This is a genomic window from Vibrio sp. S11_S32, from assembly GCF_014694465.1.
GTDB lineage: Bacteria > Pseudomonadota > Gammaproteobacteria > Enterobacterales > Vibrionaceae > Vibrio > Vibrio algicola.
Window position 1 is genome coordinate 1 of record NZ_JAAUWS010000021.1, and the last position, 43,512, is coordinate 43,512.

General features: G+C 39.1%; 39 protein-coding genes. 25 read left to right on the forward strand and 14 right to left on the reverse strand.

The window, feature by feature from the left end:
- Positions 1–459: 459 nt before the first annotated feature.
- The 3 genes from HC723_RS10910 to HC723_RS10920 all read right to left on the reverse strand — a co-directional run bounded on the left by HC723_RS10910 (position 460) and on the right by HC723_RS10920 (position 3,652).
- Entirely contained in the window at positions 460–1,053 is a 594-nt protein-coding gene (locus tag HC723_RS10910; RefSeq protein ID WP_190339091.1) for a DUF2913 family protein, read from the reverse strand.
- Between the two features lie 704 nt (positions 1,054–1,757).
- Positions 1,758–2,594: a hypothetical protein gene (locus tag HC723_RS10915; RefSeq protein ID WP_190339092.1), complete on the reverse strand. Its 837-nt coding sequence runs from the start codon at positions 2,592–2,594 to the stop codon at positions 1,758–1,760.
- A gap of 422 nt (positions 2,595–3,016) precedes the next feature.
- Positions 3,017–3,652 (reverse strand): XRE family transcriptional regulator, encoded by a 636-nt coding sequence (locus tag HC723_RS10920; RefSeq protein WP_190339093.1) that lies wholly within the window; start codon positions 3,650–3,652, stop codon positions 3,017–3,019.
- Between the two features lie 169 nt (positions 3,653–3,821).
- Between HC723_RS10920 and HC723_RS10925 the strand changes: the two genes are divergently transcribed.
- The 19 genes from HC723_RS10925 (at position 3,822) to HC723_RS11015 (ending at position 22,096) form a co-directional block, all read left to right on the forward strand.
- Entirely contained in the window at positions 3,822–4,004 is a 183-nt protein-coding gene (locus HC723_RS10925) for a TraY domain-containing protein (RefSeq protein ID WP_178306550.1), read from the forward strand.
- A gap of 295 nt (positions 4,005–4,299) precedes the next feature.
- A complete protein-coding gene (locus tag HC723_RS10930; RefSeq protein WP_190339094.1) occupies positions 4,300–4,665 on the forward strand; it encodes a hypothetical protein in 366 nt (121 codons plus the stop codon).
- Between the two features lie 76 nt (positions 4,666–4,741).
- Positions 4,742–5,062: a hypothetical protein gene (locus tag HC723_RS10935; protein ID WP_190339095.1), complete on the forward strand. Its 321-nt coding sequence runs from the start codon at positions 4,742–4,744 to the stop codon at positions 5,060–5,062.
- Positions 5,062–5,361 carry a type IV conjugative transfer system protein TraL gene (gene traL / locus HC723_RS10940; RefSeq protein WP_190339096.1) on the forward strand — a complete coding sequence of 100 codons (300 nt, stop codon included), beginning with the start codon at positions 5,062–5,064 and terminating at the stop codon, positions 5,359–5,361. Before HC723_RS10935 ends, traL begins: the two co-directional genes overlap by 1 nt.
- On the forward strand, positions 5,362–5,922 hold the full coding sequence (gene traE, locus HC723_RS10945; protein ID WP_190339097.1) for a type IV conjugative transfer system protein TraE: 561 nt from the start codon (positions 5,362–5,364) through the stop codon (positions 5,920–5,922). It begins immediately after the preceding gene.
- A 79-nt stretch (positions 5,923–6,001) separates the two neighbouring features.
- Positions 6,002–6,733: a TraK domain-containing protein gene (locus HC723_RS10950; protein ID WP_190339098.1), complete on the forward strand. Its 732-nt coding sequence runs from the start codon at positions 6,002–6,004 to the stop codon at positions 6,731–6,733.
- A gap of 1 nt (position 6,734) precedes the next feature.
- Positions 6,735–8,153 carry a TraB/VirB10 family protein gene (locus tag HC723_RS10955; RefSeq protein WP_190339099.1) on the forward strand — a complete coding sequence of 473 codons (1,419 nt, stop codon included), beginning with the start codon at positions 6,735–6,737 and terminating at the stop codon, positions 8,151–8,153.
- Complete coding sequence (gene traV / locus HC723_RS10960) at positions 8,143–8,583, forward strand: type IV conjugative transfer system lipoprotein TraV (RefSeq protein WP_190339100.1); 441 nt, start codon at positions 8,143–8,145, stop codon at positions 8,581–8,583. The genes HC723_RS10955 and traV overlap by 11 nt, the downstream gene beginning before the upstream one ends.
- Before the next feature lie 11 nt (positions 8,584–8,594).
- On the forward strand, positions 8,595–11,156 hold the full coding sequence (gene traC, locus HC723_RS10965) for a type IV secretion system protein TraC (RefSeq protein WP_190339101.1): 2,562 nt from the start codon (positions 8,595–8,597) through the stop codon (positions 11,154–11,156).
- Between the two features lie 2 nt (positions 11,157–11,158).
- A complete protein-coding gene (locus HC723_RS10970) occupies positions 11,159–11,473 on the forward strand; it encodes a TrbI F-type domain-containing protein (protein ID WP_190339102.1) in 315 nt (104 codons plus the stop codon).
- Positions 11,474–11,486: 13 nt separating this feature from the next.
- Positions 11,487–12,215 (forward strand): complement resistance protein TraT, encoded by a 729-nt coding sequence (locus HC723_RS10975; protein WP_190339103.1) that lies wholly within the window; start codon positions 11,487–11,489, stop codon positions 12,213–12,215.
- 37 nt (positions 12,216–12,252) lie between these two features.
- Positions 12,253–12,951 (forward strand): type-F conjugative transfer system protein TraW, encoded by a 699-nt coding sequence (gene traW, locus HC723_RS10980; RefSeq protein WP_190339104.1) that lies wholly within the window; start codon positions 12,253–12,255, stop codon positions 12,949–12,951.
- Positions 12,948–13,964, forward strand: a complete 1,017-nt coding sequence (traU, locus tag HC723_RS10985; protein ID WP_190339105.1) for a conjugal transfer pilus assembly protein TraU — start codon at positions 12,948–12,950, stop codon at positions 13,962–13,964. Before traW ends, traU begins: the two co-directional genes overlap by 4 nt.
- 88 nt (positions 13,965–14,052) lie before the next feature.
- On the forward strand, positions 14,053–14,718 hold the full coding sequence (trbC, locus tag HC723_RS10990; RefSeq protein ID WP_190339106.1) for a type-F conjugative transfer system pilin assembly protein TrbC: 666 nt from the start codon (positions 14,053–14,055) through the stop codon (positions 14,716–14,718).
- Positions 14,719–14,765: 47 nt separating this feature from the next.
- Positions 14,766–16,622, forward strand: a complete 1,857-nt coding sequence (gene traN / locus HC723_RS10995) for a type-F conjugative transfer system mating-pair stabilization protein TraN (RefSeq protein ID WP_190339107.1) — start codon at positions 14,766–14,768, stop codon at positions 16,620–16,622.
- 13 nt (positions 16,623–16,635) lie between these two features.
- Positions 16,636–17,412, forward strand: coding sequence for a type-F conjugative transfer system pilin assembly protein TraF (gene traF, locus HC723_RS11000; protein ID WP_190339108.1), 777 nt, complete (start codon positions 16,636–16,638; stop codon positions 17,410–17,412).
- Entirely contained in the window at positions 17,412–17,966 is a 555-nt protein-coding gene (gene traF, locus HC723_RS11005) for a conjugal transfer protein TraF (RefSeq protein WP_190339109.1), read from the forward strand. Before traF (HC723_RS11000) ends, traF (HC723_RS11005) begins: the two co-directional genes overlap by 1 nt.
- A 10-nt stretch (positions 17,967–17,976) precedes the next feature.
- Positions 17,977–19,341, forward strand: a complete 1,365-nt coding sequence (locus HC723_RS11010; RefSeq protein WP_190339110.1) for a conjugal transfer protein TraH — start codon at positions 17,977–17,979, stop codon at positions 19,339–19,341.
- A 1-nt stretch (position 19,342) separates the two neighbouring features.
- The gene (locus tag HC723_RS11015; RefSeq protein WP_190339111.1) at positions 19,343–22,096 is read left to right on the forward strand and encodes a conjugal transfer protein TraG N-terminal domain-containing protein; all 2,754 of its coding nucleotides are present in this window, start codon (positions 19,343–19,345) and stop codon (positions 22,094–22,096) included.
- On the opposite strand, the gene HC723_RS11020 is transcribed toward HC723_RS11015, so the two are convergent.
- Genes HC723_RS11020 through HC723_RS11030 form a run of 3 tightly spaced genes read right to left on the reverse strand, consistent with a single transcriptional unit; the run spans position 22,097 to position 23,107 of the window.
- Positions 22,097–22,570: a hypothetical protein gene (locus HC723_RS11020; protein WP_190339112.1), complete on the reverse strand. Its 474-nt coding sequence runs from the start codon at positions 22,568–22,570 to the stop codon at positions 22,097–22,099. It lies immediately after the preceding gene.
- A gap of 8 nt (positions 22,571–22,578) precedes the next feature.
- Complete coding sequence (locus HC723_RS11025) at positions 22,579–22,863, reverse strand: type II toxin-antitoxin system RelE family toxin (RefSeq protein ID WP_190339113.1); 285 nt, start codon at positions 22,861–22,863, stop codon at positions 22,579–22,581.
- On the reverse strand, positions 22,853–23,107 hold the full coding sequence (locus tag HC723_RS11030) for a type II toxin-antitoxin system Phd/YefM family antitoxin (RefSeq protein ID WP_190339114.1): 255 nt from the start codon (positions 23,105–23,107) through the stop codon (positions 22,853–22,855). The genes HC723_RS11025 and HC723_RS11030 overlap by 11 nt, the downstream gene beginning before the upstream one ends.
- Positions 23,108–23,202: 95 nt before the next feature.
- Here HC723_RS11030 and traD point away from each other — a divergent pair, with 95 nt between their 5' ends.
- The 3 genes from traD (at position 23,203) to traI (ending at position 32,041) form a co-directional block, all read left to right on the forward strand.
- A complete protein-coding gene (gene traD, locus HC723_RS11035) occupies positions 23,203–25,323 on the forward strand; it encodes a type IV conjugative transfer system coupling protein TraD (RefSeq protein WP_190339115.1) in 2,121 nt (706 codons plus the stop codon).
- Positions 25,238–26,113 (forward strand): thioredoxin domain-containing protein, encoded by an 876-nt coding sequence (locus tag HC723_RS11040; RefSeq protein ID WP_238925460.1) that lies wholly within the window; start codon positions 25,238–25,240, stop codon positions 26,111–26,113. Before traD ends, HC723_RS11040 begins: the two co-directional genes overlap by 86 nt.
- A 69-nt stretch (positions 26,114–26,182) precedes the next feature.
- A complete protein-coding gene (gene traI, locus HC723_RS11045; protein ID WP_190339116.1) occupies positions 26,183–32,041 on the forward strand; it encodes a conjugative transfer relaxase/helicase TraI in 5,859 nt (1,952 codons plus the stop codon).
- A gap of 11 nt (positions 32,042–32,052) precedes the next feature.
- Here traI and HC723_RS11050 read toward each other — a convergent pair whose 3' ends face one another.
- The 3 genes from HC723_RS11050 to HC723_RS11060 all read right to left on the reverse strand — a co-directional run bounded on the left by HC723_RS11050 (position 32,053) and on the right by HC723_RS11060 (position 34,536).
- Positions 32,053–32,421: a hypothetical protein gene (locus HC723_RS11050; RefSeq protein ID WP_190339117.1), complete on the reverse strand. Its 369-nt coding sequence runs from the start codon at positions 32,419–32,421 to the stop codon at positions 32,053–32,055.
- A gap of 557 nt (positions 32,422–32,978) precedes the next feature.
- Complete coding sequence (locus tag HC723_RS11055) at positions 32,979–33,491, reverse strand: hypothetical protein (RefSeq protein WP_190339118.1); 513 nt, start codon at positions 33,489–33,491, stop codon at positions 32,979–32,981.
- A 64-nt stretch (positions 33,492–33,555) separates the two neighbouring features.
- Positions 33,556–34,536 (reverse strand): ArdC family protein, encoded by a 981-nt coding sequence (locus HC723_RS11060; protein ID WP_190339119.1) that lies wholly within the window; start codon positions 34,534–34,536, stop codon positions 33,556–33,558.
- An 874-nt stretch (positions 34,537–35,410) separates the two neighbouring features.
- Between HC723_RS11060 and HC723_RS11065 the strand changes: the two genes are divergently transcribed.
- The 3 genes from HC723_RS11065 (at position 35,411) to HC723_RS11075 (ending at position 39,111) form a co-directional block, all read left to right on the forward strand.
- Positions 35,411–38,008, forward strand: coding sequence for an Ig-like domain-containing protein (locus HC723_RS11065; protein ID WP_190339120.1), 2,598 nt, complete (start codon positions 35,411–35,413; stop codon positions 38,006–38,008).
- Between the two features lie 471 nt (positions 38,009–38,479).
- Positions 38,480–38,740, forward strand: a complete 261-nt coding sequence (locus HC723_RS11070; protein ID WP_190339121.1) for a hypothetical protein — start codon at positions 38,480–38,482, stop codon at positions 38,738–38,740.
- A 218-nt stretch (positions 38,741–38,958) separates the two neighbouring features.
- Positions 38,959–39,111 (forward strand): Hok/Gef family protein, encoded by a 153-nt coding sequence (locus tag HC723_RS11075; protein WP_190339128.1) that lies wholly within the window; start codon positions 38,959–38,961, stop codon positions 39,109–39,111.
- 274 nt (positions 39,112–39,385) lie between these two features.
- On the opposite strand, the gene HC723_RS11080 is transcribed toward HC723_RS11075, so the two are convergent.
- The 5 genes from HC723_RS11080 to HC723_RS11100 all read right to left on the reverse strand — a co-directional run bounded on the left by HC723_RS11080 (position 39,386) and on the right by HC723_RS11100 (position 43,097).
- Positions 39,386–39,991, reverse strand: a complete 606-nt coding sequence (locus HC723_RS11080) for a recombinase family protein (protein WP_190339122.1) — start codon at positions 39,989–39,991, stop codon at positions 39,386–39,388.
- Between the two features lie 510 nt (positions 39,992–40,501).
- Positions 40,502–41,053, reverse strand: a complete 552-nt coding sequence (locus tag HC723_RS11085; RefSeq protein ID WP_190339123.1) for a heat-shock protein — start codon at positions 41,051–41,053, stop codon at positions 40,502–40,504.
- 346 nt (positions 41,054–41,399) lie between these two features.
- Complete coding sequence (locus tag HC723_RS11090; RefSeq protein ID WP_190339124.1) at positions 41,400–41,840, reverse strand: hypothetical protein; 441 nt, start codon at positions 41,838–41,840, stop codon at positions 41,400–41,402.
- A gap of 169 nt (positions 41,841–42,009) precedes the next feature.
- Positions 42,010–42,309: a hypothetical protein gene (locus HC723_RS11095; RefSeq protein ID WP_190339125.1), complete on the reverse strand. Its 300-nt coding sequence runs from the start codon at positions 42,307–42,309 to the stop codon at positions 42,010–42,012.
- An 11-nt stretch (positions 42,310–42,320) separates the two neighbouring features.
- Positions 42,321–43,097: a ParA family protein gene (locus HC723_RS11100; RefSeq protein WP_190339126.1), complete on the reverse strand. Its 777-nt coding sequence runs from the start codon at positions 43,095–43,097 to the stop codon at positions 42,321–42,323.
- Positions 43,098–43,512: the final 415 nt, after the last annotated feature.

The window sequence follows — 43,512 nt, forward strand, 5'->3', positions numbered from 1 at the left end:
GATCAAAAATGAGCAACTAGATAATCCAAATGGATTATCTAGTTGGGAACAGTTTTACGCGCTCGCAGCATAATTACGCCTTGAGATTAGAGTCATAGTCGCTTATTAAAACTTTGCGACAGAACCCAAAAAAAAGACATTATCGTAAGTCAAAAAACTTAACTCTGACACGCAAAAACTGGAAGCAGTTTATTGGTAATAAACACACCATTGCCCAACAAGTCTTACATTAAAATAATAATCCAATGTCCCACATATCCCATTGTATTTCACAATGGGATTTTTTATATCCAAAACGATGCCGCCATTCCATTGCTGCTTATACTCAAGTTGTCGCCTAAACTCATACCAACCCTGATCTAGAATTGACTTATTGAGCCATGACACATTCCATTTATATACTAATGAAAGTATAGCATTAATAGTATACAAAATAATGGAGTAAAGCCGTTTTCGGTTTTACTCGGACGGGGCAGATATTTTGTGTAAGCGCAGTGTTGTACTTTTATCAGACATAGAGGTAGAAACGAGTTCGGCCATAAACAGTCCGCGAAGAGCATTAATAATATCCACTAATCGACTCGGTTCATCCATGATGATAGAGAGAGGTAAAGGCCGAGATAAAATCTGCTCATCATTAAAACAGGTATTGATTAATGCCTTATCCGTATAAATAACCCCTTTTTCACGTTTTCCCTCTGGGATATCGAGCATGGATTCAAATCCATGCTCTTCATAAAGATAGGTCAGTAAGATAAATAGATGGTCAGCATCGGTAAATTTTTCGCCATACTCACAATTCACTTTATGTAGATCCCCTAATTTCAATTCTAGGTTTCTGCCCTTACGCCCTTGAGCAATAAGTACTTTAATGTCTTTCTTAATGATGGCGTTACGGGGTAACACCACTTGAGATTTTAAAAACTTAATCAACCGTTCATTGCGCTGCGTTATGGTAACGAAACGGGATGACATTTCCATATAACTGTATAAATGAAGTAAGGAAAGAGTGATCAGTTCAGTAAATGCATGATGATATTTTAGTTTGCTCATGAAGTACCATTCCAAATAAAGAGGGCTTAAAATTAAGACAAGACGATGAGGTAAATTATCCGATAATTTGTATAAAATTCAAAAGATTATTTATTTTGAGTCACCGCGTCATGTAATGACGCGCCTTTTTTCATTCGAGTTGCTAAGGACAGAAATGTCAACGTTTAAGAAACGGTAGCCGGCATCACGCATTCATCGCTAACGTTTAACAATAGCCTTATCGCGATTAATCTTTCACTACGGCTTATATTGCGTATTTACCCCCTTAATATCGCCATATTCACGTCATGCTTGCCCCTTTCCTTAATAGACCGCTCTTAACGACCCTAAAACTTGAAGCGTGCGAGAAAGTGGATCGATGAAATTGGTGTTGTTCAGCAAGGTTTCTTCGCGCATCTGCTTACAGATAGAAGCGAGTCATTGATGCTTTGGTGTTTTTTATCTTCTTATAACTGATTTCTTTATATATTTATTAATTATCTCTGTAAGAGCGATATAACCTCTCTTGTTTGTAGCTTCTTTTTCTAACTCTTTTTTCTTACTCCTATTTTAGTAAAGAGAGGCACAAAGTTATCCACAAGACCATATCAAGTCGGTTTGATAGTGATAAAAGCGAGGTAAAACGTCGAATTTTTGGTACAAAAAGGGGGGGGTACAAACTACAGGCGTGACGATGCCGCCGCGTGAGCGGCTAAAAGTAACCGTTAGTGAGGAGAATGTACGGGTGAAGAACGAAAGTGCGTCGTGTGTTGGTTACATAGAGTAGCATTGAGACAGGTCACAAGGCGATTGGCTAACATACGAAAAGGGATCCAATCAAAACGATACCCTTTGTTTTCAGCATTAAGACGATTTTGATAAATTTCAGTGGCTACATTTTTAAAATGAGGCACTCGTAACTCGGTAAAAAAGGCGGTAGAAAACTGTTTGTAGGCCGCAATAGCCCGTATCTCACTGCCTTGGCCTGTTTCATCATTAATGGATATATTGATAGGTAAGGTCGTAATAAAGCCAGCATTGGATAAAAATTTAACATATCGATGCCATTTGGATTCTTCTATCATTTCGCCCCACCGCAATACATAATCATTCATCAGCTCATGATGGCTGATTGTATCCATGCCATTTTTAGAGGGTACGCCAATACGACCATCGGTTAAATCACAACGCGCGAGCAATACCACCATCACTTTTGCTAAGTTTTTTCGTGTATCACGACGATAAATACCCGCGCCCCCCCATAAACATAGGGTACGAAAGCGATAAGGGTTATCAATGAGTTCACGACATGCACTGAATATTTTATTCATGTAAGGGGGGAGTTGCGTGATTGAACCGTCAAGACCAATCTTACGAGCCGTCCAGCCTAACGCAGTTTTAAGAGGTGAATGGGCGTAACCTTTTGCCTTTGCTTTTGCTGCCCGCTCTTCTTCTAAGGCAACGCTTGCGTCTTCAAAGATTTGAATAAACGTCAATCTACGGGCTTTTTGGCGTGCCTTGTATTCACTCTGATGCGTAAGTGGGGAATTAGATGTGCTCATGATGCACCACCACGTCATTGTTTGTTAAGGAATCGAAAACACGGTAAGTGTTTAAAATTCGCTCAAAACAAGAGGTAGACGGTACGATGCAATGGTTTTTTGTAGTAATGGTCATTTTTTGATTCCGAATGTTTAAGGAAATGTTTAGGTGATTAATCCAAACATTGATTACACTCTAATCAAAAAATACAGAAAGATCAAATGATAAAATTTAGGCAACAAAAAAGGCGACCCATTCGGAAGCCGCCTTTTTTGTCGAATGCTATAAGCCAAAGAATCACCAATGACACATCCTAATTTTAGTTAAAATACACTACATAGAGTACTATGTAGCTTCAGTGCGCATTGTAATGCACTCTCCACTAAAACTAAATTAATCATACAACAAACTTTAACTTGCCTCTAGTTTATTTTCATTGTTTTTAATTTAAAACAGATGAAAACCAAAAGACTTTTCCTAGTATTCTTATGTGTTTGTTAAAATATGTTAAACTGATACACTCTTTTTTGTATGCTTCATTATAACTTCTAATCACAACTCCATTAGCTGAAATAGATAACTCTTTGACTCTTAATGCATCATGCATACAAATGACATAAAGCCCCCCATCTTGGATTTCTGTTGTACTTTGATTAATAGCCAAGATAGACCCAGATCTTATTATTGGCTCCATAGAATCTCCAATGGTTCTTATACATACAATATTTTGTTTATTATTTTGAGTGTTATAAACATTTTTAGGTAGAGGGTAATAGGTTTCTTCACTAAATTGATTGGTAAAGCCATTACCTGCTGACGCTGCTATATCTGGCATAAAAGGAACATAAGCAATAATGTCGGTATTGTAAGCAATTTTATCTTTTTTAAAAAAAATTATATCTTTCGGCACACCTAAAATATCAGCTATCTTATCGTATAGCTCTACGTTTGGAAAAGAGATCCCCCTCTCCCACCCTGATACAGCCTGAGAGGTAACTTTCAAGCGTGTTGCAAAATCTTTCTGTTTTAAACCTCTCTTAAGCCTTGCCGTTTTAATTTTTTCACCAATTGAACTCATATCTAAAAGTCTCTCTTCTTGAGGCTTATAAGCCTATATATAGCCTCTATTTTCTCAACCCTTATGATTTAATTTGCTTTAAAATGATTTAATTTGCTTTAAAAGTGTTATATAATTTGTTTAACTGATCATCCACACAGGTTTATGAGTTTTTTTGAGGCATTTTAATATGAATTCCAAACAACAATCTGTTTCAGATGTTCGCCCTATCGGGATCCAATTTGATATTTCGGCAGAAGCTAACGCCGTCTTGATTGAATCGGCAAAAAAAGCTGAACGGACAAAAAAGGGGGAAGCAAAGCTGAGACTACAAGATCACTTGTTACGCTTTCCTGATTGGAAACAGCAGTAAGTAAAACCGTTTCATCGATATATTGTGTTCCTCAAGCGCTAAGAAGGGCGCAGGCAGGGTAAGCCTAAAAAAATCGAAACATTACTATTTCTGGACGTTAACTATGAACAAAAAAATCATAGGTATTCAGAAAGTACAGACACAATATGTGGCTGCTTTACGTGATCATATTCACGGGAGTTGTGTGCATCGTGAGCATACTCAAGCAATAATCACGACACGGCACTGAAAGGTGTCATTTTTACAAAAATTTATTTTTTGCGAAGTAAGTTTCTGTAAAAAAAGGATGAGAAAAATGTTAATGATTATATATGGGCTATTACCGTTAAATCAAAGACTTATGGATATAAAAGGGAAAAATATCCATAAAAAATTGGACATTTTAAACGTAAAGTTTATCGCTTCCAATTCTGCGGGGACTATTTTTGCGGCTCTCGTCACAGATACCCAACACTATCAATCATTGTCTTTTTCATTGGAAAGTATTTACTACAAAACCCCCTCAAAACGTATATCCCCATGCCATGCGCATTTTTGTGATGCTTCTGAACACGCAAAAAAAAGACATTATCGTAAGTCAAAAAACTTAACTCTGACACGCAAAAACTGGAAGCAGTTTATTGGTAATAAACACACCATTGCCCAACAAGTCTTACATTAAAATAATAATCCAATGTCCCACATATCCCATTGTATTTCACAATGGGATTTTTTATATCCAAAACTGGAGAAATTGTATGAAAAACAAACGAAACAATAGACTGATTAGCTTATCCACTCTGATGAATCACATCAAAAATGCAAGCCTTGCCATTGGTTTAATGAGTGTTCCGATCTTGTCATTTGCTGATGGAACCGATCCATTTGCGGGTACGAAGACTGAAATCACGGCAGCAATGGGAAGTTCCTCTGAATTGCATTTTGCTATGTTAGCCATTGGTTTAGCTGTAGCCGCCGTGACAGGGGCTGTAACAAAAAATTGGGTTAGTGCAATTGGTACGTTTATTGTCTTAATTATATTCATGAACGTGGCGGGTACGTTCATAGGACTCACTTAATGACACAATCCAATCAATATTTTATTCCTCGATTGTTGGACACGCCCCCTTCCATTGCGGGCGTTCCGCTCACCGAGATCGCGCCCGCGCTCGTCGTTTTTTTAGGATTCTTATTGGTGGGTCATGAAATGATCGGATTTATTTGTGCTTTGCCGCTTTGGGCTGGAATGAAACGCATTAATACTCGATATGGGCAAAATGCTCTACAAGAATCAATGTTAAATTTTCTTCCCTATAGTATTGGCAAAAATATGTTTAAATTTTCTCCTCCAAACTCATTTCGGTATTGGAGGCGTTAAATGGATATATCGGTAAAACGAGAAAGCCTAGCAATTGCTAAGGGTCTTAACGTGCTGTTGCTCGGATTGGTGGCAGTATTATTGATATTAACGCTGGTACTTGGCTTCTCACTCGCTTATGTGTCTATACATAAGACGCGAACGCTTGTACCTCCCACATTAACTCAGCCCGTCACGCTATCAGAAACGAAAGTCGATGGTGCGTATTTGTCTCAGATGGGTCACTATTTTTTGTGGCTCAAAATGAATGTTTCGCCTGAATCAGTTGTTGGACAATACGCTCAAATACTCAAGTTCGTGGATTCTGATAGCTACCATATAATCGAACCCCAATTTGCCAAAGAGGCAAAGTTTATCAAATCTCAAAAAGTGTCTTCTTCGTTTTTTATTGAGAAAACACAGGTTGACGTGAAAAATTTGATCGTTCGGTTTAATGGCACATTGAAAAAATATGCGCTTGGGACGGCATTACCCGATAAACGATTAACTTATGATGTGCATTTTGCCTATCATGCGGGAAATTTAACTATTGTTTCTATTGTGAAAGGTGCGGCTCGCTAGTTGTATTTGATCCTTTTGTTCACTCAATAAAGGTGAGGCTTTGCCTCACCTTTCTTTTCTTTCTTTTATAGGTTTTTTTATGAAAAAAATCACAATGATTGGCATGGTGATAGCCTCAGTGATGTTGTCACCTTTTGTTTATGCTACTACTCAATCACCCGCTCATTACACTTTAAATGATAACGACACCACTCAAATTGTTCTATCTAGCGTGGATATGAACCGTGTCATGATTGAAGGAGATACGATTAGCGCGATACATTGCCCGACTGGTTTTTGTATCACAGGAAAAACAGATGGGAACGGTGGCGCATTGTTATCACTCGCAAACGGTGTTCCGTTTACTTTATTTTTAGACACGACAAAAGGGCGACATATTGGGGTTTTGGTGCTTCCCGCGTCCACTGCGGGTAAAACCATTTCATTACATGTTGATGCCACGGAAGATGAGGCTCTGGATAGTATCGAGCATAGTGCGGGTTACGATGCGCGTTATGTTGAAATTATGAAAGCAGTCTTGAAAGCGTATGATCACAATCAGACGCTTAAAGGTTATAGCATCAAACATTATTCTACAAAAGAACAAAAAAAACAGCTTAAAAAATACGGGGTTATTCAATCTCAACCTCTTGTTCAATATGAAAGTTCACATTATATAGCCACCTTATATTTACTTTCAAATCATAGCCTAGCAACAGTGCCTCTCTCTCCTGCGATGTTCCACCAAAAAGGTATGCCCGCATTATCATTAGCGTCTGATAGGGTGAAAGGTGAGCACATCTCAACGTTAGTCACATTGAGGGAGAAATAAAATGGAGTTTAAAAAGCGAATTAGCGCATTTCTTTCCAAGGGAAATGATGTGCGATTTGATGAAGAAGCGGATCAAGTTAACCAATTGGTTGAAAAACGAAATTGGGTCATTGTTATTATCGTAATCGTTGTTTTTTCATTGTGTTATTTCACCTATTCAGAATTGAAAGCTCAGCATGACGCGCCTTCAATTAAAAACATGAAGGCAAAATTTGCCTCACCAATTGATCAATCTGATTTTGATTCCAATGTCACCAACTCCTATTTGCAATCGGTACAAGAAAAATTAAAGGATATGCAGATAAAATTAAATGACCAAAATAAGGCAAATTATAAATTTCACGACACTGAAGCTTCGCTCAACAAAGAAATTAAAAATTTAAAAGGAAAGTTGAGTGAATTAACAAATCAACTCAGCACCGTTAAAACAACACATAGCGTTGCCTCAACGGAAAGTGAGCCGATGGATCATACTCCCGCTCAATCTCAATGGAGTCATACCACCAATGCTGCAAATACAACGCCTAATAATGATGATACGTTCGCATTTGATAACCGTCCACGCTATGCCGATGCGCCGCAATTAAAATCGGTGCAACCTGCGCTCGTTATTGATACGACACAAAATGATGCGACGATCACTAGTGGTATCGAATCCTTTAAATTTGCATCCAAGAAAAAAGTTCATAATCCTGACAATTATGTGCCCGCGGGTGCTTTTGTTACAGCCGTGATGACTGGCGGAGCAGATGCTAATGCGGGTATCAACGGTACATCGGACACCGCGCCAGTGACTTTTAGAGCGATCAATAACGGATTTTTACCCAACGGTAAAAAATCTCATTTAAAAGATTGTTTCTTTACCGCGTCAGCCTTTGGTGAAATTTCCAGCTCAAGAGGGATCATTAGAACCGATCACATGAGCTGTACATTACCCAATGATCAAATTTTAGATGTGCCAGTCGAGGCGACCGCGTTCAACTTTGGTAAAAACGGCATTCGCGGAACGGCAGTCATGCGAAACGGAAAAATAATAGAAATGGCGGGAGTCTCGGGAATATTCTCTGGGATTGGCGATACCGCTAAGGCGATGAGTTCGACTCAATCAGTATCACCATTAGGTACGACTACAACCATTAATCCTAGCGATGCTCTCGGGAATTTGGCGGGGTCATCTTTGGAATCGGTAGGCTCGAAACTCTCGGATTATTACATCAAACTCGCAGAACAATATCATCCAGTGATTGAGTTAAACGCAGGTTCAGTGGTGAATATTGTCTTTTTGCATGGGTTTTCATTAGATCCTAATGAAACACCAACACCTACGGCGAACCAACAAAATACCAACATACAACATGTGGTTCAATTACCAGACGCGATTAAAAATTCAATGAAAGGGGTATTTAACAATGCCAAATAAACGACCATTTCGTATGTTTTTGCTCATTATGACAGTTATTACAATGTCAGGTTGCGCAGGAATGAATGATGATTTTTCATGTAAAAAAATTGATGGCATACCAGGCTGTGACTCTATGACGGATATTAACAATATTGTCAGCGATGGGAAAATCTCCAGTGATAGCGATGGTCATGTCACAAAAAATCTAGATGGAGACTCATCATCAAAAAAGTCTACTTCGGCGGGGAAGAGTGTCAATAATCAATCAAAATTAGACAAAATCAAACGCGCCTATTTTGTTGCTTTAAAAAACCCAAAAACACCTTATCGTACTCATGACAAAACAGCAAAAATCACTATTTTTTCTTATAAAGACAGCGCGGGAAATCTTCACGAAACCCATAACGTTTATACCGTGGTAGAGCACGCTCACTGGGTCAATCCATAGGAGGGAAGAATATGCTAAAACGACTCACTGAATCATTTAAACCTTTACACGATTTTTACAAGCAAATTCAATCTCAATCCAATGCCCCAAGTTTAACGGATTGGCTTCCCTATCGAGAATATGATGCCGATGATGAACTGTATTTTAATACCCGCTCTGTCGGCTTTGCGAAAATCATAGAGCCGCTCGCGGGGGCAAACGATGAGCTTGTCGAAAGCTTAAACAAATTTTTGTGTAAACTCCCCGATGGGGAAGAATGGGATTATCAATTTGTTATGCTCGGCACGCATCAAGTCGATGATTATTTAGAGTTAAATCGAAAGGCCGCAAGTGTTCGCGGCGGAATCAATGCGGCACTTGCACAAAAAGAATACGCTTTTTCTCGTTACAGTGCTTGCTATGGATTTCCGACTAAAAAAAATAACACCTATCGGCTTGATTTAAAAAATTATCGGTGTGCCTTGTTTGTTTCACGAGCGGGTTGTGAAGTTGAAGAATTAAAATTAATGAAAGAAGTTCTTGAAACTGAACTCATTCAGTCGAATATTTTCAATCAAAATATGACGCCCGCTGAATTCATTACACATTTATCACAAACATTAAATTTTAACCATAAAGATACCCGCTTAACGGTTCGTGATTATAACCGTCATGAACCGATTAATGAGCAAGTCCTTGCGTCTCACTCTCGATACCTAACGACTCCAGAAGCGATACATTACCAAACCACTATTGGCGAAGAAGATCATGACGGGGTTGTGGTGAATTTTACGTTATCAAAATTGCCAAGTGAATTTCGTTTATACGCCTTCCCCGAAGTGCTCGCCTCATTAACTGATAGTGCAAAATCATTAAAATGTCCATTTCGTATTAGTTGTAATGTACATATCCATGAGAAAACATCTGCAAAAGAAAAGAACGATAGGAAGTTAAAAACAGCAGAGAAGTGGGCGAGTTCGCCAATGGGTCGGCTTATGCCGAAAGTAGGAGAAGAAATAGCAGAACGAAAACATCTTGCGCAAGGCTTTGATAATGACTCATGTAAGTTATCAGGCATGGTGTTTACTCTAACTTTATTTACAACGAAAGAACTGATGAATCAGGATATCACTTCTGCGAGAAAAACTTTTGAGGCGGCGGGACTGGATATTACGCCTGTTCGTCATCTTCAAATGCAAGCCTTGCTTGCCACGCTTCCTTTTTTTCTGCCTAACGGTATGTTCCAAGATATGAAAAAGTTGGGGCGTATTCGAACCATCAAAACCTCGAATATAGTGAATTTTCTGCCCATTGTAACGGGGAGACGGGATCTCAATGTGGGGCTATTACTGCCCACGATGAGAAACCAGATTAATTATTTCGATCCCTTTACTTGTGGAAGTGATAATTACAATATCGCGGTGATGGCAGGCTCTGGTGCGGGTAAATCCTTTTTCATGCAAAATCTCGCCAAGAGCATTTTTGAGCGTTTTGGGCGTATCTGGATTTTAGATAAGGGTGACAGCTATAAAAAACTCACACAAGTGTTTGGCGGTGTCTATATGTCATCAAAGGACATTGCCCTCAATCCATTTACTCATCTCAAGCAATTAGAGGAAAAAAGCCATTCTGATCGTGAAGCACGAGAAAATCCGTTAAAAGTGGCGATTAATGATATTACGGGGTTGATTGCAGCAATGGCTGCACCTAATAGTGAATTGGCTGATTATCAATTACGAGCGATCAGTCTTGCCATCACGAAAGCCTATGAAAAAAAAGGTCACTTAGCTTTGATTGATGATGTACGGGACGCATTAAATGAAATAGCAGAAGAGCAAGAAAAAGATCGGCGGATCCTCGACCTAGCTTTTCAGCTAGGGATTTATTGTACGGATGGGTTGTATGGCGACATTTTTAACAAACCATCTCAACTCGATCCCAATGTGGATTTTACTACATTAGAATTGGATGGTTTTAACGATGAATTATTGCAGCCCGTGGTGTTTGCATTAATGGTGAACATTAACCAAGCCATGTATTTGTCAGGCGACCGAAGCACACCAAAGATGTGCATTATCGAAGAGGCTTGGAAACTCATGTCAGGCGGCAATAAGCAATCGAAAGCGTTCATTGAGAATGGTTATCGAACGGCGCGTAAATTTGGGGGCAGTTTTGCCGCTGTTACGCAAGGCGTCCAAGATTTCTTCTCATCAGATGAAGCGATGGTGGCTTATAACAACTCAGATATTAAGTTTCTTCTCAGACAAGGTGACGGATTTGACGCGTTTTTAAATGAAAACCCCAATGTGTTTTCCCCTTTTGAGCTGAAAATGATCAAGTCGTTTGAACCTGCGGCAAAAGTCGGATACTCCAGCGTCATGATCAAAGCGGGGGGGCAAATATCTTTCCATCGTTTGTTTGCTAATGCGTGGTCACGGATGCTGTTTTCGACAGAACCCAAAGAATTTGAGTTTGTGGAAAAACTGATTACTGAGGGCTTGTCAGAAGAAGATGCCGTGACAAAGGGGGCATGGCATTTCTTTCCCGATGAAATGACACTCTTTGAGAAAATGGAGGCGCAATGCAACGAATAATCATGACAACACAACGTCTTTTTCCGTTTATTATCACAATAATTGTAAGTGTTTGTATCTCGATGCTTGTGATGACTTACACTCAACCAACAAAAATTGTTTCGGTTAATTTACATTCATTATTAGCAAAACAGTCATTGCGGTTAATGGATTTAAAACCTGAAATAGCGAAGAAAAAAAGACCTGAAATAGCGAAACGTATTGATGATGCGTTGGCGATTTATAGTCAGTCAACAGGACAGGTTATTTTAGTCTCTAATGCCGTGGTACAAGGTGTGCCTGACATTACTAACAAAATTAACCAATTATTAAATTAGGAGATTTTCAACAATGAAAAAAAACATTATCGTAATTGGTGTTGCATTAGGGTGTGTGGCGATCTCGGGGTGTACTGCAATGAAAACTGAAATATCAAAACGCAATTTGGTGGTGAAAACCAAAATGAGTGATACGATTTTTCTCGATCCTGTTTCGCCTGACGAACAAACGGTGTATTTGCAAATTCGCAATACCACCGACAAACAAGATTTAAAAATAAAGCCTCAAATCACCACTTTACTCACGCAAAAGGGTTACACCGTCACCAACAATTACAAGCAAGCGCATTATCTCATTCAGGCGAATATTTTAAAAATAGGAAAAAGTGATTTAAACGAATCAAAAGGTTTCTTAGCGCAAGGTTATGGCTCGGCTATTGCAGGGGGTGCAATAGCCGCATCAACAATGGGTAGCGGAACTGGTGCTGTCGGAATGGGTGTTTTAGGCATGGCGGCTGGATTTGTGGCAGACTCAATGGTTGAAGATACTTATTATTCGATGGTGACAGATTTGCAAATATCGGAACATGCGGCAAAAGGTGTTCAAGTAACCGAGCATAATCAAGCAAAATTGCATCAAGGTAATTCGGGCGCAAAAATGGTGACAAGCACGGAAACGACCAGTTGGAAACGCTACCAAACTCGTATCGTGAGCACAGCAAATCAAGCCAATCTAAAATTTGAAGACGCCGAACCAACTTTAGAAAAAGGGTTGGCAGGAGCCATTTCAGGTATTTTATAGCCAACGAATAGCTCAACACAAAACAAGTGAGAAAAAGGTGAAAAAATTCTATTTTTTCGCCTTTTTGCTTTCTTTTACTTCTCAATTCTCTTATGCCAATGATCTAGGCGTTTATGGTGCTATCTATACTCCAATTGAGATTGATATGCTCGATTGGATCCATGCACGTTTAGATTATATGCAAAAAGATGGTGAATGGGATGCGATTAAGAAAAAGCAAAAGGCGATTGTCAAAGCACGAATAATAAGACCGAAACCTGTCATAGGATTAAGTACCACTACCCACCCAAGGACGTATTTCATTGATCCTACTATGACATTACAAAAAGATATTAAGGACTCCAAAGGTAACATTCTCTATCATGCTGGTTTACAAATTAATCCTTTTAACTCTGCAACATGGCCTAACGGCAGTGCTTACCCTCAAGTGCATTTAACAGAACAACTGGCCTTTTTTAATGGCGATGATCCAAAGCAGGTGGCGTGGGCAATAAAGACACAAAAAAATACGCACACTCGTATTAAATGGATTTTAACACAAGGCGAGCCAGCAAAAGTGGCAAAACAATTACATCAGTCTATGTATTTTGATCAAACGGGGCACTACTGCAAACGATTCTCGATTCAGCATATTCCCGTCTTAATCAAACAAGACCACTTTGAATGGAGGGTGCAAGAGTTTGATGTGCAAAACGAAGTCCCAATTCATAACAGCATTAAAAGTGAGCGACCATGAAAAGAATTTCTCTATTTTTAATTACGGTAGGGGTTTGTTTTTATTGGCAAACGGTGACATTTGCGAAAAGTGCGGCATGTACAGGGCATTTTGTTAATCCAGTAACGGATGTGTGCTGGGATTGTTTATTTCCCATCACTATCGGCAAATTACCTGTCGTGCCTTCTATTTATCCCGATACTCATAATCCGTCAATGCCGATTTCCTTTTGCCCTAAACCCGCACCGATTTTTATGCAAATTGGTTTAAATATTGGTTATTGGGAGCCAGATACGCTCATTGATATTACTCGGAAACCGTATTGCATGGTCAATATGGGAACTGAGTTTGGCGGCGGGAATCCAAAAGATATCGGAGGTCATACAACAGTAAGAGATACCAATGACATAGCAAGCCAAGGTACATTTTATTATGCGCATTGGTATAAATATCCCGTAATGCTGTGGCTACAACTCATTGATTCGGTGGCTTGTATGGCAACTGATGAATTTGATTTGGCTTATATAAGCGAACTTGATCCCTTTTGGGATGATGACCAATTGGCATTTACATTAAATCCAGAGGCCGTATTGTTTGGAAATCCGATTGCACAGTTGGCCTGTGTTCCTGAGTCGATGAAAACCTCCCTCGGAAATAGCCTGCCGATAGATGCGCTTTTTTGGTGTATGGGTTCTCAAGGTAGTGCTTATCCATTGACGGGAAACTCAACTTACAGTGATACACCATTGCAAGCTGCGACTCTCATTGCTGAAAAATTTAACTACAAATTACATCGAGAAGGGATTGTGTGGGAGTCTCACGGAGAAGAGGGCGCGATTTGCTATCAAACCCCCATGCCAACGATGCCGAAATCACGTTATCGCTATCAAATGACCAACACTATTCCCGATCCTATTCGTTGCTATCCCTACGGAACTACGACGGTTATTTGGGAGTCAGGGCATGATAATCCCGTTACAGGCCGAAATTTTGGTTATATAAATTTTAAGAAACGCAATTGCGTATTTATTTAACTTATTTTCGCAAAGTTATGGAGCACATATGTGAACTACTCGCTAAAGGAAAACCAACATGTATTATCAAGCGTTTGCAAGGTCGCTTTTGTTTGTAACTATTATCTTGTCATTTAACGTGAATGCTGACCAAACCGCTTACAGTCAAGCTGAACTGCAAGCACTTCACGATAAAGAGCAAGCCACTTACAGCATTCCGATAACTAAGCAACAACAAACCCTACTTTCCAAAGTCATGCAACTCTCAAAACCATATCAATCACAAGCCCAATCTCTTCATGATCAAGGATTAAAAATGATCCCACATGAAAAAAATGAGCCTGAAAAAGTCAGTAATGTGTTGATTTTCACTTCACTGGCGTTGCCAAAAACAATGTTCACTCAATTACTGACGCAAGCCGATTCATTACATATCCCCGTCTTAATTCGAGGCATATTAAAGGGCGGAATGAGACCAACGATACAGGCGTTATCGGGGCGATTAATGAAAGGAAAAGATAAGCCATTATTGGGCGGTGTCTCTATTGATCCACGCGGATTTAAGCAGTTTGGGATCACGCATGTTCCCGCGTTTGTGGTCGTGAAATCGGGGAAATGTGATAACAGAAAACAGACCTGTGAAGATAAAAATTTTGACGTGGTCTATGGCAGTATGTCTGTGTCCAACGCGTTGGATATTTTAGCGCGAAAAGGTCGTTTTGGTGATGAGATTCACCAAATCAAATCAAGTGGAAAAATTGGATTTACTAACTAACTTAAATTATTCAATTTTTTCACTTTATACCTTTTTACCCACAATTTTTGTGGATAATTATTGAGCAGGAAGACGATATGTTCATTAAAAAATCAGTCATCATAATAATGATGATTTTCTATTTTAAATCAATATGCTATGCCGATCCGCAAGGTGATATATACAATCAAAATGTAGCCAACGCGCAAGCGTTAGCCACCATGAAACCGACCACGGTGGACGCTCATGAGTATTGTTCTGGGGCGGATTGCGGACAGATAGATTCACCAACACAATCTCAATATTATGGCGATGACGATGCAACTAAAAATGCAGCCACTCACGCAATAAGAAATGATCCATTCGCTCAAGCGACGATAAAAGCCGCACCTAATCGACCGAAAATTGATGATAATGATCCCGCTTATATTAACGCAACACATGACATGGCGGATGCGTCAGAAATATCGCATGGAAAAGCGGGAAAATACACGGATTGTACGCAACATCAACAATGCACAGATACAAATGAGAAACGAAATTGCCTCATTCCGCTGAATGATGCAAAGCCAGAGTGTTATTTAACTCCGACTCCAGATCAAGTGATCAGTAAACAAGCTAGCCAATCTTTTACCCTTGTCAAGAGTACGAATGTATCATTGCCGTTAACTTACTCTCCAGCGATTTTAACACAAATTACAATTCCGAGAATGTCACAACTATTTAATGGTGATTATCGCTATGGAATTAAAGATCCATATGCTCATGTTTTAGCTAATAGTGTTGAAATTGGCAAAGTAAAGGTTGTATTTGAAGCAACACATTTCTCAAACCACGGCGATATGCTTCAATATAGAGCGACTATTTCATCCCATACATTCACGACACACCTTTCAGTCCAAAAATTCACTTTATCTATCCGCTCACAACTCACCAAAAAAAGTAAATTTACAGTATTAAATGGACAAGGCAAGATTTACTACAGCTACAAATCTCAAACAATGAAGTGGATAGATAATTGCGGTTTAGTGCCAAATGAGTGTGCCGCACAATCAGAAAATTGTATAGAAGATGGGGGAACGAGAACTATCAACGGTATACCGACAACAATGAGTTGTTGGAAGAAAAAGCGCATCTATGCTTGTCATTATGACAATACGTGTTCCTCTATGCCAAAAGGAACACATGGGTTATCTCGATATACTGATAGTAGCGAAACGCATTGCACACCCACTGGTGAAGTAACGTGCTCGTTAAAAATATTAGGCGCGTGTGTTCAGAATAAAGCGACTTATACATGTAACGTGAAAGCTTGTCATGATGCAAATATCACATGCGGAGAGCCGTCATTTTGTCTTGATGGTGATTGCTACAACCCAAAACCTGAACAAAACACTGACTTTGCAAAAGACGCGGCGATCATGGCGGCGATTAACGAGGGCGCAAAGGGGATCGATGGTGACTCGATGCAAGGTTTTACAGGAAAGGCGGTCAGTTGCAGTAAAAAACCAATCGGCATTGCTAATTGTTGTTCAGACAAGGGTTGGGGAATGGATATTGATTTAACCTCATGCAGTGATGAAGAAAAAGCCTTAATGAAAGCAAAGAAAAAGAAACTCACTCATAAAGTGGGAAATTATTGCGCTGAAAAAGTATTGGGTGTGTGTATTCGACATAAAGAATCGGATTGCCAATACCCTAATATTCTATCGCGTTTAGTTTCTGAACAAGGAAAGCCTCAATTACATAAAACCTTTGGCAGTGCCAAACATCCTGATTGTAGCGGTTTTACTCCTGATGAGATGAGCTATATTGATTTTTCTCAAATTGATTTAACGAGTTATTACGATGACATGATGGCAAACACTAACCTACCTGATCCCGATGACATTAAAAACAAAGCCGCGGGCGACATTAGCCAATAATAAGGAATAAATCATGCTACGAACCCATGTAATAACGTGGGTCGTGAGCAGTATGATGTTAACCGTTTCCCCATTCGGATTCGCTGGGAAAGGGGCGGGCTGGCGTTGGTATGACGATCCTACGCCTACCGCCCTACCTAAAAAACACCCTGACATTATACGCACGACTTCACACGCGACACCAATCCCACGTAAAACGCTTTCGCCTCAAGAACAGTTAAAAAAAATCCAAGAACAATACAAAAATGCTCGCGCTGAGGCCGTTATGCACCCCACGGTAAAAAACGCCAAAATAGTGATGCGCTGGCATCAATACTTTCTCAACATGAGTGATAAGTTCGGCATCGCCTTTCAAAAAGCGTTATTAGATGATCCAACGCTATCCTATCGCGCCAAATATCCACTTGAGGCAATCGCGCGGCAATCCTACGCCAAAACGCAACATAAAACGGAGCGGAGTGTGATCAATCGTTTAGCAAAAGAGGGCTTTGGTTTGATGTTTGTGTATCGCGGAAACGATCCGCTGTCTCAAACCCTAACGCCGTCTCTGGTTAAACAAACTGAGGATTGGCAATTGCCACTTATTGGCATTAGTAATGACGGTATTTTAATACCTAGCATTCCCCATAATATGGTCAATGACGGTCGAGTTAATCCAGAAGTTCTCCCTGCTATTTATTTAGTCAACCCAAAAACAAAAGAGAAAAAAGCAATTGCATTTGGATTTATCTCGATGACGGAGTTAACCCAAAACCTTACTAAAGTGGCCACCAATTTTAAGGAAGAATAATGAAACACTTAATGACTCTGACCGTATTTCTGCTCACTATACTGAGTTTAAATACACCAGCTTTTGCAATATCGGCGGTCGATATTGCGGCGCAAGATACCCAAGCACAACAAGACACACTACGAAATAACACTATCCAAACGGATTTTACCTCTGCCATTATCAATACTGCGCCCGTCAGTCCAGTTTTAAAAAAAGCCCCTCCACATTCAAAGTATGCCTTGGTTTATATCTTTTCATCAGAATGTCCGTACTGCCACAAATTCACGCCAAAAGTGAGTGAGTTTTTACGCCAACATCCTAATTTACAGCACTATGCTTTTTCTATTGATGGAAAGGGGCTACCAGACTTTGAGCACCCAATGCCCGCCAATAAAGAAGTTATCCATCACTTTTTTGGAACGCCGCATTTTGTTTATCCCGCCACTTTTTTTGTGAACACTGAAACGAATAAATTTACAGGTTTAACCTATCAGAATGTGGCATTAGAAACGTTAGAAAGTCGGTATGAACAACTGGTTACATCCCCTACGTTGTTAAATGCACTGAACTGAGGTGAACACGATGAAAATGAAATATCTTCCGTTTGTGCTGAGTTTGGTGTTAATTAATACCCAAGCACACGCGGGCATATCGTCAGATATTAACGGTTTTTACGACGGGTTGGGGTATAACACTCAAGTAAACAATCCATCGTCATACAAAGGGCAGGAAGCGGATTATTATTCAGGTGGCGGCTTAAATGTTAAATCAAGAGTGCGTGACAGTAATCTGATGCACATTGATACACCATCATTAACAGCAGGTTGCGGCGGGATTGATTTGTTTGCGGGTGGTTTTTCTCACATTAATAGTGATCAACTTACGAACATGGGAAAAGCTATTGTCTCGGATGCTGCACCTTTTGCTGTGAATCTTGCGTTGCAGACTTGGGCGCCGCAGATTAAGGAAATAATGGGAGAGTTACAAAAAGTGGCGGATGAATTTAACAAGCTCTCGGTTAATTCATGCGAAACCGCACAATCGGCTGTATCAGGACTTTGGCCTTTCCAAACTCAATCAGGCCAAAAATACATTTGTGACACGCTGGGTACGCAACAAAACAAATTTTCGGATTGGGCGGCGGGAATGAATGACTGCGGTAAATCAGGTACAGCAAATGATATGGCGAATAAAGCCAGTCAAGATCCAACAACAAAAGGGCTAGTGAAACGTAACCTAAACATTGTTTGGGGGAATCTACAGAAACAGACATTTTTAAAAAATGACAGTGAACTGGCTGAATTTTTCATGAGTCTATCTGGCACTATTATTTACGATAAAGATGGCAATGAGCATACGTTACCGTCCTTATTATCAAATAATAACAACTTAATTAACGCATTAATGGACGGCGGAAAAATTAAGCTATATGTCTGTGATGAGAAAAAGAATTGTCTTTCCCCAACCAAACAAGATTTTACTTTAACTGAAAGTAGCAGCTTACATTACCTCGTGTTTAATGCGATCCAAGATATTGCGATTTCTATCATGAACGACACGCCTTTGGACGAAGCACAAAAATCCTTTTTAGAAATGACGGATATTCCTGTTTTAAAAATGATGTCAATTCAAATTCAAGCGGGTCAATCTCCAGATATTAATGCCTATTCCGAAGTATTAGCAAAAAATTTCACGAAAAAATACCTTGCTGACATTCTGCAAACTGTACAGGCGGCATTGAGTAACTCAAAAAATGACAAGGAAGATTTGAACAGCATTATGGCGGGCATTTATCAGGCGCAAAATTTCATTTCAACGCTCAATCATGATGCAGAAGACCGATTAATCCTAGAGCAAAAATTAACACAAGGCTCACAACAACAGCAACAATCTATCGAGGGGGATTTTTCCTCAAAATTAAAACAAAACATGAATTTTGGGGGGTAGCATGAGCACATTACCAATTTACGTTTATGAGAACGGGGAAATCACCAAAGACGTTTTAGAATCCGTGACGATGTTTTTCCATAACGCGTCTTACAGCGAGATGATGTTTATTTCGATGTCTATTGCGGTCTTAATGACGGCTGTGACCTTTGCGATAAAAAAAGATCCAAATGAGATATTTAAATGGCTCATGACGTTTTTGTTTGTGCCTTTATTTTTAATTAATATCACCACTACGGTACAAATTGTGAATTTGGGCGATCCGCTATGGACTGGCGGTTCGGTCAGTAATGTCCCAATGGTAGTTGCTTATCCTGCGCATCTAATTAGTGAGATTAGTTACGGTGTCACTACGGTTGTGGAAGATATTTTTCACACAGATGATAATGCCACCTACAGCAAAACGGGCATGATATACGCATCAAAGGTACAAAGAGACACACAATCAGTTACGATCTCAAGTGGACGTTTACGTTCGTTATGGTCGGAATATTTACGCAACTGTATCCGTCCTGACATATTGATTAATCACAAATATTCGTGGGATGATTTTGCTGGTTCACCAAAAATTTTTGAGTTTCTTGAAACACACAGTCCAAGCCCATTACGGCGTATCGTGGATAGAGACAGTAAAGGAAAAATTGATTACCCCACCTGTAAAGAAGTCCTACCAACCATCAAGAAACTGTTTGATGATGAGTCCGTCAAGCAACTGGGAACACTCAAAATTAAACTTGGCTTTTTAGGCGAAAATAAAGCGAAACAATCCGCATTACTTGAGAATCAAATTGCTCAAAATAGTGCCGACTTCACCGGCATGAGCACATCTTCTAAAGAAACGTTAATCCAGAATATGGCGATTAATGGCATTCGCACTGGATTACAAAACAGTGCGGCACACTCAAACGCTACCGCTGCGCAACTTAATTACGCAAACACTAAAATGGAGATCCAAAACGAACAAATGTGGATGAGTCTAGGACTAATGGCGCAAAAATACATTCCTGAGCTGCATTCTCTGTTGTTCTTGATGATATTGGTGAGTCCAATTTTTGTGATGTTTTTAGCCATGCTGCCGAGCATGACTTTTAAGGTTTTGACGAACTATGTCTATGGTTATGTGTATCTCGCAACATGGCCTCCATTATTTGTGATCATCAATTTCTTTATGACGAAGACACTTGAGATGGAATCAATAGATATTGCCAAGTTGGGCGGGGGCTTAACTTTTAGCAATGCTAATGCGATATATCATCAACATATCTATTTTGCGGCGATTTGTGGTTGGTTATTGAGTACGGTTCCTTTCATTGCGCCTTATATTGTTAAGGGCGGAGCAAGCATTATGGGAAGCTTGTCGATGCAGGTTGCGGGAATGATTAACTCATCGTCTGGACAGGCAGCGAACGAGAACACCACGGGTAATTACAATTTAGGTAATACCAGTATGGACAATCACAACGCCAACAAAACGGATATGCGCCACATGATGCAAACGCATGGTGCGACTATGCAAAATACGAACGGGACCATGTTTAAAAAGTTCGATCATTCTCAAACGTATAATATGGGGGATTCGATGTCGAGTGGTGCATTTAGCATGAACAGTCAAAAAATGATGACTCAATCATTGACGCATAGCTTGAGTGACGCGCACAAACACACTCAAACTGCGGCGGCTAATTATAACCATGCCACCACGGCCACCGCTCATGATTTACAAAGCTTGGTAAGTTCGAGCAGTGCGACAGATAACTACGGTCATAGTACGTCCAACGGCCTGAGCGCAACCCAACAACAAGCCGTTAATCAGATGCAATCGGCCGTTCATGATTATGCTAAATCGCACAATGTAACAGATTCTAATGCTTGGAAATTCATGGCGGAAGCGTATGGTAATGCCGAAACAAAACAGAATTTTTCAATTCTGGGGAATGGCGTTGATGCAAAGGAGGGGGTACGAGGTTCATTAGGATATAGTTATACCAATGATACAAATAATGGAAGTAACACACGAGACTCTAGTTCTCAACAAAAGAGCTTTAATGAAGCGGTCAATACGCTTCAACAATCTGCAATGAATGATACAACGGGTCATCAAAACTCGAAGGCTCAACAAGCCTTACACAACTTAAACCATGATAATCAAGAACTGGTTAGTTCTGGCCTACAACTCAATAATGCAGCGACAAAAGAACAATCGTTAGCTAATACGTTACAACAGGTGAGTTCAGGGAGTTTACAGGTCAATAATAACCTTATCCCTCAGTTTCAATCCTATTTAGAGCAAAACCCACATTCGAAAGCGAATGTTGAAGCTATCATGACAGGGACGGGGGAAAAAATCGGCATGGAGCGACAAGCCTACTTTGATGCTTTTATGCAAGAAAAACTGAATGCAGGGGATATGGATATATTTTCAGGGCAGCAACAACAAGCCTTTAATGAATCGCCTCAACATTTTGATGAACGAACGGGGCAATCAGTGGATACTAGTTTAAGCGCTCACAATCAATCTGAAAAAGTGGCGCAACATGGCAATATGAATGCACAAAATCAGTATTATGATGAGTACACCGCAACTAAACAGGCCGAGCAAGCACAAGACAATATTAATCAGCGAGGTGATAAAATCAATCATACTCACATTAAGTCTAATGAACCCCAAGAACCCGAAGTAAAACCCTTGCCAAGATTTTCTAAGCCCGATATTGAGGGGGCAGATTGGCGGGCATATATGAAAGATGAAAAATAATTATTTTCGTATGAAAAAGAGCACTCTTGGTTTTAAGAAATTATATTGTCTCTTTAGTGAGGATACACTGATAGCAGCATTAGCTATAATACAGGTAAGTATAGATATACCAAAAATAATTCCACTTTGTTCAATAGAAAAGACATCACCAATATTAATAAATATAATCACAGCAATTACCGAACCCCATATTATTGATCTGTTTTTTATTTGTTCCTTAACTGAACACTCTAAAAAATCAACAATTTCATCGACTTTGGCATTGAATATTTCGGGATCGTGTCCTTTGGCAAACTGCTGTAACACCTGAACATTGCCGCCTTTCAGGGCGGCAATAATCGCCTCTGGGTTCGCATCAACGCTTTGTGTTGGTGCGGCCTTTTCATCAACCCCTAACAGTTGATTAATATCATCATCAGAAAAGCCTTTTTCTCTAAGGGCATCCACTTTTGCAGTAATAGATTGTAATTCCATGTTTTCTCCTAAATGCGCTTGATCGCATTTTTATAGACTTGCGCTCGCTCTCTTTTACCTACCGCGATAACTGAAATTAATAACTCATTATCCCTAACCTGATAGACCAAGCGATAACCCGCAGCCCTTAGTTTTATTTTATAGCATTGTGGCAACCCACTGAGCTTGTCACTTATGACATGAGGAATGACTAATCGCTCGATTAATTTTTTTTTAAACTGTGCTTTTACGTTGCTATCAAGTTTCCGCCACTCTTTTTCAGCTTCAACTTTAAACCGTAGTTTATAGGTCATTAATATTGACCTCTATTTCAGCGGAACCCTCTCGCTCTTTCACCAGTTGTACGAGTTCTATGTCTTCTAATTTTTCCATAAGCAGCTCATAAGCAGCAGCGGGAACACAGTAAAAAGCAGGTTGATTACGATTTAAAACAGCAACAGGGAATCCATCCCCTTGTGCAACAACCGACATCGGATTTTTTTTTAATTCAGAAATGCTAGTAACACTATCAGCGTAAATTGTACGAACAGTATCCATTATACCCACCATTAGAAGACCTAGTTAATAACCTAATTATAGGTCATAACGATTAATAAAACAACAATAAGCCCATTTTTAACAAAGGAATTTCTATGTTTTCAGACAAACAAAAAGCCAACTCGGTGACACGAGGAGGCCAAATCACTTTTCATAACATACGGATGTTTATGCAAATACAAGGCCGTATTACACTCTGGATGTTCATGGCCTCCGCAATATGTACACTGATACTGTGCTACCTTTTTTTTACAATGAATCAGCTTAAAGCGATTGGCTATTATCTTAATTTCCAAACGATGGGACTTTGGCTCGGAAATAATCACCCCGTTTCAATGCTGCTCGATGGTCATCGTTATGCTTATACTTTAGGGCAAATGAAACACCTTTCTATCTTAGTTAATACGTTTTCAGATTCCCTCTGGAAAATCCAAGTCTATTTCTTATGTTCTTTTGTTTCCTGCCTAATTGTGACCTTGGGACTAGTTAAGTATTTTCGTAGCAAAGGTGAAGAACAAACAGCAGACAGGTTCATTCGAGGAGTACAAATTGTTGAGCCAAAACAGCTTGAGAAAGAATTGAAGAAACGCAAAAAACAATCCTCGCTCACCTTCGACAAAATGAAAATTTTTAAGCAAGACTTTGAGTATCAACACACCCTTATGAACGGCACAACAGGGACGGGAAAATCCGTTGCGCTTCGCAAACTCTTGCGCTGGGTAAAAATGCGCGGGGATAAGGCCATTGTGTACGACAAAGGCTGCACTTTTACAGGCATGTTTTACGAACCAGAAAAAGATGTCATTTTAAACCCCTTCGATGAACGCTGCCCCAATTGGGACGTTTGGTGCGATGCACATGAAGATACGGATTTTGAGAACCAAGCCGCCGCGCTTATCCCGCAACACGGGGAAGGCGATCCGTTTTGGGTCTTAGCGGCAAGAACCATTTTTGCCTCAACGGCTTTTAAGATGCGTGATGATAGCAACCGCTCTAATGAACGTTTTTTAGAGATGCTATTAATGTCACAAATTGAGGATTTATCGGCCTATTTAAAAGGTACAGAATCCAGCTCTTTAACCTCCGATAAAGCAGCAAAAATTGCCATTTCTATTAAATCCATCTTATCGGCTTACATCAAGTCATTACGATTTTTATCAGGTCTCGATCAACCATTAGAAGATGGCAGCGTAAGAAAGCGTTTTTCTATTCGTGAATGGGTACAAGATGAGGAACAAAAAGGGGTCTTATTTTTATCCAGTAACGCGCATCAACACGCCTCACTGAGACCGCTTATCTCTATGTGGCTGTCCATTGCTTCGACCGCAATTTTAGGATTAACACCCAATCAAAATCGCCGCGTATGGGTCATTATGGATGAAATGCCCACTCTTCATAAACTGCCTGAACTTGCCGAAACTATCGCAGAAGTGAGGAAGTTTGGGGGCTGTTACGTTGTCGGTATTCAGTCTTACGCGCAATTGGAAAAAAACTACGGGCGCAACGCCGCAATGGAAATGTTTGATTTACTCAATACGCGGTTCTATTTTCGGGCGCCATCCGATCCGATGGCTATTCACTCAAGCAAAGACTTGGGGGAACAAGAACTAGAAATATCTAAAGAACAATACTCGTATGGCGCGAATACAGTGCGAGATGGCGTATCACTCGGGCATCAAAACGTGAAACGTCAAGCAGTCACTGCCACGCAAATATCGCAATTAGAAGACTTGGAATGCTGGTTAAAAACGGCGGGCAGCTACCCAATAACCAAGCTGCAATTGCACTACGACAAATTTAAACAAATCGCAGAGCCTTTCATCCCAAGGGAAATTCATTATTCTGAAAAAATGAACAAACTTGAAGAAATAAGAGCTTACAGCCAAATATCGGCAGTATCTGTCTTAGAAGATGAAACGAAACACAAACTATTCCAAGAATTCAGCGATATGTATTCAAATGACAAAGAAGAACAAGCAGAAAAACGAAAGGAGATGGCGGCACTGGAAAAGACGTTAAAGGATACAAAAAATAACCTTACCGAGTTGAAACAAACATCATCAAAAAAAGACGTGGTATCCCCCGCTCGTCACCATCTTGAAGAAGCCGATAATCGACACGATAAAGAAAATGAAAAATCCGAAGAAAAAACCACTCAAGAGATGTTTACAGCAGAAAATGAAATCATCAGCGAAGACTTTGAAAATGATTTATAACGAAAAGAGAAATCAAATGACAACATCAATCACACGATTAACGCCTATCTTTCTCGCGCTATTAAGCACATCAAGTTATGCGGCGACACCAACAACCTTTACACCAGAGCAACAGGCACAAATTGGTAACATTGCTAGCCAATATCTCATTGACCACCCCGAAGTGCTCATCACTGTGAGCCAAAAATTACAGGAGAAACAAATTCAGCAACAACAAAGCCAACAAAAACAATCCGTTCTTTCTCACCAGAAAGAGCTATTACGAGACAAAACCACTCCTTTTGTGGGTAACAAAAATGCCAAGGTAAATGTAATTGAGTTCTTTGATTATCAGTGTGTTTATTGCGCAAAAATAGCGGCTACTGTGCATGAGATGCAAATCCATCACCCAAATATTAAATTCATTTACAAAGAAACTCCTATCTTTGGTAGCCGTTGGGAGCCGTCAAAATATGCCGCTCAAATTGGGCTAGAAGTCTTTTCTCAAAAAGGAGGAAAGGCTTACAGCAACTATCATTACGGGATATTTAATACAGGATTAAATGAGGGCAAGCTCACCCAATCGATCATAAATAAAAAAGCGAAGGCGGCGGGCATTAACATCAGTGAATTCACCCCAACTGAAAGCTATCAAAAAAACCTACAGCTATTCTCAGAATTGGGTTTTAAAGGCACACCCGCCTTTGTAGTCATGCCATCAACAGGGGCAACCATTGATAATATTTTCGTTATCAATGGCGCAGACAATGCCGCTTTAAATAAAGCAATCGCTACTTTACAAAAAAAATAACAATCCCCAAAAAAATAAAGTCATCGCCCCTCAAATGAGGGGCTTTTTTACGCATAAGGAATTTTTATTATGATGTCATTAAGCTCTATCAAAGGCGGCGCATCGGGTGCATCTGATTACTATCTCAAAGAAGAAAAAGAAGCTAATCTTTCTCAAACTCAATTTAAATTAGACAAAAATAAACCAGGGGATTATTACCTAGAAAAAACCCCACACACCCTCAATACACAATGGTTTGGACAACTGGCAAAAAACGAAGGTATTGACGGTAAGGCTATTACCGAAGAAAAACTCAATCAGGTATTAGCGGGTCAGCTTGATTCAGGTCTTGCGCCTAGGGCGGGAAGCGAACACCGCCGCAATGGATATGATTTAACCTTTTCCGCCCCGAAAGGGGTCAGCATTATGGCTTTAGTGTACGGGGACACCCGTATTGTTGAAGCGCATCAAAATGCGGTAAAAATGGTATGCCATGAAATTGAAAAAAATACGGCGCAAGCTCGCCTCACTCAAGATAAAACCTCGACCTTTGAGAACACCGAAAGCCTCCTATTTGGACTCGTACAGCATCAAACCAGTCGTAACAATGAACCGCAATTACACACCCATACACTCATGGCTAATCTCACCCGCGATAGTCGCGGTGAAATGAAAAACCTCGCCTCTAAAAAAAACCAAAATGGACAAGAAAAACAAGGCACGTTTGAGCGCATCATGCACGACCAAAAATATTACTCCGCCCTTTATCACTCACACCTTGGTGTTGATTTAAAGTCAATGGGGTATTCTATTAAGTCGCTTGGCAACGGCCAAATGGACATCAGTAATGTGCCGAATGAGGTTATCGACGCAAACTCAACCCGACGACAAGAAATCATTCAACACGTAAAAGATACGGGGATGGATTCGGGAAAATCTCGTGACATTGCCGCGCAAACCACCCGAAAAGCGAAAACCTATACGCCTGAAAGCACGCTACAATCTCAATGGCTTGCCACCAATGAAGCCTTAAAATTTGATGGAGCGGCACTGGTACACGCGACACAACAAAAGCATATTGAATTGACGGCCTCGCCAGTTCTGACAAAAGAGGCGAGGCAATCTTTGGATTTATCCATTAATCACCTATCGCGTCAGCAAACAAAGTTACGCTTTAGTGACGTCATGACGTTAGCGGTGGGCGAATTATCCCAAGGCCATGTTCATGATATGGCGGCCTTAAAGACCGAAATAAACAATAGAATTGAGCAAGGCTCAATTATCCCTTTAACCAAAGATGCCGATCAATTCACTACACAAGAGGCTATCGACAAAGAGGAACAACTCAAGGCCACCGCACAAATCAAACGTAAAACATTAAATACCAACCTCAACGAAAAAGCCTTACAACAACTCAATCTCAATAAAGACGGCAACAAAACCTTATCTGCCATTATGGAAAGTAAAAAAACAGCACAGATTGTGGACATCAAGGGCAGTAGCGAGTCTTTTGTTAATCACTTATTGCATGTGAGCCGTGGATCTAAACAGCCCGCATTATTGTTAGCCCCTGATTTTTTATCTAAAAAATCGGTTGAGTCGAATATTCACCGCCCCGCTTTCACCCCAATGCAATGGATTAAAAATTTAGTTGCAAATGATAAAGCACTCAATATTCACCAAGCCCTACAAGAAGATCACTCTTTTCCCGCAAAGGGGATTGTCATTGTGGAGCAGGCCAATAAGTTAAATCTAGACACCACTCAATTATTAATAGCAAAAGCACATCAATCAAACAGTAAAGTGGTGTTCTTAAACCACAAAGACAAACGCCAGTCTTTTGGTTCAGGTAATGCGATGGAAACGCTTAAAAGCACACCAACCCCTATTCTATCATGGCGACAAAATCATCAAACCAACACCGATGTACAAATACACGCACACGGAAAGAGTCTCGATACTGCATATATTGCGCAAGAATATAGCGCACTCTCTCAAAAAGATCGCATGAACACTCAAGTGTTATCGCCGACAAAAAAAGACGCTCAAAAACTCAATACGCTGATTCGAGAAGAACTTAACGCGTCAGGGCAACTTGGTACACAAAGACAAGTTATTGAAACGTTACAACCAACCTATTTAACGCCAGAACAACAAGAAAGTGCCGCCAGTTTTACCAAAGGAATGTTACTCACCGAATTTGTTGATAAGAAGCCCATTGTTCATACCGTGATGGAAATTAACAAAAAATCCAATAAGGTATTGCTTCAATCGAGCAATGAAGAAAAACCTCGCTGGATTGAAGCGAAAAGCGCACATTTCGCGCAACGCTCTATTGCTTTTTCAACACAAAAATCAGTAGAAATCGCGCAAGGTGATCAACTTCAAGCCTCAAAAGGCATTTTTAAAACCACTATTGAAAAAGGAGCGAGACTTTTTGTACAAGCCGTCAATGAGAAAGGTATTACTGTAGAAGAAGAAAAAAGCGGGAAAATTATACATATAGATAATGAAAAATTACACTACTCCGCCCTTGATCATGGTTTCGCGGGGACACTCAATCAACGCGAACTAGAAAAAGATACAATTTGGTTTGCAACGAAAAGCTATCAAGCGGATCAAAACACACTCAATGAATTATTGGATAACAAAACTCGTCAGTTAACTTTTTTCACGAATAATAGTGAACAGTTAAAAGGAAAATTAGCACAAGTAACGCAAAGACCATCCTCTATCAATGAGGTAATAAACCACAGTCAAAGTTATGCCCCAACGCATGATAAGTATTTAAACCGTGAGACTACCCTGACCTTAACCCAAGATGTGACAGAAGCACTCAAGGCTATAACGGGTGCGCATCAATCAAAATCCATTATCGAAAAGTCTGTACAACATGCGCTGTCTAGTATTAGCGAAAAACAAGCGGCTATGCGTCATCCCGATCTTGTCAAAGACACCCTCAAAATAGCACTCGAAGAATATAATACACCTCTTTCTAAAGCTGACATTGAAAAACAATTAACCAGCATCTTCGAAAAGGGGGATATATTTTCGGTCGCTTATAGTGATGGGACGCGTTGGGTCACACAAGAGGCACTCGCGTGTGAGAAACGAATATTGACTCAATTTGAGCAAGGCCAAGGCCAAGTCATACCTTTAGTAACCAACAACAAAGCGATCAATGACTTTTTAAGCCAAACCCGAAATACCCCAAGTCAATCAGAGGGGATCAAGCATATTCTGACCACGACCGATAGATTTATTGCTATCCAAGGATTTGCAGGAACAGGTAAATCCACCATGCTAGAACAAGCCATTAAAATCACCAATGAACACAAAGAAGGGATCACCTTTAAAGGACTTGCGCCCACTCACTCAGCAGTCAATGAGTTAAAAGAAAAAGGCGTACCAAGCCAAACGGTGCAATCTTTTTTACAAGCGATGAACACCAAAGAAAGTGTAAGCAATCAATATCAAAATACTGTATTTCTCGTGGATGAAACCTCCATGATGTCAAACAAACAAATCGACACGTTAAATCAAACGTTATCGAGTGTAGGCGCGAGAGCTGTCTATCTAGGGGATAAAGATCAGCTTCAATCACAAGAAGCGGGAAAGCCGTTTGAATTAGGGATCAAACAAAAAAAACTTGCGGTGACGGTGATGAAAGACATTGTGAGACAACAAAATACCCCTTTAAAAAAGGCGGTTGAACATATTATCGATCAATCCCCTCATTCCGCAATAAAAAGCCTAGAACAACAAGCATCTAATAAAGAAACCGTCCCACTCGATAAGAACGCCTCATCCGAGCAAAACACTGAAAAACACCATCCTCACATTATTTCAACATACAAAAAATTGACAAATGAACACCACAAAAACACCGAGATCGCTCAGGAAAAAATTTACGAACTCGCGACAAAGGAATACTTATCTAGAACATCTGAATCAAGAGATAACACGCTTATTATTGCTTATACCAATCTTGAGCGAGATCATGTCACCAATATGATCCGAAAAGGATTACAAGCAGAAGGGACACTTGGAAAAGAAAACCTCCCCACGACAAGATTAAAATCATTAGGATTAACGCGTGAAGAAATGAAGCTCACCGCCTCTTACAAAAAGGGTCAATATCTAACTCAAAAAAACAATGACTATTACTTGATTAATCATGTTGATAACACTCACAAAATCGTAAGTTTAACGAACACACAAACAGGGGAAATAACGCCCTTTTTCCCTGAAAAAGTCAACCATCAATATACGGGGCTGTGGCAAAAAAGCACCCCTCAACTATCATCTAATGACAAGATAATGTGGCGACAATCGGATACAGATAGGAATTTAGGAGGTAACGAACCGCTGACGGTACTCTCTATCGATCAACACACACTGGTCGCTCAAAGTGATGAAAGTCAACGCATTCATTCGCTCGATTTACAGGATATGAAGAGTGCACATTGGGATCACCGATACACCAAAACCTCAGATATGGCGCAAGGGGCAACGTATAAAAACGTCATTAGCTTGATTAAATCAACCGCGAAATTAACCAATATTCGACGAGCGTATATTGATATATCTCGCGCCAGTGATCACATGATGATCATTACTGACGATGTAAAAAACACCATGTTAAGCTGGTTAAATCATGAAAAAGACACACCATCCGCTATCGAAACAATCGAGAAAATTACACCAGTAAAAGAGACGTACTTTGATAACCCAAAAAGCAAATATGACAACCCAACGTTTAAAGATAAGGACGGAAATTTCTCTTTAACGGCCTACTCAAAACATGTAAACAAAGCACTACAGCCTTACACAGAAAGCCTTTTTACGCACTATCTAGGCCAGCCCAATCAATCAAAATCAACCAAAGACCACTTAAGTTTTGGCATTGGAAACAGTCTAACGAAAGTCTCCTTAACGGGGGAGTTCAGAGGCTTTTATAAAAATTGGGATACAGGTGAGCGAGGTAATTTAATTAATTTAATCAAAAACATTGAGGACATTTCATTTAAAGATGCCATCGAAAAGGCCGAGAACTTATTAAGTGAGCCTGATAAGTTCGGCATTATTAAAAATGATAACAATGAATTATTAATCAATACGATGCCCGCACAACTATCTAAGTTAAAAGAATATGCGATTCACTATAACAAAACCTCAACACCTATCAAAGACACGCCCGCTGACACATATTTAACCAATAAGGGCATCAATACTAACAATATAAACAGCGTAAGCTTTAATCCTAGTGTTTATTCATCTGAATCAAAAAACACCCACCCCGCCATGATAGCCACGTATATTGATAAGAATAATAATGCACAAGCCGTTGAAGTAACATATTTAAAAGATAATGGTGAGCTGGCGGATTTAAACGTGAACAAAAGGATATTAGGTGACAAATCAAAACACTTAATCGAAATCAACAAAGAAAGCGAACTCTACCCTGCGGTTATTATTGAAGGAACTGAAAATGCTTTATCCATCAGTCAAGAATTAAATAGCAATCTATCTATTTACACCATTGACAACTTAAACAATCTAAAAGCCACAGACATCAATATAATTAATAACCATGAAGTTATCATTATTGATAATAATAAATTAAGCGAGGATGTTCTTGAAAATATAAAATCATCATTAGAAGATAAGGGCGTGCACGTGGAAATAATCAAAGAAGATAATCTTAGTTTAATTGATAAAAATGACCGCCTTGATCACAACCTAGACAATAATGACAAACTGGAACAAGATCTCATCCATAAAGATGATATTTCAACCAATAAAGACACCGACAAATTAAATTCCGAACTGTCTATTAACGATAAGGACACAACCAAAGACATAGAAAAAGAGTTTAATGATTTACCGTCTAATGATAACCACATCACCCCTGAAAGAGAAATCACTATAGATGACTTCTCTTTGTAGTAACCCCTGTATTAAGTATCCTTATTTTTAATAAGGATACTTTCTTTTTCAGTCATTGCTTTATTTTTAGCATTATCAATTAATTTCTTAACATCACTCATTAGCCCCTCCTCTTGTAATTTCCCTTTAATATAAGCATATCCCAAAACATTTCTAGATACTCTTTGACCGATAAGCACATTCTCTAAAATACTTTCCAATAACTCACGATTAGAAATCGTATCATCATTCTTTGCATTATCCTTAATTCGGATAGCAAATTCTAATAATTCCAATACTGCATCGGAGGTAAATTGTAATCCATTGTCTTGTTGATACTGGATAACCCATTCCTTTGTTTTGGTCGGCATCGTTACTTGTATTCTTTCATTTCTTTTCATTTTCAAGCCTCAAAAAGTACAAAAACAGGTGAGTATGATTGTACCCACCCGTGGGTATGATTGTACCCACTGTGGGTATGATTGTACCCACTGTGGGTATGATTGTACACACTAAATAAGCAAGCTATTGTTTTATAACAATATTTATAGTGGGTATAATGTGGGTATGATTATGCACTTTATAGCTAAGTAACTGATATTTATACAATACCCACATTATACCCACGCGTGGGTATAATGTGGGTATGATTTCAGCATATCTTTAGGCTTGTTTTCAAAAAAATAAATTCTATGGAAACTCCTTTACAGACAACCACTTACGGCAATCTGAAAGATTGCGAGGGGTGTAACCTCTCATGGAGGCCATAGATACCTCTTAATCGCCGATAATACTCATGCTTCTTTTTTGCTTTATTTATAGGAAAAACGGTAGCCCAAAATGGCGTTTGAATGACTAGCGAAAATATAAGGTGAGAATGAAAGGCTGGGGTTCGAGCAATAAAAAAGCCATGCGGTTATTCACGCATGGCTTACTAGTGATAAAAATAAATGACCATTTATTTTAAAGACTCCTCATGTTGAGACTCGTATTTTTCTTTATACATTTTGAAATAATAGTTATCAATATATTTTTTTGCTCCAAATTCCATCGGGTGTTTGTTGTAATTAAATTCTGCGGGGTAATATTCCCCGTTTTTGTTTTCAGCAAAAAAAGCACACATAGTTATTTCTTTAAAATCGCTAAAAATAACCACACCGTAATTCAATAAACACACTGACCACGAGTAGGAAGTATCTGCACTCAATAAAGTAGCAAGTCGATATATTCCCATTAAACCGTAAAAAGGATAGTGATCTTCTTTTGGTTTTAGCATAAGTGATTTTACTTGATGATAAATATCTTCTTGCTTTAATTGAATAATGGTTTCATTCATTCGCTCTGTTTTGTTTTTAAAAAAAGTGGTTAGGTGAGCGATCTTATTTTTTATTTGATTTTCATTGCCACACGACAAGTTATTGTGATTGGGCTTATTCGTTAGTAATGACTGGCGACATTCAATAATATTCATTATTACTCCTTTGTACTCACAAACAAGATAATAAAGGGCGATAACACCCCTTTATTATACCTGCTTAATGTACTGACTCGCAAATAAAACGGTGAGCTTTACTTGCAAAACTCGCGGCTTTAAATATGAATCTTTTATCGTTATTAAGTGCCTTAATCCAATTATCTATATATGAGTCATGTTGCACTTTCCCACGAACATTAAATTCAGCCATTAAAAAAGCACTGCCTAACTCTGCTATCAATTCTTCAAAAGCATAAGCGTTATCACCAAACCGTTTTCCTTTTGTTCTGTCTAATCGAGTTTCGCCACCTGTCCAGTGTGTGAGTTCGTGAAATTCTGTTGCAAAAAAATCCGCTTCACTATTAAACGTACTACGAGGCGGTAAATATATTTCATCGGTTGACGGCCTAAAAAATGCTTTATTGCCCGCTTCGGTTATTTTCGCCCCTGTCATTTTTATTGCCGCTTCAACGTGAGCAAATTGACTATAATCTAAGGTATTAATCGGTTCTATTATTTCAGTTTCTTTAATATCAATGCTATCCATTTGTTCGATATTAAAAACCGTAAACGTTTTTAATACGGGTAGTGTTTTTTCTTCTCCAGTTTGTTTATCTTCTTTTGCATACGTTTTGTAAAAAATGATGGTTGTTCCTTTTTCACCTTTACGAACTTGTGCCCCCATTTCTTGAGCTTGTTTATACGTTAGCCATGCTGATTTTTTAAAACCTTGATCTGTGGCTGAACCCCATAATAATAAAATATTAATACCCGAATATTGAATGCCACTTTTAAAATTGTATGGCATTTCATTACAGCTTGACGTATCCCAAGGACACGCCCACGGCTTAACGCCTTTTTCTAAACTGGCAATAATGGAATCCGTGACAACTTGATAAAAATCCGTTTTTTCTTTTGTCGCTTTTTTCTTTTTGCTTTTACTATTATCGCTTTTAGACTGCGCCTTGGTTTCCAAAGGTAAGCCTTTGGTCGCTGCTTGAGAATTAGGGAAACTTGCCGTTGCTTGCGTTGAGTTCGTCATGTTAAGTCCTCTTGGTTAAGATATCGCTATTCAGTGCATTGCCTGACTGCTCAACCTCACGACATGGCGCTCAATGACAAGGGCGCGCAGCGGCGAAGCCTCCCTTGTTATTGGGGGTCTGTTGTGAGTTGATTTGCAGGAAGAGTAATGCACTGTGTGGCGTTATCTAAGAGGGCAAATGACGAATGAAAACGCCAGTAACGGCTTAGTTGAACTTATTATCATGCAGTGAAAGCCCTTGATTTGGCTCTGAGGCTTTAGGCTTTAGGCTTTTGATGTTGCGAGGGGATTGTGCGACTGGAACTTAGATGAATAGAAAACTTGTTTTCGTGATGAATCAAGTTAGCGTGGCGAGCGCAGCGAAAAGCCGTGAATGTTGGTCCTGGTTAAAACGGCTCTTTTGTTTTAACCAAGACCAAAAATGAACATTCGCCCCAAAAAAAAGCCCCTATATTAAATAGGAGTTTCAAGAACAACGTTGAGAATGGCAGCTGCGTGTACGGCATTCACCAGCCCAATGTAAGTATCTTTCTTTGTCGGCGGACAATAAACTTTGCTTAGTTTTAATAAAGTCTGATCATTTACAATAAAAATTGATCTGTTTTGAGTAATTTCAGGTCTGGAGGAACGAATTAGCTAACATGCTTCTGCCCCAAAACGTTCTAGAACCCATCTAGATCGTAATAGAACTAACTAATGTGTAAAGCAAACACATTACTTTGAAAAAACTCCCGTCCGCACCCAAGTATACACATCTCCAAAAATTATTACTTAGGAAGAGTTGTGATATTCTTATATATGAGCTAAGTTGTTGGTTACAAGTAACTTAAAAAAATCTGGGCTTAGTTTTTTCATGGATATCAAGGATGGTGATATGACTCCAAAGTCAATAATTTTATTTGGACTACTTTTTAGCTCTTTGAGCGTACAATCTGCCACTTATACGGTAACAACAAGTAGTGATCAAGGCATGGGCTCACTTCGAGATTTCATCGAAAAGGCCAATGCTAATCCTGGTTTAGATACTATCGAAATACCGGCTTCATATAATGCACAAGCACCTATCTCGCCTAATTTGGGTGAAGTCCCTTCAGGTCAAACCGACAACCGAATGACAATTACTGATGATATTATCATTCGAGGATTAGGCGATGATTATGTCCACATTAATGACCATCAACGCTGGGTTTCTGATACTGGCTCATTTAATACTGGTTATCCGAATGATCCTAACAATCAGATTCTAAGATCATCTGGTCTTTTATTTGACATCAATCCTCGAAATACCGCAGGGCGCCCCATTGATGTCACCATTGAAAATGTGTGGGCAGAACACATGTCAGGTTTTATCTTTTCCGATAACGCTAATGTAACACTCAATAACGTTATCCTATATAGGATAGTGCCTAGGCAAGGAGAGGCATCCATCATGTCTACTCAAGATGGCATTGTTACAATAAAAGATTCATTTATATTCGAAAATCTTGGCCCAAGATCAGCACCTACCCTTATTTTTAATAGTAATGTTTTTATTGAAAACACGGCTTTTGAATCTAATGGACCATTGGATGAAAACACAGCGAGTCATGTTATTCAAGTTAGTCAAGATAGTTCAGGCAGCACAACGGCAGTCATCAAAGATAGTATATTTAAAGGCTTATTTAATTCTACTTTTAGATTTAATGAAGCTGATGCACAAATTATAAATACTTTATTTGATGGAAGGGATGCTAATAGAGGTTGGCCAATCTATGTCAATAAAGGAAAATTGACGCTAACCAATAGCACGCTGTATTACCCGACTATTACTAAAAATGTAGACCCTGCTACTTACAAAGCGACCCATATAGAGTTAATCAATAGTGCTCAACTTATAGCCAATAACAATCTACTCATTACAGTCGATGGTGTAAATAATGTTGGCTCTGCAATTTATCCAACAAATTGGGACGATACAACTATTTACCCATTGGCAGAGAACAATGATAACTTTATTTCGTCACCTGGTGTCGATGATACCCCTAACACTGGCCTGTCACTTGCAGGGTGCGTTACAACTAATTGTTTCGTTCCAAACACGCTTTCAATAGCCCTTGTTGATAAAGGCGACGACGATAAAGCGCTATATGACGATGGTAACTCAATCACATCAGATTACCTCAAACAAACCCGCCCGCAGGGGTTGAGAATCGACATTGGCGCATTCGAAAAACATGAATCTCTTTATGCTCACCCAGATAGCTATGAGGTTGATCAAGATACTAAGTTGATTGTCTCTAGTCAAAATGGAGTGCTTAAAAATGATACCAATGAAAACTCAGCACCCGCTGCATTAGACCAAGATGCTTTGTATGGAAGTGTCACATTGCATGCTGACGGTAGTTTTGAGTATCAACCTGATGCTGATTATTATGGCAATGATGAATTTTATTATTCAATCAATACTAGCCAAGCAAAAGTATCAATAACAATTCTCTCCACAGGTTGGACTCCTATCCCTAACAATGCTGCGCCAGTTGCTAATAATGATAGCTACTCACTTTACGCAGACAGTATTGATACTATTGTTGCACCAGGTGTGTTGCTTAACGATACAGATGACGCGAATACACAAGCTCCTTTTTATGCCGATTTAACTGCGCGAATCTATAAACAACCAATGCATGGGTCGGTAACACTTAAGGAGACTGGTGAATTCATTTACACGCCTGACGCTGGTTTTATAGGTGATGATAGCTTTGAATATGATGTTACAGATATTGGAAAAAGACATAGTTACCCTGCTACCGTTAATCTTCATATTCAAGCCGGTGTTCCTTATGGGGGGAAGGTTATCGCTGGAACCAGCAGTGGTGGTTCTATAGGGTTCTTAAGCACGCTGCTATTGACGATACTCGTACTGTTTAGACATCAAAAGTCACTTGCCGTTAAAGTGGTCGTCCCACTATTGTTAAGTGTTTCTCCTTTCGCTCATTCTGCAGAAGAGAATAACGGAATATATGTAACAGCTAATCCTGGGATTTCATGGTTAGAGCCAGATACTGACCACAACGCGTGGAGTCAGGAAAGTAACCGTCAGTTTTCTTTCGGAAGTAGCTTAGGGTACCAATTTGATAATAACGCGAGTATCCAGTTTACTTATCGTTGGCTAAATAGTGTCGATTTGAAAGCAGAACATACGCAATATAATGATATGACGGTCAATTACCAACATTACAGCTTTAACTTTGTTTATCGAGTTACGCAGCTTTGGGGCGATAAATTCGCCCCGTACTTCAGTTTGGGCTTAGGTTATCTTGATGCAAGTTCGAACCACGCGGAAGATTTCGAGGTGGAGGATAATGTTCACCCTAACATAGGCGTCGGCGTGAATGTATTGGACTTTGGTCAAATTAAGTCAGATCTACAATGGTATCATTTAGCAGGTGATGTTGATACCCTCGAACTCGTGTTTTCTTATTACTTCAAGTAATTCAACTAAGAACAGTGCTTTTAGCTGTTCTTAGCCAGAGCTATCAGTTAGCACCTCTTCATACATAATTTAAGGGTATTACGGTTGCTCCCTGCGATGATTTGGAATTGTTCATCAATTGGGAGCACCCAGTATCTGACCTTTCCAATCAATACAATGCAATGAGTTAAGGGACTTTTACACTTGCATTTATTCATGACTCGCTAACTTAGCAAAGGCATTAACAAGCTTCTGTCCATAAACGTTTTAGATATTAAACAATCTTTATTGTCACTCTTACTGCCCAGTTAGTAGTAATGCGCCTCACAAGTGATCAAACTTTATGACTCAACCATCCAAAAGTATATCAATAGTCGCTATTTCTGATCAAAGTTCATTGGACGCCGACATCATTCTCAAATGGATAAAGCCGCTTAACGATATCGCCATGACCTTATATTTAAGGTCGTGGCTCTTTAAAAAGAGAACAACATGAACAAGAGTATTGAATCTACAAAGTGGATAGAAGCCGAAAAAATTGAGTTTAAAAGTCAGGTGTATTCTTCAATTGATGAATATTTTAAAGATTTAGATCGAGCGGGGAGAAATGAGAATTATACGAATATTAAAGGGACGTTGTGGCCTCGAAGCCAAGATGAAAGAAACCGAATTTTGATTGATAAGATAAAAGCGAAAAATAGGCTTGAATCGCATTCTGATAGCCAAGGTACTGAGCTAATGTTATCAATCTGAATTCGTGTATATCATTAATGATATACGTTAAATAAAAGCGATTTTAATTGTTTTTTAGAGTAGTATTTACGTGGGTGTTTGGGCGTTATTTGTGCCTGAATATTAACGATTAAGGTACAGATAAAAGAAAAGCCCCACCTGACTATAAATCAGAATGGAGCTTACTTATGTATCAAGACAATACGAAGTATAGCCTCCTTAACAACGAGAGGCAACAAATGAAGTATAAATTAACAGCGAATTTGGTGGTCATTTGCATCACATTATTCGCCATCCTATTTTTGTTTAAGGACTCACTTTGTGATGTCCATTTTCAGAATAAGGAGGTTAACTTTAACGCTACGTTTGTTACCTACGAAGTAAGGAAGTAGTTAAGGTGACCCGCATTAGCGGGTCCCTTTACTCTTTGATTGTTTTTGGAATATTGCTCAATACACCCCGTTATTTGATGCATTGCGCATCAGTGGTTTGCCAGTCTTGGACTGGCATTAGCCACCGGACTGACAACGTTTATTTTGTTGGTTTTACTATAGGAATACGGGTTCTGTCGCAAAGTTTGACTGAACCTATTTTCTCGATTCTAGAGTAGAGTTATCTATTATTTTCTTCATTAAAACGTCCTTAAAATAATGTATAACATTAATGTTATACGCCATTCTTACAAATTAGTTTAACTTGACTCATGCTACAGCCGGCTAATCGAGCTGTCTCTTTGATAGTATGATGGGGGCGAAGCTTTAAAATAAGTTCATTCCGGTCTGTGTCTTCTTTTCGTCCACGATATTTACCACCCGCCTTTGCTAATGAAATCCCTTGTAACTGGCGTTCGCGTCGAGTTTCATAATCATCACGAGCCATTTGTAATGCCAGTTTTAACAATAATTCTTGAATAGACTCTAATACAACTTTAGCGGTTCCGGTTGATTCAGAAACCAAATCGGATAAATCAACAATACCAGGTATTGATAACATAGCCCCTTTATCTCTTATTGAGCTAATCAGCTTTTCCGCTTCAATAAGTGGCAATCTGCTTATTCGGTCTATTTTTTCAGCGATAACAACCTCACTTGGTTGTAAGTCACTAATCATTCGCAAAAGCTCTGGTCTATCCGCTCGAGCACCGGATGCTTTTTCTTTATAAACACCGGCAACGTAAAAACCATTTTTTTTAGCTTCATCAATAAGATTTTCTTGTCGAGTGAGATCCTGACCTTCAGTACTCACTCTCATATAAATTCGTGCAACTTTCACTTGCTCACCACTTGGTCAATTTAGGTATACTTATATTGACCACTTTAAAGTAAATGGCTAATAATTCAATACAGCAACTCAAAATGGCCATTATTTATTGACCAACTTATATTGACCATTAAAGCATTAAAATGCAATAATTTACCTTTAATTCGTATGGGTACGTTTTAGAGGTTAATTTGAGAATAAGTAAAATTCAGAAACAAGCACTATTGCTTCTTCATTTTATGGAATTGAGGTATGGGCTTTATATTTCGGTTAACTCAAACTATTTAAGAAAATCGATTAGCCAGTCTTTAGATAAAGATCTAGCATCAAACCACTTTCTTGTGTCGATGCACACTCTAGTTAAGAACGGCTATCTAAAATACCAAGCTAACACAGGTCATCAGCTAAGTGATAACGCGAAAGAAAATGAAAACATGTGGCAGTTAACAATGGAAGGTAGACAATATGCTGAAACGCATCACTCAGCGCAATTGAGGATAAAAAGAAGATATATAAAAAAGTCTACTGTGCAGGTTTAGGTAGTTTTTTTCCATTAAGTAAATTATAACAAATAATCCAAAAATTAACTTTTTTAGGCTTCCCTGGCTTCTCATCTAATGGGTATGCACTTTCTATATGGAACCTCATTTTCCCTTTAGATTTCCAGACTCGATAAACGACTTGATAGTAAATTTCGGTTCCGTCATCTTGATGAAGTTTGCAACTACAATATCGACTATACCCACCGTGATAGCAAAACTGATCCGGTAACGTTTCTATAATTTGAGGGAGATTTGAGGACAATTTATATCTAATAAGGTCGAATTGACGTTTATCTGTTGGGTACGGGTATATCCGATGCGGTTCAATTTCATCACCATCCTTGATACTTGTCGTAAAAACGTGATGAGAAATGGTAAAGAAAAGTGTGTAATTTTCACAAAGCTCAGGATGAGTAAAAGTGATTTTTTTAGCCTTTAAATGAGAAAAATCATAATCAATTCCATCCAGCTCAAAATTTTTCCAATTTTGTACTTCATTATCATTAAGATTGAATATTTGATTCTTTTTCATTAATAATTTACTTAGAGGTAGAAATAACAAAGGCTCCATCTAGGGAGCCTTCGCCAAGATAAATCTTGGAATCAGAACGTCATTACCGGGCACTGCCTCGACCATATAGGTTACGTGATGTCATAAAAACCTATGTAAGCATTTTTATGTCTGCTGCATCATTAAGTCTAATTATGCGATATATCGTTGCATCTGTAAACAGTATTTATGTTTTTCGTAATTCTGTAAACGGTTCTCTTTATTTCTAGCACCTAGTTCACTGCCGCACAGGCAGCTTAGAAATTGTTTTCAATAATTACACAATAGCACTGGAGCAGAAAAATCCTCATTAACGTGGGGCTTTGTATTACTTACGGATTTTGGCCCAACTATCGAATACTCTATCGTTTTGCGCCTGATACCCAATGGCAGAATAAGTTTCACTATCATACCTGTTGAATTCAACCCTTACCGACGATTCGAAATGAAACAAAGCGCCAACCATGCCTTGATAGTGTCCGACCGGTACAAATGCCGCAATCCCTTTCCCGAGGCACTGTACGTCAGCTAGTATTACCTCATTATTTACGCGTATCCTTGCGTTCTTTGCTATCAGAGACTCGCTGTTCGTAACGCATGCCAAGGCGGGAGCTGTGAAAAAAATTAAAAGCTCATCCTTTCCCGCTTGTAGCACTGCGCTATAGCCGTTTTTGTTTGTTGTTATGGCGGCCATGTCATCCATGTAGACCCAGTTCGCCATTGCGCAGCTTGATTGGAGTAGTGCAAGAAGCATAATTATTTTTTTCATATTAAGAGACCATTCTTTATTTGTTCACTGCCGCACAGGCAGCTTAGAAACTAAACTGGAGTTGTCGATTAAAGGTGATGAACATAGGCGCCTACGGCGCAAATCAAAAGGCTGTTAGGTCTTTCTGTAATGCCTGCTCTTTCTTATGTATTACATGTGTAATACACCCCTATTGCATGTCATTAATCAATTCTAGTAATTCATTGTTATCTATATTATTTTTCATTGCAGTTAATGCTCTAAATAACTTTGCGGCAGACACTTTTCTGTTCGTATTCTCTTGAAGCTCCTCAACCCAATCTTGCACTTTTTGCTTATCGGCTAACGATAGACGTAATGTCAAAGGAGGCACTTTATATGTTGTTAAAGGCTTCTTTCGCACTGTAGTTATAGTTGTTTTATTTTGTCTATCCGCGCGAGATGCTAATGACGACTTAGCACCTTTATTTGATAATTTATTACTACCCATATCTGTATTACCTATGTATTACATATAGCATTAATTTCTTTAGCTAGAGAACTATAATCATTATTTATAATAGAGCCTCTTTTGTAGAGCCTTATCGGCATAGATAAAGCATTGGCTTGAGATAAATGCTCTGAACGTCTGATTACTGTTTTCAATACGTTATCTCGTACAACCTCTAACTCTTTCTCTATATAGTTATTTATTAATGTGTTTCGACTATCAATCTCATTTCTTAGTATGCAATAGTTTGCTTCATTATCTTTGATTTCATCAACAGCATCCAATAGTGGAGATATTCCATCAAGAGAATAAGCTCCTGAATCAATAGGTATAACAATCAACTCCGATGCTTGTATGGCATTTAACGTAGTCAAAGATAGATTAGGTGGAGTATCAAGTAACACAAAGTCATAATCTTTTGATATTTTACTTAACTGTTTTTCTAAAATTCTCTCACGATTAATTTTTGTTAGTGATGTTTCGATTACACGGGATAACTGATAATCAGTAGGAATTAAAAATAAATTATCAATCAAATTATCAGCAGCTTGCGCAGGGATGATCAAATCAACAATATTAACCATCTTAGGTTTATCGAACAGACAAGCAATGGTTTCATTAAAATCAAAACTAGTTTGACCATTTGAAAGTGTTTTTGAACAATTTCCTTGTGGATCAAGATCTATCACCAGTACTTTATTTTTCTTTGCTAATTCAGAGGCCAAATTAACGATTGTTGTCGTTTTACCGACTCCGCCTTTTTGATTTGCTAATGATATAACTTTCATAACACCCCACTGTATTACATATGTAATACACATTAAAATATAATTAACCACATGCATTACATGTAGCAAAAAAGGAAAACAAACACCTGTATTACCTATGTAATACATGTTAAATGAATAGAGAACATATATCAACCTGTATTACCTATGTAATACATAAAAATATGATCTTTTGAGGCTTAGCAATCTCGCCGTAAACCCTCGCCCGATCTGATTATTATACACTTTCAACTAGAAAGAGGATCTGAGGGCGGGGATATAAGGCTCAAATGGTGACGTAGGTGACTAGGTTCTGTCGCAAAGTTTGACTGAACTACGGTAAAATACCGTAGTTCTTACCAATCGGATGTTCTCATTATGTTTAAAGGCTGTCAGTTTCCGTCCGCTATTATTCTTCTCTCCGTACGTTATTACC

Bases quoted from the DNA above. Each gene is read 5' to 3' on its own strand.
- traI (WP_190339116.1), top strand. From the start codon at position 26,183: ATGATGTCATTAAGCTCTATCAAAGGCGGCGCATCGGGTGCATCTGAT.
- HC723_RS11090 (WP_190339124.1), bottom strand. From the start codon at position 41,840: ATGAAAAAAATAATTATGCTTCTTGCACTACTCCAATCAAGCTGCGCA.
- HC723_RS10955 (WP_190339099.1), top strand. From the start codon at position 6,735: ATGGAGTTTAAAAAGCGAATTAGCGCATTTCTTTCCAAGGGAAATGAT.
- traE (WP_190339097.1), top strand. From the start codon at position 5,362: ATGGATATATCGGTAAAACGAGAAAGCCTAGCAATTGCTAAGGGTCTT.
- traF (WP_190339108.1), top strand. From the start codon at position 16,636: ATGCTACGAACCCATGTAATAACGTGGGTCGTGAGCAGTATGATGTTA.
- HC723_RS11055 (WP_190339118.1), bottom strand. From the start codon at position 33,491: ATGAATATTATTGAATGTCGCCAGTCATTACTAACGAATAAGCCCAAT.
- HC723_RS10915 (WP_190339092.1), bottom strand. From the start codon at position 2,594: ATGAGCACATCTAATTCCCCACTTACGCATCAGAGTGAATACAAGGCA.
- HC723_RS11075 (WP_190339128.1), top strand. From the start codon at position 38,959: ATGAAGTATAAATTAACAGCGAATTTGGTGGTCATTTGCATCACATTA.
- HC723_RS10920 (WP_190339093.1), bottom strand. From the start codon at position 3,652: ATGAGTTCAATTGGTGAAAAAATTAAAACGGCAAGGCTTAAGAGAGGT.
- HC723_RS11070 (WP_190339121.1), top strand. From the start codon at position 38,480: ATGAACAAGAGTATTGAATCTACAAAGTGGATAGAAGCCGAAAAAATT.
- HC723_RS11085 (WP_190339123.1), bottom strand. From the start codon at position 41,053: ATGAAAAAGAATCAAATATTCAATCTTAATGATAATGAAGTACAAAAT.
- HC723_RS10930 (WP_190339094.1), top strand. From the start codon at position 4,300: ATGTTAATGATTATATATGGGCTATTACCGTTAAATCAAAGACTTATG.
- HC723_RS10935 (WP_190339095.1), top strand. From the start codon at position 4,742: ATGAAAAACAAACGAAACAATAGACTGATTAGCTTATCCACTCTGATG.
- HC723_RS11065 (WP_190339120.1), top strand. From the start codon at position 35,411: ATGACTCCAAAGTCAATAATTTTATTTGGACTACTTTTTAGCTCTTTG.
- HC723_RS11040 (WP_238925460.1), top strand. From the start codon at position 25,238: ATGAAAAATCCGAAGAAAAAACCACTCAAGAGATGTTTACAGCAGAAA.
- traL (WP_190339096.1), top strand. From the start codon at position 5,062: ATGACACAATCCAATCAATATTTTATTCCTCGATTGTTGGACACGCCC.
- HC723_RS11010 (WP_190339110.1), top strand. From the start codon at position 17,977: ATGAAAATGAAATATCTTCCGTTTGTGCTGAGTTTGGTGTTAATTAAT.
- traD (WP_190339115.1), top strand. From the start codon at position 23,203: ATGTTTTCAGACAAACAAAAAGCCAACTCGGTGACACGAGGAGGCCAA.
- HC723_RS11015 (WP_190339111.1), top strand. From the start codon at position 19,343: ATGAGCACATTACCAATTTACGTTTATGAGAACGGGGAAATCACCAAA.
- HC723_RS11025 (WP_190339113.1), bottom strand. From the start codon at position 22,863: ATGACCTATAAACTACGGTTTAAAGTTGAAGCTGAAAAAGAGTGGCGG.
- traV (WP_190339100.1), top strand. From the start codon at position 8,143: ATGCCAAATAAACGACCATTTCGTATGTTTTTGCTCATTATGACAGTT.
- traC (WP_190339101.1), top strand. From the start codon at position 8,595: ATGCTAAAACGACTCACTGAATCATTTAAACCTTTACACGATTTTTAC.
- traU (WP_190339105.1), top strand. From the start codon at position 12,948: ATGAAAAGAATTTCTCTATTTTTAATTACGGTAGGGGTTTGTTTTTAT.
- HC723_RS11030 (WP_190339114.1), bottom strand. From the start codon at position 23,107: ATGGATACTGTTCGTACAATTTACGCTGATAGTGTTACTAGCATTTCT.
- HC723_RS10925 (WP_178306550.1), top strand. From the start codon at position 3,822: ATGAATTCCAAACAACAATCTGTTTCAGATGTTCGCCCTATCGGGATC.
- HC723_RS11095 (WP_190339125.1), bottom strand. From the start codon at position 42,309: ATGGGTAGTAATAAATTATCAAATAAAGGTGCTAAGTCGTCATTAGCA.
- HC723_RS10910 (WP_190339091.1), bottom strand. From the start codon at position 1,053: ATGAGCAAACTAAAATATCATCATGCATTTACTGAACTGATCACTCTT.
- HC723_RS10975 (WP_190339103.1), top strand. From the start codon at position 11,487: ATGAAAAAAAACATTATCGTAATTGGTGTTGCATTAGGGTGTGTGGCG.
- HC723_RS11100 (WP_190339126.1), bottom strand. From the start codon at position 43,097: ATGAAAGTTATATCATTAGCAAATCAAAAAGGCGGAGTCGGTAAAACG.
- HC723_RS11060 (WP_190339119.1), bottom strand. From the start codon at position 34,536: ATGACGAACTCAACGCAAGCAACGGCAAGTTTCCCTAATTCTCAAGCA.
- HC723_RS11020 (WP_190339112.1), bottom strand. From the start codon at position 22,570: ATGGAATTACAATCTATTACTGCAAAAGTGGATGCCCTTAGAGAAAAA.
- traF (WP_190339109.1), top strand. From the start codon at position 17,412: ATGAAACACTTAATGACTCTGACCGTATTTCTGCTCACTATACTGAGT.
- HC723_RS10950 (WP_190339098.1), top strand. From the start codon at position 6,002: ATGAAAAAAATCACAATGATTGGCATGGTGATAGCCTCAGTGATGTTG.
- HC723_RS11050 (WP_190339117.1), bottom strand. From the start codon at position 32,421: ATGAAAAGAAATGAAAGAATACAAGTAACGATGCCGACCAAAACAAAG.
- HC723_RS10970 (WP_190339102.1), top strand. From the start codon at position 11,159: ATGACAACACAACGTCTTTTTCCGTTTATTATCACAATAATTGTAAGT.